General features: G+C 62.3%; 34 protein-coding genes. 13 read left to right on the top strand and 21 right to left on the bottom strand.

Features of this window, described 5'->3' with window-relative positions:
• Positions 1-1,271, top strand: a 1,271-nt coding sequence (locus tag VHD36_12645; protein HVU88159.1) for a hypothetical protein, incomplete at its 5' end; no start/stop codon positions are given.
• A 590-nt stretch (positions 1,272-1,861) separates the two neighbouring features.
• On the opposite strand, the gene VHD36_12650 is transcribed toward VHD36_12645, so the two are convergent.
• The 4 genes from VHD36_12650 to VHD36_12665 all read right to left on the bottom strand — a co-directional run bounded on the left by VHD36_12650 (position 1,862) and on the right by VHD36_12665 (position 8,203).
• Positions 1,862-2,590: an RraA family protein gene (locus tag VHD36_12650; GenBank protein ID HVU88160.1), complete on the bottom strand. Its 729-nt coding sequence runs from the start codon at positions 2,588-2,590 to the stop codon at positions 1,862-1,864.
• 464 nt (positions 2,591-3,054) lie between these two features.
• Positions 3,055-4,467 (bottom strand): type I glutamate--ammonia ligase, encoded by a 1,413-nt coding sequence (gene glnA, locus VHD36_12655; protein ID HVU88161.1) that lies wholly within the window; start codon positions 4,465-4,467, stop codon positions 3,055-3,057.
• A 391-nt stretch (positions 4,468-4,858) separates the two neighbouring features.
• The gene (locus tag VHD36_12660; protein ID HVU88162.1) at positions 4,859-7,282 is read right to left on the bottom strand and encodes an MMPL family transporter; all 2,424 of its coding nucleotides are present in this window, start codon (positions 7,280-7,282) and stop codon (positions 4,859-4,861) included.
• Between the two features lie 267 nt (positions 7,283-7,549).
• Positions 7,550-8,203: a class I SAM-dependent methyltransferase gene (locus VHD36_12665; protein HVU88163.1), complete on the bottom strand. Its 654-nt coding sequence runs from the start codon at positions 8,201-8,203 to the stop codon at positions 7,550-7,552.
• A gap of 312 nt (positions 8,204-8,515) precedes the next feature.
• Here VHD36_12665 and VHD36_12670 point away from each other — a divergent pair, with 312 nt between their 5' ends.
• The gene (locus tag VHD36_12670) at positions 8,516-9,805 is read left to right on the top strand and encodes a glucuronate isomerase (GenBank protein ID HVU88164.1); all 1,290 of its coding nucleotides are present in this window, start codon (positions 8,516-8,518) and stop codon (positions 9,803-9,805) included.
• A 102-nt stretch (positions 9,806-9,907) separates the two neighbouring features.
• On the opposite strand, the gene VHD36_12675 is transcribed toward VHD36_12670, so the two are convergent.
• Positions 9,908-10,447 (bottom strand): DUF2617 family protein, encoded by a 540-nt coding sequence (locus VHD36_12675; GenBank protein ID HVU88165.1) that lies wholly within the window; start codon positions 10,445-10,447, stop codon positions 9,908-9,910.
• A gap of 520 nt (positions 10,448-10,967) precedes the next feature.
• Between VHD36_12675 and VHD36_12680 the strand changes: the two genes are divergently transcribed.
• The 5 genes from VHD36_12680 (at position 10,968) to VHD36_12700 (ending at position 16,971) form a co-directional block, all read left to right on the top strand.
• Positions 10,968-12,050: a PA0069 family radical SAM protein gene (locus VHD36_12680; protein ID HVU88166.1), complete on the top strand. Its 1,083-nt coding sequence runs from the start codon at positions 10,968-10,970 to the stop codon at positions 12,048-12,050.
• 64 nt (positions 12,051-12,114) lie between these two features.
• A complete protein-coding gene (locus VHD36_12685; protein HVU88167.1) occupies positions 12,115-12,660 on the top strand; it encodes a DUF488 domain-containing protein in 546 nt (181 codons plus the stop codon).
• A 101-nt stretch (positions 12,661-12,761) separates the two neighbouring features.
• Positions 12,762-14,138 (top strand): replication-associated recombination protein A, encoded by a 1,377-nt coding sequence (locus VHD36_12690; protein ID HVU88168.1) that lies wholly within the window; start codon positions 12,762-12,764, stop codon positions 14,136-14,138.
• Positions 14,139-14,543: 405 nt separating this feature from the next.
• The gene (locus VHD36_12695; GenBank protein ID HVU88169.1) at positions 14,544-15,764 is read left to right on the top strand and encodes a L,D-transpeptidase family protein; all 1,221 of its coding nucleotides are present in this window, start codon (positions 14,544-14,546) and stop codon (positions 15,762-15,764) included.
• Between the two features lie 244 nt (positions 15,765-16,008).
• Positions 16,009-16,971, top strand: a complete 963-nt coding sequence (locus VHD36_12700; protein HVU88170.1) for an acetamidase/formamidase family protein — start codon at positions 16,009-16,011, stop codon at positions 16,969-16,971.
• 134 nt (positions 16,972-17,105) lie between these two features.
• Here the strand turns inward: VHD36_12700 and dacB are convergent, their stop codons facing one another.
• From dacB to VHD36_12755, 11 genes are all read right to left on the bottom strand, one after another.
• Positions 17,106-18,662: a D-alanyl-D-alanine carboxypeptidase/D-alanyl-D-alanine-endopeptidase gene (gene dacB / locus VHD36_12705; GenBank protein ID HVU88171.1), complete on the bottom strand. Its 1,557-nt coding sequence runs from the start codon at positions 18,660-18,662 to the stop codon at positions 17,106-17,108.
• Positions 18,663-19,150: 488 nt separating this feature from the next.
• Positions 19,151-19,414, bottom strand: a complete 264-nt coding sequence (locus VHD36_12710) for a hypothetical protein (GenBank protein ID HVU88172.1) — start codon at positions 19,412-19,414, stop codon at positions 19,151-19,153.
• Between the two features lie 52 nt (positions 19,415-19,466).
• Entirely contained in the window at positions 19,467-20,711 is a 1,245-nt protein-coding gene (ftsY, locus tag VHD36_12715; GenBank protein HVU88173.1) for a signal recognition particle-docking protein FtsY, read from the bottom strand.
• 89 nt (positions 20,712-20,800) lie between these two features.
• Positions 20,801-21,091 carry a hypothetical protein gene (locus tag VHD36_12720; protein ID HVU88174.1) on the bottom strand — a complete coding sequence of 97 codons (291 nt, stop codon included), beginning with the start codon at positions 21,089-21,091 and terminating at the stop codon, positions 20,801-20,803.
• A gap of 284 nt (positions 21,092-21,375) precedes the next feature.
• Positions 21,376-21,858: a transcription antitermination factor NusB gene (gene nusB / locus VHD36_12725; GenBank protein HVU88175.1), complete on the bottom strand. Its 483-nt coding sequence runs from the start codon at positions 21,856-21,858 to the stop codon at positions 21,376-21,378.
• 186 nt (positions 21,859-22,044) lie between these two features.
• A complete protein-coding gene (ribH, locus tag VHD36_12730) occupies positions 22,045-22,515 on the bottom strand; it encodes a 6,7-dimethyl-8-ribityllumazine synthase (protein ID HVU88176.1) in 471 nt (156 codons plus the stop codon).
• A 98-nt stretch (positions 22,516-22,613) separates the two neighbouring features.
• Positions 22,614-24,056 (bottom strand): transcription termination factor Rho, encoded by a 1,443-nt coding sequence (gene rho, locus VHD36_12735; GenBank protein HVU88177.1) that lies wholly within the window; start codon positions 24,054-24,056, stop codon positions 22,614-22,616.
• A 214-nt stretch (positions 24,057-24,270) separates the two neighbouring features.
• Positions 24,271-24,882 carry a dephospho-CoA kinase gene (gene coaE, locus VHD36_12740; GenBank protein ID HVU88178.1) on the bottom strand — a complete coding sequence of 204 codons (612 nt, stop codon included), beginning with the start codon at positions 24,880-24,882 and terminating at the stop codon, positions 24,271-24,273.
• A gap of 109 nt (positions 24,883-24,991) precedes the next feature.
• The gene (polA, locus tag VHD36_12745; GenBank protein ID HVU88179.1) at positions 24,992-27,928 is read right to left on the bottom strand and encodes a DNA polymerase I; all 2,937 of its coding nucleotides are present in this window, start codon (positions 27,926-27,928) and stop codon (positions 24,992-24,994) included.
• A 299-nt stretch (positions 27,929-28,227) separates the two neighbouring features.
• Positions 28,228-29,625: an adenosylmethionine--8-amino-7-oxononanoate transaminase gene (gene bioA, locus VHD36_12750; GenBank protein HVU88180.1), complete on the bottom strand. Its 1,398-nt coding sequence runs from the start codon at positions 29,623-29,625 to the stop codon at positions 28,228-28,230.
• Positions 29,626-29,684: 59 nt separating this feature from the next.
• Positions 29,685-30,482: an SAM-dependent chlorinase/fluorinase gene (locus VHD36_12755; GenBank protein ID HVU88181.1), complete on the bottom strand. Its 798-nt coding sequence runs from the start codon at positions 30,480-30,482 to the stop codon at positions 29,685-29,687.
• A 180-nt stretch (positions 30,483-30,662) separates the two neighbouring features.
• Here VHD36_12755 and VHD36_12760 point away from each other — a divergent pair, with 180 nt between their 5' ends.
• Complete coding sequence (locus VHD36_12760) at positions 30,663-30,950, top strand: hypothetical protein (GenBank protein ID HVU88182.1); 288 nt, start codon at positions 30,663-30,665, stop codon at positions 30,948-30,950.
• A gap of 407 nt (positions 30,951-31,357) precedes the next feature.
• On the opposite strand, the gene VHD36_12765 is transcribed toward VHD36_12760, so the two are convergent.
• Both VHD36_12765 and VHD36_12770 read right to left on the bottom strand, forming a co-directional pair.
• On the bottom strand, positions 31,358-32,317 hold the full coding sequence (locus VHD36_12765; GenBank protein ID HVU88183.1) for a pyridoxal-phosphate dependent enzyme: 960 nt from the start codon (positions 32,315-32,317) through the stop codon (positions 31,358-31,360).
• Between the two features lie 51 nt (positions 32,318-32,368).
• A complete protein-coding gene (locus VHD36_12770) occupies positions 32,369-32,680 on the bottom strand; it encodes a Rieske (2Fe-2S) protein (protein HVU88184.1) in 312 nt (103 codons plus the stop codon).
• Positions 32,681-32,816: 136 nt separating this feature from the next.
• On the opposite strand from VHD36_12770, the gene VHD36_12775 reads away from it, so the two are divergent.
• From VHD36_12775 to VHD36_12790, 4 genes are all read left to right on the top strand, one after another.
• Positions 32,817-33,614, top strand: a complete 798-nt coding sequence (locus tag VHD36_12775; protein HVU88185.1) for an aldolase/citrate lyase family protein — start codon at positions 32,817-32,819, stop codon at positions 33,612-33,614.
• A 48-nt stretch (positions 33,615-33,662) separates the two neighbouring features.
• Positions 33,663-34,895 (top strand): Tm-1-like ATP-binding domain-containing protein, encoded by a 1,233-nt coding sequence (locus VHD36_12780; GenBank protein ID HVU88186.1) that lies wholly within the window; start codon positions 33,663-33,665, stop codon positions 34,893-34,895.
• Between the two features lie 2 nt (positions 34,896-34,897).
• Positions 34,898-35,740: a phosphoenolpyruvate hydrolase family protein gene (locus VHD36_12785; GenBank protein HVU88187.1), complete on the top strand. Its 843-nt coding sequence runs from the start codon at positions 34,898-34,900 to the stop codon at positions 35,738-35,740.
• A gap of 195 nt (positions 35,741-35,935) precedes the next feature.
• Positions 35,936-37,225: a GAF domain-containing SpoIIE family protein phosphatase gene (locus tag VHD36_12790; protein HVU88188.1), complete on the top strand. Its 1,290-nt coding sequence runs from the start codon at positions 35,936-35,938 to the stop codon at positions 37,223-37,225.
• A 78-nt stretch (positions 37,226-37,303) separates the two neighbouring features.
• On the opposite strand, the gene fhcD is transcribed toward VHD36_12790, so the two are convergent.
• From fhcD to larE, 3 genes are all read right to left on the bottom strand, one after another.
• On the bottom strand, positions 37,304-38,200 hold the full coding sequence (gene fhcD / locus VHD36_12795; protein HVU88189.1) for a formylmethanofuran--tetrahydromethanopterin N-formyltransferase: 897 nt from the start codon (positions 38,198-38,200) through the stop codon (positions 37,304-37,306).
• A gap of 97 nt (positions 38,201-38,297) precedes the next feature.
• On the bottom strand, positions 38,298-39,386 hold the full coding sequence (locus VHD36_12800) for a hypothetical protein (protein HVU88190.1): 1,089 nt from the start codon (positions 39,384-39,386) through the stop codon (positions 38,298-38,300).
• Between the two features lie 243 nt (positions 39,387-39,629).
• A complete protein-coding gene (gene larE, locus VHD36_12805; GenBank protein HVU88191.1) occupies positions 39,630-40,490 on the bottom strand; it encodes an ATP-dependent sacrificial sulfur transferase LarE in 861 nt (286 codons plus the stop codon).
• Positions 40,491-41,098: 608 nt separating this feature from the next.
• Between larE and VHD36_12810 the strand changes: the two genes are divergently transcribed.
• Entirely contained in the window at positions 41,099-42,295 is a 1,197-nt protein-coding gene (locus VHD36_12810) for a M20 family metallopeptidase (GenBank protein HVU88192.1), read from the top strand.
• The last annotated feature ends 367 nt before the right edge of the window (positions 42,296-42,662 follow it).

Below are 42,662 nucleotides of genomic sequence, written 5' to 3' on the forward strand. Positions count from 1 at the left end.
TATTGGTTCTTGCCTGTTCGCTGGCCTCGATCGCCCGTGCCGAACTGAAAGTCGGCGTCGGCCGCTCGATCATCACGCCCGACCCCTTGCTGCCGGTCTCGGGCGGCGTCGGTCCCGGCCGCCCGGCCAAAGCCAAGCAAGGCGAATTGACCGCCCGAGCCTTGGTGCTCGTCCAGGGTGAGACCAAGGTCGCGATCGTACAGCTCGACCTATTGGGCTTCCCATCCGTGCTCTGCGCACGGGTACACAAGCAAGTTCCGCGGATTCCGGCCGACAATATTCTGATCGGCTCCACGCACACGCATAGCGCCCCGGATTGCTACGGCTTTCCCGGCCTCGACGGCAAGCCCTCGGGCGATCTGAAGTATATGGACTTCGTCTGTAACCAGGCGGCGGCGGCGCTGAACCAGGCGCTCGACAACCTGCAGCCGGCGCAATTGAAAATCGCCACTGGCGAAGCCCAGGGTAAGATCGCCTACAACTATTACGCGCCGGAGCTATACGATCCGCGGATGTCCGTCATTCAGGCGCTTACGCCGGCCGGCAAGCCGATCGTGACGCTGGTGAATTACGCGGTGCATCCCGAAGTGTTGGGCAATGGCGTCGGACTGGTGAGTCCCGACCTGGTCGGCCCTCTGTGCGACAAGCTGGAAGCCGACCTGGGGGGCCAGGGCATGTTCATGAACGGCGCGCAAGGGGGCATGATCACGGCCGACAATCGAATTCTTGACAAACCCTCGGACCCGATCCACGCCAAGTGGCACGACGCACGTGTGTGGGACGAATGCCTGCGCATCGGCCAGCTAATGGCCAGCGAGGCCCAGCGCATCATCAAGGACGCGCCGGTGCAAGCCGATCCAGGCCTGAGCTGTTATGCGCGGCAGGTGAAGTTTCCGGTCGACTCGCGGTTGATGTGGACCATCATCCTGGCCTCGCCACTCAAGTACCCGCACAACGAGGACAAATCGGTCACTACGCGGATGAACCTGATCAACATCGGCGATTCGCAAATCCTCACCATCCCCGGCGAGGCGCTGCCGAACATCGGCTATTACCTGAAGCGGCAGATGAAGGGGAAGAACAACATGCTGTTCGGGCTGACGAACGATGCCTTTGGGTACATTCTGACGAAGGTCGACTTCAACAGCTTCAAGCGCTACGAGTACGTGTCGAACACGTCGCTGGGCGAAATGACCGGCGAGGTTCTCATCGAGAACGCCGTCAAGTTGATCGACGATTCGCCTGCCCCGGCGCAGACCGACAAGAAGTAGTCGTCCGAAAGCGAAGTAGATCTCTAAAGATGTCGAAGGCCGCCGCAACACCTCCCCTCCCTGCCAGGGAGGGGCCGGGGGAGGGTAACGCGCAGATTCGGAATTGCCGTTTCCTCCGGCGAGCGCATCGCAGAAAGTGGCATTTGCTTTGTAAGCGCTCGACCCTCACCCTACCCTCTCCCTGCGAGGGAGAGGGTTTGCCGTTGCCGAATCGTGCGGCCCAGCCGGTCGCCGGCTGCGTCGATAGCTCCGCGCAAAAAGAAGGCCACCAGGTCGCTCCGAGAAGCAACCTGGTGGCGGCGCGGGAAGAAGTGTTTGGCGTGTGCGACGGTGTGTTGCGCGGCCGTGGCCGCAGACGTATCAACTCACGATGTGGGAAGCTAAGCTGCTTTGATACGTCCCCGGAACCATCGCACGACCAAATTAGGGCCAGGTCTGAATCGAGGGTGACGATCGACCCGACGGGCGACACTATAGAGGTGCCGCGTTCGGGAATCGTCAGCGTCAAGTTAGAATCGTGTGCGATTCGCCGCCGTCGTTGGAAGGATTTAGCGGCGATTCTTGCGATGGTGAAAAAAACGCCACGGGCGTTACCGGCTGGCCTTGGCCTTTTCGGTCAGGCGCTTGATGACGGCGCCGTATTCTTCGCGCGCCGCGGTGTAACCTGCCACGGTCTTTGTGCCGGGAGTGCGCAAATAGTCGAGAATGATCTTTTCGGCGGCCACGAACTCCGCCGACAAGTCCGCCACGGCCGCAGCGATCTTCAAGGGAATGCTGGTGACACCGTTGGTATCGCCATGCAGCAGGTCCCCCTGCGAAACCATCAGACCACCGACACGCACCGGCGCACCGATGTGCAGCATATGGCAATATCCATGCGAGCAAATGGTGCCGCCGGTGAAGACCGGGTAGCGAATTGCGCGGACCTGGTCCAGATCGCGACCGGCGCCGCTGGTGATTAAGCCGACCGAGCCATAAGCCTGATAGGTCGAACACATGATCTCGCCAAAAGTTGCCGCCACGGCGTGATCGTCCAGATCCTGAAACACCACCACGGCCGGGCCCCCCAGATCGGCGAACCGTTCTAGCTGCTTTTCGATCGATCCGTAGGCGTCGCCCCCGGCCGGCGGCGCATCGCTGCGAAAGGCGGTGGTGCAGGCGAAGCCGACCATCGGCGGCAGTTCGGGAAAGCAGCACCTGATCCTCCCGTCCATGTAGCCGCGGTTGCGCGGGATGACGTCAAACAATTCGATGACGTTGCAGATGGTGGGCGTATCGAACTGGCGCAGCTTATCGAGCGTGGCAGCGGTAATTGGCATGGGTGTGTATATCCGTTCCGGGAAGAGAGTGCGCGGTGAGGGCGCCCTAGCGCGAAATGCGGGCCTGCGGGCGCAAACAAAAATGCCGGGCTGGCAGTCAGGCTACCAACCCGGCGCTCTGAGTCAAGCGAACTGTGTCGCGCCAAGCGGCGTGGCGTGAGCGCCTTGTTGCAGTGAACGCTGCGACCCTCACCCTACCCTCTTCCTGGGAGGGAAGTAGTTCCGAACGCATCGCCGGCCACGCATAATTCCCCTCCCTTTCAGGGAAGGGTTAGGGGAGGGTAAAGCGTTGAAGCGACAATAGCGTTTCCACGCCAGTCGCTTCCGCAACAGATCCGTGGGAAGCGCGTCATTCACAAAGCACTCGTCGTTGTATCATGCCTTGACCCTCACCCTACCCTCTCCCTGGGAGGGAGAGGATTTTTGCACAGTCTCGATCACCCGCGGTTCGCACCGGAGCGATTCTAGATGTCATAGTACAGGCAGAACTCGTACGGGTGCGGACGCAGCCGCATGGCGTCGACTTCCTTCTCGCTCTTGTAGTTGATCCACGTGCTGACGACGTCCTCGGTGAACACGTCGCCGCGGAGCAAGAACTCGTGATCGGCCTTGAGCGCCGCCAAGGCTTCGTCGAGCGCGCCCGGCGTCTTGGGCACTTCGGCGAGTTCCTCCGGCGAGAGGTCGTAGATGTCTTTGTCCAACGGCTGGCCCGGGTTGATCTTGTTCTGAATGCCATCGATCACGGCCATCAACATGGCCGAGAAGGCCAGGTAGGGATTGCAGCTGGGATCGGGGCAACGGAACTCGACGCGTTTGGCCTTGGGGCTAGCACTGTACATCGGGATGCGGCACGAGGCCGAACGATTGCGCTGCGAGTAAGCCAGGTTCACCGGCGCTTCGTAGCCCGGCACCAGGCGCTTGTAGCTGTTGGTGGTCGGGTTGCTGAAGGCCAGGATCGCCGGAGCATGCTTGAGCAAGCCGCCGATGGCGTACAGGGCCATTTCGCTCAGACCCGCGTAGCCGCTGCCGGCAAACAAGGGCTCGCTCCCCTTCCACAGCGAAATGTGCGTGTGCATGCCGGAGCCGTTATCGCCATACAGCGGTTTGGGCATGAACGTGACCGTCTTGTTGTACTTCTTGGCCACGTTCTTGATGATGTACTTGTACATGCACATCTGGTCGGCCATCTTGACCAGGTTCTGGAAGCGCAGGTCGATTTCGCATTGACCGGCGGTGGCCACCTCGTGGTGCTGCGCCTCGACGTCCATGCCGCAATCGATCATCGTCTGCATCATTTCGTTGCGGATGTTCATCAACTGATCCGCGGGCGGAACCGGGAAGTAGCCTTCCTTGTGCCGCAGCTTGTAGCCGAGGTTCGGGTTCTCCACCCGGCCACGGTTCCATTCACCCTCGATGCTGTCCAGGTGGTAATACGATTCGTTGGCGCGGGCGTCGAAGCGCACGTCGTCGAAGATGAAGAACTCGGCCTCGGGACCGATGTAGGCCGTGTCCGCGATGCCCGTGCTCTTCAGGTAGTTCACCGACTTGCGGGCGACATTGCGCGGGTCACGCGAGTAATCCTCGCGGGTGATCGGGTCCTGAATGTTGCAAATCATCGACAAGGTGGGCAGCGTCGTGAAGGGGTCGAGCACGGCCGTCTCGGGCTGCGGCACCAGGATCATGTCGCTTTCGTTAATCGCCTGCCAACCGCGGATGCTCGAACCGTCGAAGCCCAGGCCGTCTTCGAAAACGTCCTCGTCCAGCTTGTTCACCGGAATGGTGAAGTGCTGCCAGATGCCGGGAAAATCCATGAACCGCAGGTCGACTGCCTTGACGTCCTTTTCACGACACAACGCCAGAACTTCTTTGGGCTTCACGGTGGCTCCTTTCGACTTCGCAGAACCAGAAGGATTGTGGAACTGGCACCGGGCTCTATACCGGTCCGCCCCCTTTTAATCGCCGCGGAGAGAGAGCCCGGGCGAAAAGCAAACAGAGGCTCAAGGCAAAACAAATGCCGGCCCGCGCCGACCGAACCCGAATGATAGGACGTAATTGGCTGTTTGCAATTCGGTTAGGAAAAAAAGGGGCAAAAAACGATTTCCCGCAATTTGCCCAGTCCTTGTGCACTGCATGATGCACGACGTGGCAAATCACGGCGACGACTCGAGCCGGTGGCGCGCTTTCGAAAGCAAGCGGCGGCGACCGGTGCGAGCCGGCATCCACGGCAACGCAAAGCTGCGCTAGCGCACCCCCCAGCACGCGGCCGCGCTAGCGATCGCGCGAGTCACCCGATCGAACCGGCTCGGCCTCGACCGGCCGCAGCGGCGCGTTCCCGTTGGTGGAAGGCCGCACGGCGCGGGGCTGCTCGAGCGCCGCCTGCACGACGTGGCCACGATCTCGCCGCCACCAGAGGGCCAAAAAGGCGGGAACGAGAATCGGCCGCACGACCACGGTGTCCAAGAGCACCCCCAACGACAGCGCGAAACCCAGCTCGACGATTCCCCGTAGCGTCCCCGTGATCATGGAAATAAAGCTGCCGGCCATGATTACGCCGCAACTGGTAATGATACCGCCGGTGCGAACCACGGCGGCCCTCAGACCGGCCAGCAGCCCGCGCTCGCGCTGCTCCTCGATGACGCGGGTGATCAGGTAGATGTTGTAGTCCTCGCCAATGGCCACCAGGATCACGAACAGAAAAAGCGGTACCTTCCAGTCCAGGCCGTCGAAGTCCGGATAAGCCCAGCGGAACAGCAGCTCGGTCGCGCCCATCGTCACGTAATAGCTGAACAACACCGAGAGGACGAGGTAGATCGAAATCAGCGGCCTGCGCACGATCGCGATGAGCACGACGTAAACGGCCAGGCAGACAAGCTGTTGAATCAACCGCTGGTCCGAGTTGGTGACCGCGCGCAAGTCGCGGGTCCCGGCCGTGGGGCCCGAGAAATCGAATTCTGCGCCGTGCCACGTGCTGCCTTCATCGTGCGACAATTTCAGTAGCCGCTCATCGATGATTTCCACGAGGTTGGCCGCTTCACGCGAGAAGGGCTCGTAACGCGTCACCACATCCAGCCGCGCGACTTGCCCCGCCAGCTCTGGAACTTGCGTCAAATACAAGGCCTGGCTGCGCGGATGCTTGCGCGCGGCCAGCTTGCGCCGGCCGGCTGCCGTGATCGGCGTGCTGCCTGTCCCCGGCTTGTCCCCCAAGGGCTCGGTGATGCTGCGCACGCTTTCCACGCCGTCGATGTCGTACAGCAGGCGCGTCAGGTGTGCGATGTTGCGCTCTCCTTCCGGCGTATCGAAGGCGCCGTCCTGCTGGTGTACCAGCACCGCGATCGGGCCGGTCTCGCCGGCGGGGAAATGGCGCCGCACCATCGACGTGCCGATCACGCTGGCACGATCCTTGGGTAACTCGCGCACCAGATCATAGCTGATCGTCACGTCCCGGTAGCCGACGTACGCAAGCGGCGCGAGGAGCACGACACTGGCCAAGAGAATCGCGGCCGGCCGCGCCAAAATCGCGCGACTAAGTCGGTCCCAGAAACCGCCGGCAAGGCGATCGCCTTCAACGGCCCCCTTTCCATCGAAAAGGACCTGCACCTTGAACGGCCAGAAGATCAGTTGTCCGGTCGCCCGCAGGATCGCTGGCGCCAACGTCATGCAAGCCGCCAGCGTGACCAAAAGTGATAATGCGATCGTGGGGCCACTGTTCGAGAACTTGCCAAAGTCGGCAAAGAACATCATGCCCAGTCCGACAATTGCGGTCAGGGCGCTGGCGACCACGGCTTCGCCCGTATGCGTGACGGCCGCGGCCACGGCGCGCACGTGATCCAGCCCGCGCTCCAGTTCTTCACGGTAGCGGGCGATCAGAAACAGGCAGTAATCCGTGCCCGATCCAAAGAGTACCACGACGACGAAGATCTTCGTGGTCTTGAAAATCTTGTAGTTGCACCACTCGAAGCCGGGGAGCGTCCCTAATTGTGACAACATGGCCACCAGTCCCATGGCGACGACCACCGAGATCATGATCGATGCCAGCGGGATGATCGTCAGCAACGGCGCGCGATAGACCAGGAGCAAGATGAGCACAACGAGGACGACCGTGGCGATCTCGATGTTGCGGATGCTATCTTCGGCCGCGGCCAGCATGTCTCCGCCAATAGCGGCAGAGCCCGAGATTCCCACGGCAAGTCCGGCGGGAAAATCAGCCGAGTCGCGGAGCGCTTCGAGCTTTCCTTCGATCCGACCGAGACCCGCGATGTTGGCGAAGGTCATGAACTCGCGATTCAAGTTCACCATCACGAGCGCGGCCTTACCGTCAGGGCTGATCAGACGGCGTCCCACGACTTCACTCTTGGGCGTTACCACGCTGACGATCGGCAACTCGTGCTCTTCGGAATCGGAAAACCAGGCGCCGACTTGCTCGACCAGCGCGCGATCCTGTGCCGTCAGGCCCCCCTCGCGCTCGAAGACAACGACGAACTGGCTCTTTGCTCGATTGTGTGGAAACGCGCGCTCCATCAAACGCTCGGCGCGCACGGTCGTCATCCGCGCCGGCAGATAGGCCAGGTCGCCGTCGTTGGTCACGGCATCCCACGAAGGCGCGATCCAGCGCACCGTCGGAACCAGGGCGGCCCAGGCGACGATGATGGCCAGCCAATGCCGTGTTACGAAGTCGCCAAGTCGTTGGTACATCGCGGGAGTTCGAAAAGGCTGCTCGCGGAAGGAGCGGAACTAAGGGCGACCGGCCGGCCGCCCGGGTGGGCCAGCAGTCGATCCTACCCGGTCGCGGTGGGGGCTCCAAGCGGGCGGCGGTCCCCTTTTTTTCTGAATTTGCCGAGATATTCGACAAATCAAGCGTCCCTTGCGCAATGTGACAGCACGAGCGGCCCCTTCGTCGGCGCGTAGTGGGAGAAGCGATCGCGCAGCGAGTAACAGAGTTTGGCGCGGGGGGCCGAGCATTTAGCCGGGCAGGCGGATGAACCACGACCGGAAATCGGGTTCTTCAGATACCAAGACCGGCAGCTTTCGTGCGGCGGCCCATTCGTCGACAGCGCGTTTTACGCCGTACTGCCCCTGCACAAGAGCGCCGTCGAGATAATCGTGCCCGGCCAGCATGCCGCCGGGGCGAACCTTGGGTGCCCAGCATTCCAGATCCTGGCGTACGGCCTCGTAATGATGCTGGGCGTCGATGTAGACGAAATCGAGTTCGCGATTGCCGAAGAGCGTGGCGCCTTCGACACTCGTCAAGCGGTGCAAATGATGCCGGCCCCGAAATTTCGCCAGGCGCTTTTGCGTGGCTGCATAGCGCTCGTCCTGCTCGGATTGCGTGACGTTATCACGATCGACGTACGTGCCGTCGGCGGTAAAATCGTACCAGGGATCGATGCAATGCAGCATCTTGCCGTGCCACGCCTGGAGAATGCGCTCGGCATAGATGCCCTTGCAGGTACCGATCTCGGCGCCTTCGCCCGCCAGCCCTAGATAGTTGAGCAAGTACGGAAAGTCGTTGCGATGCGGGATGCGCACATCGCGCGAAAAGCGCCAGCCGGCGCGAACAATGCTGCGATGAGCATTGGTCACGGCGCGCCCCAATTCGGCGGTCAGGCTGGGCATAGCACTCCTCCTTGAGTGGCTTCGAAACGCAAAGCTAGCGGACTGGCTCGACAGACCGGCGGCCGAATATGTCCCAAGGTGGCTCGACAGGTCAAGGTTGAAAGAGCGTGCTGGCAGCCACGAGCAAAACCACACGCAGAGGGAAGCAGATTATCGCGGGATAAAGCCCAGTTTCGTCCCCTTTCTGCGAAATCTGTGGACGTATTCAGAAATATAGTGGGCGGCGGCCTAACTGGCTGGCGCGGGCCAATTTGCTATACATGATCGCGACGCTATCGCCGCGCTTCCATCCTCCAGAGCCCTGACACGCCGATGTCCGACGCCCTTCGCCGCCGCCTGTTCGAGGAACTCGATCGTCTGGTCCTCATCGATCCGCATACGCATATCAACCCGCATGCCCCGGCCTCGCAGACGTTGGCCGACGTGCTGGGCTACCACTACTACACCGAGCTCGCGCACTCGGCGGGCATGCCCAAGGCGCAAATCGAAGAGCCTGGGCTGGATCCCAAAGAAAAAGTGCGCCGGCTGGTCGAGAACCTGGCGCCACTCGATAACACGATTCAATACAGTTGGCTCGTCGAAATGTCCCGCGAGCTATTCGGCTTTGCCCACGAGCGCGTGACGCCCGACAACTGGGAAGCGCTGTACGATACGGCGGCGGCGAAAATGCGATCGCCCGATTGGGCCGCGCAGGTTCTGAAAAAGAGTCGACTGGAGGCTGTCTTTCTCACGAACGATTTCGACGACCCGCTCACCGGCTTCGACACGAAGCTCTATATCCCCTGCCTGCGCACCGACGACCTGGTGTTTCATCTGGCCAAGCCCGAAGTGCGTGCCCGGCTGGCCAAAGCCACGGGTTGCGAGGCCGGCAGCGCCACGGAAGTGCGCAAGGCGATCGGCAAGTTGTTCGATCACTTTACGAGTAAGGGCGCCCGGGCGTGCGCGATCTCGCTGCCGCCGGACTTTGCTCCCGCGCCGGTCAGTGGACCGACGGCGGACGTGGCACTAGCAGCGCTCGCGGCGCAAGGTGTCGATGCCGCGGCCGAGCGCCGCCGCGAAGCGTCGCACTTTGTTTTCTGGACACTGGCCGAGCATTGCGCCGCGTATCACTTGCCGTTCGACCTGATGATCGGCGTGAATCGGGCCGTCTACCAGGCGGGCGTTTACCAGGGACAAGACCTGTACGACAGCCGCGTGTCGTTGATTCAATATCGCGAGTTGTTCAACGCTTTCCCGCAGGTCGTATTTCCGATCTCGGTGTTGGCGAGCGTCACGAACCAGGAATTGACGAGCTACAGCTGGATCTTTCCGAACGTGGTCACACATGGCCACTGGTGGTACTCGAACACGCCGACGTTCATCGAACACGACACGTCGGCCCGGCTCGAGGCGGTTCCGCGCACCAAGCAGATTGGCTACTACAGCGACATGTACAAGCTGGAATTCGCCCTGCCGAAGTTCGCCATGTACAAGCGGATCCTGGCCAAGGTGCTGGCCGAACGATTCTGTGTCGACCGCGGCTGGAGCGAGGAGCGGGCCGTGGAATTCGGCCGTGAAGTGCTACGTGGCAACGTGGAACGGGTGTTTTTCGCGAAGGGCTGAGCGTTGTAGGGTGCCCTGTGGGCACCTGAGCCAAATCGCAATTCGGTGCGCAAAGCGCACCCTACGATTTGCGAGGAAAAATCAAGCGCGACGACATCCGCCCTACGGTACTTCGTATAGCGACTGACTTTTGACGATGGCGTAATCGTCAGGAAAGGTGTGGAACGCTTGCACGAGCAAGCTGCGGTTGCGCGTCTCGACGTTGATGTAACTGAGCGCGCCCAGCGCCATGCGGCCGCTGGAATTGAAGTGGTGCAGCATGCCCTGCCGCTCGCCCGAGAAGGCCAGCTCCTGTTGAAACGTCCAGAAGACCTCGGGCTCGACTGGTTCCAACTGGAAGTTGACCTGGTAGGCGGCGCCCCCGCGGCATTCCATGCGATCGCTGCGTTCGCCTTTGAGCCGGTATGACAGCAACCGGCGCTTTTGCGGCAGCGGATGATGGGCCGAGGCACATACCTCGGTCAGAACCAGCCCCTTGTATCGCCAGGTAACGATGTGCCCGGCGCTCGTAATACTGATCGTGGCCTTATAGCCGCCGCGATCGACGGTGTGACTGCTATAAACCTCGAACAGCTCGGGATGCAGCGACCTTCCATAGAGTTGGAAAACCAACTCGGCGACTTTGGGTCGAACGGAAAGCACGGCATAGATTCCTTTGACTTCTCCACGCGCCGCGGCCGCGCTTCTGCGCGTGCCTCGATTGAGTCGCATTATAAACCGATGCTTCGCACGCCACAAACGGAGTTTGCCACGAATTCGCGCGGCGCGCTTTTTCGGTCTTGACAGCGGAGTAACTCGCCATCTCTATGAACGCGTTCACCGACCACTCACGACAGCAGCATTTCCATTCCTTCGAGAGTGCGTCTCGCGACGAGCTCATTCATCGCTACGCCGAACTCCGGCGCGGTGAGCTGCGCTGCGTTCACTTTTCAAGGTGCGCACCTTTTCGCCACAAAGCGCGCGCCGAACTGCGCGGCCGCGAATCAAAGGTACAAATTTAGTGCAAAAGCGGCTGTCCGTCCGCTGCCCTTTTCGTTGACTCGGTCCTCTTTTTGCCGCTTTTGCGGGCGGATTGGCGAGCTTTGCGTGCCTGTCGGTGCGAGCACGCTCTATAATGCATCGTAACCCATGCGTCCGTGTGCCATCGCTCTGCAACGCAATTATGTCCGACGAGAAGCACAACATCCTGGTCGGCCGCGGCGCGACGACAAGCCCGGCGAATCGCTTCGAAGCGGTGCGGCTCGAGTCGCAGCTCGACGAACTTGAGCCCGACGACGAGTTGCTCGCCCGCCGCGCCGTTCCCACGGTATTCCTGCCCGACAATTCGCAATCGATCCTGGCCACGAACGACAGCCCGGACATCGGCTTTCGCTACAGCATCAACGCTTATCGCGGCTGCGAGCACGGCTGCGCGTATTGCTACGCGCGGCCATCGCACGAGTACTTGGGTATGAACGCCGGGCTCGATTTCGAGACCAAGGTCATGGTCAAGCACGACGCCCCGGCCCTGTTGCGCGCGGCGCTCGCCAAGCCGAGCTGGCGCGGCGAAATGATCATGATGTCGGGCGTGACCGATTGTTATCAGCCGATCGAGCGCAAGCTGCGGCTCACACGCGGGCTCTTGGAAGTCATGCGCGAGGCGCGGCAATGCTGCGGAATCATCACCAAGAACGCGCTGGTGACGCGTGATCTCGATATTCTGGCCGACATGGCTCGGCAGAACCTCGTTCACGTACACGTCAGCGTTACGTCGCTCGATAACGAGTTGGTCGGCTCGCTCGAGCCGCGCACGTCGCGGCCGGCCGCGAGGCTATCGGCCATTCGCCGACTGGCCGAAGCGCAGGTGCCGGTGGGCGTCATGGTCGCGCCGATTATCCCCGGGCTGAACGATCACGAGATGCCAGCCATTCTGGAAGCCGCCGCCGAGGCGGGCGCGCAGTGCGCGAGCTACGTGCTGTTGCGACTGCCGCTCGCCGTCGAGCCGGTGTTCATGGATTGGCTACAAACCAATCGGCCTGACGCGCTCTCGAAGATCGAATCGCGCATCCGCTCGACGCGCGGCGGCGCCATGTATCAGTCGGCGTTCCGCGAACGGCAGCGTGGCCGCGGTAAGTACGCCGAGCAGATCAAGCAGACGTTTAACGTGTTTCGCGCCAAGCACGGCCTCGATCGGCCGCTACCACCCTTGGATACGTCGCGCTTTCAGCCGCCACGGCCGTCTTCGGGGCAGATGTCGCTGTTTTGAGCGCGCACCGTTCCTGGCAATCCTTCCCTCTTAACCCTACGCGCGTGCAACTTCCAGGTGCCTCTTGGGTCAGCGAACGCTCTTTACTGTTGGGCATTCGACGCGGCCGTGGCAGGAATTTGTCGCGCTTCTGCAGGCCTGGAAAATCAAGACGCTGGTCGATGTGCGTACCGTACCCAAGTCGCGAGCGTTTCCCTGGTTTTCCCAAGCGCGCATGGCCCGAGCGCTTCCCCGCGCCGGCATCAAGTACGTTCATCTGAAATCGCTGGGCGGCTTGCGGCACGCGAAGAAGGATTCGCCGAACATCGGATGGCACAACGCCAGCTTCCGCGGCTATGCCGATTACATGCAGACCCCAGAATTTGAGCAAGGTCTTGCGGAGCTCAACGCGCTGCGGCGAAAAGAGCGCGTCTGCATCATGTGCTCCGAGGCCGTGTGGTGGCGCTGCCACCGGCGGATGATTGCCGATGCCGAGGTCTCGCGCGGCATCCCGGTGAAACATGTCATGAGCGAGACCACGGCCAAACCGCACGAGGTCACGCCCTTTGCACGGGTGAAGAAGCGGCGTGGGCATCATGCGATCATCACCTATCCGCAAGCGGTCAGCTAGGGTCGGCATGCTGCAAGCCGCGCGATCGCATTCGCGATATAATGCTTCGGCTACACGCAATGATCGCCGTCGTTTGATCAGCACTCTCTGTGGTGTCGTTCATGAAGCCCTCTCGCAGTCCCTCCCTGTTCGAAGCGGGCGAAGCGCAAAATCGTCGCCGTGCCCAGCCACTGGCCGCCCGCATGCGCCCACGCACGCTGGCCGAGTTCGTCGGGCAGCGGCAATTCCTGGGCGAAGGCAAGCTCCTCAACCGGCTGTTGAAGGCCGATCGGCTGGGCTCGGTGCTCTTTTACGGCCCACCGGGCACCGGCAAAACCACGCTCGCCCGGCTGCTGGCCGCCGAAAGCCGCAGCGCTTTCATCCAGCTCAACGCGGTCACCAGCGGCGTCAAGGAATTGCGCGAAACGCTCGACGGCGCGCGCGATCGACTTTCGGCCGACAGCAAGAAGACGCTGTTGTTCGTCGACGAAATCCACCGCTTCAACCGCGCGCAGCAAGATGTGCTGTTACCAGACGTCGAAGAAGGCATTGTCATTTTGGTCGGGGCCACGACGCAAAATCCGTTCTTTGCGATCAACAGTGCGCTGGTCAGTCGCAGCCGGGTATTTCAATTCGAACCGCTGTCGGTCGAGGACATCAAGCAGGTCATTCGCGCGGCGCTTGCGGACAAGGAACGCGGCCTGGGTAACGAAGACGTGCGGCTCGAGGACGACGCGCTTGCATTCCTGGCCGAGATCAGCGACGGCGACGCTCGCCGTGCGCTCTCGGCACTGGAAGTTGGCGTGCTGTCGAGCAATGAGCGACCGCTCGTATTTACGCGCGCCTTGGCCGAAGAATCGGTGCAGCGCAAGGCCGTAGCCTACGACCGCACGGGAGACGCTCATTACGACGCGGCCAGCGCACTGATCAAGAGCGTCCGCGGTAGCGATCCTGACGCCGCGCTCTATTGGCTGGCGCAAATGCTCGAGGCGGGCGAGGACGTACGCTTTCTCGCGCGGAGGATCGTGATCCTGGCGAGCGAGGATATCGGCAATGCCGATCCGCATGCCTTGCCGCTGGCCGTGGCGGCGATGCAGGCGACCGAGTTTGTCGGCCTGCCCGAGTGTCAGTTACCGCTGGCCCAGGCCGTGACCTACCTGGCCTGCGCGCCGAAGTCGAATGCCGCCACGATCGGCATCTCGGAAGCGCGGGCTGACGTCAAATCGGGGCGGCTGCTGCCGGTGCCGGTGCATTTGAAAGACAGCCACTATCAAGGTGCCAAACGCCTGGGGCATGGCGCGAACTATGAATATGCCCACAACGCCCCCGATGCCGTGGCCGCTCAGGACTACTTGGGCGTCGAGCGCGAATACTATCGGCCGGTGCCGCGCGGCTTCGAGCGCGAGTTGGCCGAGCGGTTGCAGAAAATCCGCGCCCGGCTGCGCGAGGGAAAGCGGCAGTCGCGTGCTAGCAGCGATGAGCCGCGACACGAGCAGTAACTGCTGTCGTAGCGGCTCGCAAACTGGGCAAGATTTACGGTTACCCAGAGCGCGCTCTTTCTCGATTCCGAGGTCGTAGCACTGGTTGACAAGCCAGGACAAGCCACCAGTGGCACCCGCGCCCGGCACGCTTGGTGGAGTCAAAGTGGCACGGCAACGACCGATCGCAAGAGCGGCCGCATGTCGAAGCCACGCATGCATTTGACCTTTGCCAGGAATACTCGGCTGACATAGCGTCGAAAGCCGACTTCTTCTATGATCCTGCCCGCATTTTGTCGTGCGGGGCAGAGGGTTAGGGCCAACGCAGCAAGCGGTCATTCGATCGCGCATCAGCATTGCTCGGGAGCCATCGGCGGCCGATTGTGTCCCCCCGTGGTTCGCACGAGGATTTCAGGAGAACACTCGGTGCAGGCATTTAAGACGCTCCTCATTGTCGCGGTACTCTCCGCGGTCGCCTATGGCGTGTACGTTGCGCTCACGGGCGCGCGCGACGTCGAGCCGCCACCCGGCGTAGTCGCCGAGGATTGGCAAGGCGGTCCGCAAATCGAATTGCCCACGATGGACGGCTCGCAAAACACACCGCCCGCGAATCTCACCGGCGCGCCGCCGGCCGCGGCATCGCCGGCGCCGCAAGTCGTACAACCACAAACGGCCACGGCGGTCGAGGCGCCTCCCTTCACCGCCACGCCCGCCGCGCCGGACACGAGCGCGGCGCCGCCGTTCGTGGCACCGAGTGTGGGCCCCAGCAATCCTGGCGCGCTGCCGGGGGGTGATGGCTCTGCCGGTCTCGCGCCGCCACCTGTGAACGACGCGACGATGACCGTGCCTGACGTTCAGCAGCCGCCAATCGGCGATGGAGCGATGAACGGCGCCAACGTTGTCCAGCCGGCCGGCAATGCTCCGCCGGCGAGTGGCTTGCCCGAGAGCACGTTCGCCACCGACTTCGCGACGGCGCAGGCGCTCTTGGCCGAGTCGCGGTTGGATCCGGCCCTGCTTCTCTTGTCGCGCTGGTACGACGACCCGCGCCTCACGGAGCAGGATCAACAGGCGCTGATGCCGCTACTGAACCAATTAGCGGGCACGGTGATTTACTCGCAAGAACATTTCTTGCTTCCGGCCTATGAAGTACAGCCCGGCGACACGCTGGACCGCGTGGCCCAACAATACCGCGTGCCCTGGCAGATACTGGCCAAGATCAACGGCGTGGGCGATCCGAATCAATTGCGTCCCGGCGACAAGCTGAAAGTCGTGCAAGGGCCGTTCGACGCCAGCGTCAACATGCGCACGCGACAGTTGACGATGATGCTAGGCGGTCGTTTCGCCGGGCGTTTTCCCATCGGGATCGGAGCGGATCAAGCGGCGCCCGAGGGTGAGTTTGTCGTGAAGAACAAAACACCCAATCCGACTTATTACGGACCCGACCGCGTGATCGACGCGAACGATCCGGCCAACCCGCTCGGCAAGTATTGGATCGGGCTGGATGACCACTTCGGCATCCACGGCACGAACGACCCGGGCAGCATCGGCCAGGCCAACTCGCCAGGCTGTATCCGCCTCAGCCCACGCGACATTGAAGACGTCTACGACATGATGACGAGCGAATCGCGGGTGCGAATCGTCCGTTAACGACAATTCTTCTCGTCTCCCCTGGCCAGCGACGCATCAGCAGTCGACAATGCGGGCCATCGAGCGGAGACGGTTTGCCGGGAATCACGCCTGCGGCAGCAGGCGTTCAAGGATTTCCTTCTTTCGGTCCCCGCACGAACGCTTTTTGGGACCTGGGCAACGGCGGATTTCAGGACGTAGTCTTGCGCGCGGGGGGCGCGTGCGGTCCGGAATTCGATTACCAGTTACTGCCGGAGGAGACATCGTGCAACGCATCGAGCGCGAACAGGCACGCAAATACGCCTTTAATAGCCAAGACACACCGCTGTTGAAGGTCGAGCCGGGCGAGACGTTCGAAATCGAAACGTACGACGCCAGCACCGGCTACTTCCGCACCCCCGAAGACAAGGCCATTCCCGCCCGTCGCCCCGGCTTCGATCGATTGCCGCCACTGGCTAATCCGATTGGCGGGCCCGTGTGGGTCAAGGGCGCCGAGCGCGGCGACGTGCTGGTCGTCTCGATCGAAGAAATCGTGGTCGACGATTACTCGTGGATCGCCGTCGGGCCGCGCCGCGGGCCGCTCGGCGAGTCGACGCGCTGGCCCGAATTATCGGCCGACTACACCACGCGCATCTTTCGCCACACCGCGGGCGCAAGCGGCACGATGCGCGACGGCACGTTGAAATTCAACGACCGCATTACCTGGCCGCTGACCCCTTTCGTCGGCACGCTGGGCGTCGCGCCTGACCGTGAAGTCACGACCAGCGTCGACGGGCAAGGGGAATGGGGGGGCAATCTCGACATTCGCGACGCCACGGCCGGGAACCGTATCTACCTGCCCGTGTTTCACCAGGGCGCACTTTTTTATCTGGGCGACGTACACGCCAGCCAGGGAGACACGGAATTCACGGGCACGGCTGCCGAAACGAAATCGACGGTGCGCCTGAAGCTGGAAGTCATCAAGCAGAAGCGGCTGCCATGGATGCGGATCGAAAAGCCCGACTCGATCGTGTCGGTGTACGCGTTTCGCCCGCTGGAGGTCGCGGTCGAAACGGCCACGATCAACCTGATGGACTGGCTGATCGCGGACTACGGTTTCTCGCCGACCGATGCCTATTGCTTCGTCAGCACCTGCCCCGATTTCCGCATCAACGTCTACCAGATGTGCAAGCTCGGCAAGCTGAACTACGTGGCAGGCGCCGAAGTGCCAAAGCGGTACTTGAAGTAGCCGGCAGAGGGTAGCCGGCAGAGGGCAGCCGGCAGATGGCAGTGAAAGGCAAATGCAACATGATCGCCACGGCGAACTACTGAGGGCTAGCGACCAAATCTTCTAACTGCCTGCTGCCCTCGGCCGGCTGCCAACTATTCCTCGCATATCGCCTCGCACAGCCTGCCGAGCACCTGGCCGATGCGTTCGCGGTCTTCGGACTTCGCGATTTGCACCTGATTGACGACCAGCGACATGGCCACGCGCTTTCCTAAGTGCGTTGTGCCGTAGCCGGCCAGGGCCTTGCTATTGAGGATCGACGTGCCGTTCATCGTATTCGACCAGACGAGCGTGCCGGTCTTGGCGCGGACTTTTCCACGAGCAGGGCTGTCCTTGGGTACGGCCGTGGCCAGCGTGCCGTCTTCGCCGAGAATCGGCAGCGCGTCGTGGTATACGGCGAAGTCGGGCCGCGTGGCCATATAGCGGAGCAGTTGCACGGTGACGCGCGGCGAAGTGTAATCAGCCCGGTCGCCGCCGGCTCCGCCGCCGAACGAAATCGTGTCGACGTCGATGCCGGCCTTGGCGAGAAAATCGTGTTGCCGGCGCAAGCCCGCCGCGAGCGTGCGCTCGCCATGCCGGGCGGCTATCAAAAGCGGCAACGTGCTGGCGTGCAGATTGTGGCTGACCTTGAGGATCAGCCTGGCCGATTCCGAGAACGGCGGCGATTTCAGCACCGCCACGCGCGATAGCCCCGGGTAATCTTCTTCGTCAGGTAGCTCGTCGTCGTCGTTCGACTCCAAGGGCGAGGCTTGCACGTCGACCCCCGCGCGCCGCAACGCCTCGATCAACAGCGACCGCGCGAACGACGCCGCGTCAGGAACTTCGTGAATTCGCACGAGCGGCTTCGCCTCGGCCGCGATCTGGCCATGAACGATCACGACGTCTCCGATGGGCGATTCGATGTCGACGCGCGTTTCATCCTCGGAGCGCACCGTCTCGACTTGCACGTCGACGCGTACCGCCGACGTATGCGGACGCCACTCGACCTTGGCCGGATGATCGGGCGTGGTCGGCAAAATCCGCACGTCGATCAAATTGTCGTTGATCATGATCGGCGTCAGGCGACCTGGCCCGCTGCCGGTCCCTTGCGCGGTGTCGAACAATCGATCGTCGATAAGCACGTCCCCCGCGACGTGCTTGATGCCGCCGGCGGCGACCTGCCGGGCCAGTTCGTTCAGCCCGGCGAGCGGATCCGAGCGCGTGATCTCGGCCGAGCGACTGAAGTTGGCATACGTGTGATCCGAATCGACGAACGCGATATGGCCTGCCTCGTCGGTGCGGCCTCCCATCGTCAAGTCACCGCTGGCCACCAGCACCAGGTTGCCATGCAATCGGCCGTCGCTGTCGACCTGCCCGTCGGCATAGACGGGCGTTTCGAAACGATAGTCGGCGCCGAATTCGTCGAGTGCCGCGGCAACAGAAAACAACTTCGTCGTCGAGGCCGGTGCGAACAGCTTGTCGGCCGCGCGCTCGTAAAGCGTGTCGCCCGACTCCATGTCGACGATCAACAAGCCCCAATGGGCATGCTGGAATTCCGGCGCGTCGATAAGAGCTTCGATGCGCTTGGCAAGATCATTGGCAGCGGCGCGATCTGCGGCGAACGGGTAGACCGCGAAGATCGCTAGCGTCAGAAAACGAAGTGCGCGTCGCACAGGCAGGTCCCTCCCAAGGTTCCAGAACAACTATAGCTCGGGCGCGCCGAGGGCTATTCTGGACACAGCGGGAGCCCTTTGCAACGGAGCAGATATGGGCGGATACCTGCTGATCCTCAACGGCTTGTTCTACGCGCTGGGATCAGTAAGTTCGCGGCGCGTGTAGGGTCGCCGCGAGCCATGACGGATCCGGACGATTCGCACAACGTCGTGGTCGATAACGAAGACAGCACGAAAGACGTGAGGTCGTCTCCCGAATAGTAACGGCCGCAGTTCGCGTTTCAGCTTTCGATGCTCGGGCGCCAGCGCACAGCGGTGTGGGTAGTCGGCGAGAGTCTCCAACGTTTCGTGAACCTTGACAAGCCACCGCCCGGCAGTTTCCGGAGCATGCGGCGAACCCAAAGAAATGCAGCTTCAAGGTCCTGCTCCGCCAGCGGCTGGACGCGGAACGATGAATTTCATTTTGCTGCTAGTGAATTGCGCCGTAACTACGAGTCACGAAGGCCGTGCTTTTCGCGGAGCCGCGAAAACGCCTCGTCGAGCGTCACGCCTGGTTCGCCTCGGTCGACAGATTCCAGCCCGACCGCTATAGCGGACTCCTCTTCTTCGCTGCTTTCGAGTGATTCGAGTGCTTCGAGAAGCAACTGCTCGAAGGAGGAATAACGGCCCGACGCCAACTTCTCGCGCACCAGACGTTCGACATCCGGCGACAGATCGTACGACATGACGACGTTCTCCAGAGCAATTCGCACACTCTAGTCATTCTATCAGAAGTGTCGCCATCACGCCGGAAATCTTCGAGGCCTATTGCACCCCTCCGGTCGGAAGCAGATCGTCGAACATGGCTTCGACAAACTGGTCGGGATTGAAAAGGGTCATGTCCTCGGCCTTCTCACCGACGCCGAGGTACTTCACCGGCAGGCCGACCTGCTGACGAATGGCCACTACGACGCCGCCCTTGGCGGTGCCGTCGATCTTTGCCAAGACGATGCCCGTACACTGCACGGCTTCACTAAAACTCTTTGCCTGGCTGATGCCGTTCTGCCCGGTCGTGGCGTCGAGCACCAACAGCACTTCGTGCGGCGCGCCGGGCACCTTCTTGCCGATGACGGTGTGAATCTTCGTAAGTTCCTTCATCAGGTTCTGCTGCGTTTGCAGACGGCCGGCCGTATCGACGATGCACACGTCGGCGCCGATTTCCACGGCGCGGCTGACGGCGCGATGCGCGACGCTGGCCGGATCGCTGTTGGCCTCACCCTTGACGATTTCTGCACCTAAGCGCTTGGCCCACTCGCCAAGTTGCTCGACGGCGGCGGCGCGGAAGGTATCGCCGGCGCCCAGCACTACCTTCTTGCCCTGGTTGATGAAGGTCCACCCGAGCTTGGCGATCGACGTCGTCTTGCCGGCGCCGTTTACGCCTGCCACCATGATCACGGTCGTGCCGGTGGGAGCAAAACGAATCGGCTCCTCGGGCTGTTTCAGCAACTCCTTGAGCTTCTTCTTCAGGCTGCCGACGACGTCTTCCATGTGGACGACACGGCCGCGGAAGTCGGTCCGCACCTGCTCGATGGATTGCTGCGCAAAAGCCACGCCCATGTCGGTCTTGATGAGGATTTCCAGCAGCTCATCGAGAAAAGCATCGTCGACCAGCCGGCCTTCACTCTTGAACAGGTCGCGAATGTCGGTGTTGAGGATGCGCGTGGTCTTTTTCAGGCCTTCGCGAATCTTGGCGAAAAAGCCGGTCTTCTTTGGCGGCTCGGCGGGCGCGGGGGCCGGCGTCTCGGGCTCGGGAGGTGATCGTTTTGCAGCAGGCTCGGCCGGGGTCGGCGCGGGAGCTTTGGCAGCTGGAGATACGGCAGGAGGTGTCGCGACAGGTGTTGCCACGGTTGGCGGTGCTGCCGCCACCGTCGGGCGATCCGCCACGATGACCGTCTTCTCACCGGGACCCACGCGCACCGTCCCCTCGGGCGCGTGCTCCTGCGCAGGCTTCGCGCCTTGCTCCGGCGGCGGCGTCTCTCCCTTTTTCTTGAAGCGATCGAGAAAACCCATCGTGGTCCAAAGCCTGTCTTTAGTAGCGTCTTGCAGCGCACACGGTTCGACCAATTCGAGCTGAGCGCCGCCTGCCGAGCTTACGGGAATCAGTGGATGGCGACAATGGCTCCGAGGGTCAGCCCGAGAAGGATGACGTTTGCCAGCAATCCAACCACACGTATCACAAAGAGCGGTGGATTCTTCGACGTCCCCCAGAATGTAAGAAAGGAAAGGCTAATCGCCAGCACCAATAGCGGAGAAAGCCCAATGGCACTGACAATGCATGCGGCCACGGCCCCCTCGATTCGCGGATCCGTCGATTCAACGCGCGCGAAGAAAAGCATCAGCCATAGTGGTCCGTATGTCGCGATTGAGGCAATTCCAAACCAAAGCGCCACGACCTCGTTCGTGACCGGTGACAGGTCATCCGCTTCGGCCTGCTGTCTCCATCGATCGCCCGCGACTCGCCAAGCTTGAGGTATTAGAGCGGCCGTCAGGAGGACGGCCACCGTAAGTACAGCGAATCCAGCGTGAACGGACCATGGTTCCTCCCGAAACGGCCAACATGCAAGCACCACCGCGATGATGCCCGTTAGCAGTAGTACGGAACGAACGCTGAATTGCCACCTTGGCTTCGTTGGCAAGCACGGGCTGGACGTTGTGGCTGCCATTTCTCACGGCATCACTTGTTGCCCGCATGCCCCGCCAGAAAGCGGTCGAGGATGCCGTTCACGAACTGTGCGCTGTGGGCGGTGCCGAACCGCTTGGCCAATTCAACCGCCTCGTTGATGGCCACGCGGCCGGGTGTCGCGGTGTAAAGAATCTCGTACGCGCCCAGCCGCAGCACGTTGCGGTCCGTCGCGGCCATGCGTTCCAGGCTCCAATTGTCCGCCGTGCGCGACAAGAGCGAATCGAGTTCCGTCTGGTTGCGGCGCACGCCATTGACGAGCGACTGCGCCAGATCGACCAATTCCTGTCCACGCAAGCGCAGCAACTGCACTTGCTCGCGCGATAGTCCCTGCCCCACGATTTCCTCCGGCGTCAGCTCCGGGCAAAGGCGCGCGGCGACAAACGCATCGCTGCGGGCATGATCCGGCAAGGGATTCAAGTCCTCTTGATAGAGAACTTGCAGGGCAACTTCACGGGCTCGACTACGGCGTGTCATAGGATGCTTTTGTGGCGTTAACGTCGGTCCAGTACTTCTGCGCCTAACCCACCCCCGCTTGCGGTTACTGCAGGCTGATTCGCTGCGCAAGGCTAGCATTTCCGTGGCTGCCGCGGCAACCGGCCTGTGATTTCGGGCGGGAAGCGGTTCGTTCCCGGCGAGGCCGATCCTGGCAAACCGCTTTCCCTAACGCGGCAACTGCGAAATCAAATCGATCATTTGTAAGGCGGCTTCGGCGCAGTCACTCCCCTTATTGCCTACGTTACCGCCCGAGCGGTGGATCGCCTGTTCGAGGCTGTCGCACGTGAGCAGGCCAAATAATACTGGAATGCCAGTGCGGACCGAAAGACCGGCCAGTTCCAGGCTCACCGCCCGGTTGATGTGCTGATCGTGCGTCGTCTCGCCGCGAATCACCGCTCCCAGGCAAATCACGGCGGCATAGCGTTCGCTATCGGCCAATCGGGCTGCCACGACGGGAATTTCGAAAGCCCCCGGAACCCAGGCCACGGTGACTTGCTTCTCAGGGACGCCCGATTTGGCGAGCGTCTCGAGCGCACCGGTAAGCAGCCGGCCCGTCACCGACTCGTTGTAGCGCGAGACGACGATCGCAATCGCTGCTGCCGTGGCTTTGGTTTTACCTTCGAACGTTTGTGGCATGGCAAAGAAGCTAGAAAGAAATCTCGATGCAACGGATCAGCGGAGCAAGAATGGCGTGCCGTGATCGTTCACTGGCAGCCAAGGAAGGCCGGCGCACGCTACTTCGTATTCATGCTCATCAGGAACTCGGCATTGCTCTTGGTCTTCTGCAAGCGATTGACCAGCAGTTCCATGGCGTCGGTTGGGTTCATGTCGTTGAGCACGCGGCGCAGAATGCACACCCGGCGATGCTCCTCGGGGTCCATCAGCATTTCCTCGCGGCGCGTACCGCTGCGGTTGACGTCGATCGCCGGCCAGACGCGCTTGTCGACCAGCTTGCGATCGAGCACGACCTCGAGGTTGCCGGTTCCCTTGAACTCCTCGAAGATCACTTCGTCCATCTTGCTGCCCGTGTCGACCAGGGCGGTGGCGATGATCGTCAGCGAGCCCCCTTCTTCGACCTTGCGGGCCGCGCCGAAGAAGCGCTTGGGCCGCTGCAGGGCGTTGGCATCGACACCGCCCGATAGAATCTTGCCCGAGTGCGGCACTTCGGCGTTCCAGGCCCGCGCCAGCCGCGTGATCGAATCGAGGAAGATGATCACGTCGTGCCCGTATTCGACCATCCGCTTCGCCTTTTCGATGACCATTTCCGAGACTTGCAGGTGCCGGGCCGACGGCTCGTCGAAGGTCGAGCTGATCACTTCGCAATTCGGCCCTTTGACCTGACGCTCCATATCGGTCACTTCTTCGGGCCGTTCGTCGATCAGGAGCATGATCACGTACACCTCGGGGTGATTGATCAGCACGCTCTTGGCCATCTTCTGCAGCAGGATCGTCTTGCCGGCGCGAGGCGGGCTGACGATCAAACCGCGCTGGCCGAACCCGATCGGCACGATCAGGTCGACGACGCGCATGTTGATCTCTTCCGGAGCGGCCTCCAGCACCACGCGCTTGTCGGGGTGCAGCGGCGTCAGCTCGTCGAACGAAACGCGCTCCGAGACCAGGTTCGGGTCCTGGTAATTGATCGCCTCGACGCGCAAGAGAGCGAAGTACCGCTCGTTCTCCTTGGGGGGACGGATCTGGCCCGACACGGTCGCCCCCGTGCGCAGCCCGAACCGGCGGATCTGGCTGGGCGAGACGTAAATGTCATCCGGGCAGGAGAGGTAGTGATAGTCGGGGCTGCGCAAGAAACCGAAGCCGTCGGGCAGCACCTCGAGCGTTCCTTCGCCGAACATCAGGCCGTTGAGCTTCACGCGCTCTTTCAGAATCTTGAAGATCAAGTCCTGCTTTTTGATGCCGGTCAGTTCGGTGAGATTCTCGCGGCGCGCCTGCTCGATCAATTGCGGCATGCTCATGCGCTGCAATTCGGCGATGTGAATGTCGCCGTGCTTGATCTGCTCGTAGCGGTCGTGGGTGTCGTCGCCCCCGAGGGCCGCCTCTTCGGCGATTTCCTCGGCCAACGACAGGGGCTCGCCTTCCAGCTCCGCCGTCTCGGTGACGTAATCCTTGGCGTCGGAAAGGGTATTGGTCTTCGTGACGCGAGGTTGTCGAATTTCCGACATGGCACGCATTACTCCGGATGAGAACCGTTGTGCGGACGCGCGGAAGGCGTCTGCGGCAGGAATTCAAAATCGTTTTGAAGGGACAGCGGCCAGGCCGAAGCCGGTCGCACGACAAACATGCAGGTGATTCAGATCAGACTAGGACGCGGCCTTTACGGACGGATTCGTGTTCAGGCGCGGGCAGGCGTGACGGGGTTGGTGACGTGCCGTGAAATCAACCGACGAGCGATTGCCACAAACGATTGACTTGCTCGCGTGTGGCCTCCGGCGAACCGGAGTTATCCAGAATCACATCGGCGCGATCGCGCTTCACGTCCAAGGACTTTTGCGCGGCCTCACGAGCGTTGAATTCCGCGTCGCTCCAGCCGCGCCCTCGGGCTCTTTCTAATCGTACCTCACGCGGGGCCTCGACGAAAACCGTTTTGTCGCAAAATTTGTTCCAGCCAGCTTCCATCAGTAGTGGTGCATCCAACACCAGGACTTGCTTTCCCGCGGCCTCCAAAGCAGCAGCCTGGCGACCTAACAATTCGCCAATACGGGGGTGCGTCAATTGCTCGAGAAATTGCCGGTCAGCGGTCGCACGATCTGTGCCGGCACTGCCTCCGCCAAAGACGCGCCGGCCAATCGCCGGCCGCGAAAGCCGCCCGTCGGCTCCGACCACTTCCTCCCCGAAGCGGTCGCGTATCGCCTGCTTTACCTCTTCCAGTTCCAGGACCTCGTGTCCGGCTCGATCGGCGTCCAACCAACCGGCTCCTAATTCTACCAATTGTTGAGCTACCAGGCTCTTTCCGCTAGCAATCCCCCCGACTAACCCAATTATTCGCACGCGGCACCAGCCCCGGCGCCTTTCGCCCGAAAAAATGCCGTTTTGTCTTTAGCGCCGCGAGCGCCTGATGGTTTCCCGCGCCCCATCCTCGATTCAACTCCGTGAAGTATTAGGTGGCGTCGGATATTTCTGAATGAAAATCGAGCGGCTCATCGCCGGCGGCCGACCAAGGCTCGGTCTCGGCCCAGTTCATCCCCGTCTTAACATCGACGACCAGTGGCACGCACAATTTCATCACGCTGGACATTTCTTGGCGCACTAGCTCCGCCAGCGGCTCCAACTCGGCGGGCGGCGCCTCGAACAACAGCTCATCGTGAATTTGTAATAGAAGCTGCGCCGACAGATCGCCCTCGCGCAGCCGGCGATCGACCGCCAGCATGGCCAGCTTGATCAAGTCGGCCGCCGATCCTTGGATTACGGTATTGATGGCTGTCCGCTCAGGCAGGTTCCGCTGCCGAGGGGCATTGGGCCGGACGCCGCGAATGGCTCTTTTGCGCCCCAGGATCGTCTTAACATAGCCATTGGCCCGACATCCTTCCAGTATTTCTGCGAGAAATCGGTCCACGCCCGGGTAACGCTCGAAGTACGCAGCGATGAAATGTGCCGCTTCGTCCTGTTCGATGTCGAGGCTGTTGGCCAATCCGAACGCGCTTTGACCATACAGCACGCCAAAATTGACGGCCTTGGCGCGGCGCCGCATTTCAGAAGTGACGTCATCAAAGGGGACACCGAACACTTGGGCCGCGACTTGCGTGTGAATGTCATCACCACGCTCAAACGCGGCACACAGCGTTTCATCCCGGGAGAAATGTGCCAGCACCCGCAGCTCGATCTGCGAATAGTCGGCTGATAATAATCGCCAGTCCGCCGGCCCGGGCAGGAACGCCGAACGGATATCGCGTCCCTCGCGGGTCCGAATGGGAATGTTTTGCAGGTTTGGATCGCTGGAACCCAGACGGCCCGTCGCCGCGACAGCTTGCTGAAACGTCGTATGCACGCGCCCGGTGCGCGGATTCACCAAGCCCGGCAGCGCGTCGACGTACGTGTTCTTCAATTTCGAATACTGGCGAAATTCGATGATCTTTGCCGGCAGCGGATGCTGCGCGGCAAGCTCGACGAGCACGCTGGCATCGGTGCTGGGCCCCGATTTCGTACGCCGCAGCGCCGGCAGCTTCTGCTCGGTAAACAGCACCTGCTGCAATTGCTTGGGCGAGGCGACGTTGAACTCGTGGCCGGCCAGGGCGTAAATCTCTTTCTCGGCCGCCGCGACCTTCTTGCCGAAATCGGCGCTCAGCGCCGCCAGCCGCGCCGCATCAACGCGAATGCCGGTGCGCTCCATCCGAGCGAGCACGGCGGCCAGCGGTATTTCCAGATCCACCAGTAGCCGTTCCAATTCCTCTTCTTGCAATCGCTTCGTAAGGAGCGGAGCCAGCCGCAGCGTCACGTCGACTTCCTCGCCGGCCGTTTGCGTGGCCAAAAGCGCTACGGCCGCCGGATCATTCTCACTTGCGGCTTGCGGCGCGGACATGCTGTGTTCCAGGTAGCGCTGCGCAAGCTCATTCAACGTGTGATTGCGTTCCCCCGCGTCGAGCAGGTAGCTGGCAAGCATCGTGTCGAAAACAAAGCCGCTCGAATTGATCCCGCCGCCGGCGAGCAGCAGCATGTCGTGCTTGGCATCACGCGAGATTTTTTCGATGCGCTCGTCTTCCAGGATTGGCCGTAGCACCGCAAGCGTCGCGTCGCGATCCAGTTGGCCCGACGCGTCCTCTGCAGCAAGCGGCAGATACCAGGCTTCGCCCGCCGTCCATGCCACGGCCAGCCCGGTGATCTCGGCCTGCACCGCCATCGCGCTTTTGCCGTGAATGCGCACCGCGATGCGCGGTTGCGCTGCAAGCTGCGGGAGCCAGGACGCGAACTTCTCGGCGGTGTCGATCGCCCGGTAGTTCCCTTGCCAGATGCTCGGTACGTGCTGCACCTGCGCACGAAGCTGCTCGGCAAAGCGATGAAAACCGAACGCGCCGCACAGCGCTAGCGCCCTCTCAGGGTTTAGCGGCCGGCGCTCTGCGGCCGGCCAATCAATGGCGATCGGTGTCTTTGTATCGAGCCGCACCAACTGCCGGCTGAGAAGGGCCTGTTCACGGCCGGCAATGACGTTCTCGCGCCGTTTGGTTCCGGCGATTTCGCCGGCGTGCTCGAAGATTCCTTCCAGCGAGTCGTATTTGTTCAACAGCTCGCGGGCGATCTTCGGTCCGATCAGAGGGATGCCCGGCACGTTATCGACCGAATCGCCGACGATCGCCTGATAGTCGACAACCTGGTCCGGCCGTATGCCCCAGTCGGCCGCGAGCGCCCCGGCGTCGTACATCAAGTCCTTGCGAACGTTGTATACCACGACGCGATCGGTAATCAGTTGCCGGCAATCCTTATCGCCGGTCACCAGGTAGCATTCGCCGCCGGCATCATGGGTCAGTTGGGCGAGCGTCGCCAGCACGTCGTCGGCCTCATAGCCTGCCAACTCCAGGATCGGAATGTCCAAGGCTGCAATCATGCGCCGCAGCGCCGGGAATTGTGGCCGCAGCTCGCCGGGCATCTCGCTGCGCTGCGATTTGTAACCGTCATACAAATCGTGGCGGAACGTCGGGCCCGACATGTCGAACGCGCAGAACAGGTAATCCGGCTTTTTCTTCTCCAGCAGGAACAGCAGATCGCGCGTAAACCCGAAGACGGCGTTCACTGGCTCGCCACGTGGGCTGGTCATCTCGGGAATGGCGTGGAAGACCTGGAAGATCAGCGAATTGGCGTCGATCGCATACACCGTCTTGCCAGTCAGATCAGGCGGCGGCGTCGGGCCATCCGGCGAAAGCAGGTTGCGCGGTTCGACCTCGGCGATGTCATCGGCTGCGTTTGTGCCATTCGGCCCGAGCTTCTCTTCGGCGCCTTCCGTTTCCACCGAGCGTGCGGCTTTCGCCGGTGCAGCTTTTTTCGCCGGTGCATCGTCCTCACGATCGAAAAGCGAAGCCTGGCGTGGCGAGCGCGATTTGGCCATGACGAAAATCGGTAGGAAAGGAGCGAGAACGCGACGAGAGGAAACCCGACAAACGACGGGCTTACACGTATCGTATGCCTTATCGCGCCGGTCGCCAACCCTGGCTCGAAGCCGAGCGGAAGCTCGCTCTGAAAGCGGCGTCAGATTGCGGCTGCCCAGAATATCTTGCCACAGAGCACTCAGAGGACACCGAGACAAGAGCACGACGGGCACTCTCAGTTGCTTCTCTGTGATCTCTGAGCTCTCTGTGGCGAGATTCTCTTCGCAGGAAGAATCAGAGATGACCGAAAGTGACGCGATCAGCGCGGCTGCGTGGCGCGCTCAATGCCATATTCCACGGCATCGGAGATTTGATCGAGCTCAGCAGGCGAAATGGCCAGTGGCGGCATGATTACAATCACATCGCCCAGCGGCCGCAATAGGACTCCTTTCTCGCGGGCATGCCGGCACACTTCGCGGCCGCGCTGCTCGTTCCACGGAAAGGGCTCGGCTGTGTCACGATTGCGAACCAGCTCAATGCCGGCGAGCAGGCCACGCTGCCGCACGTCGCCCACGTGGCGGTGCCCGGCGATGCGCTCGAGACGCTGGGAAAGCTGCTCACTCCTCTTTGTCACGACAGCCAACACTTGCTCGTCCTCAAACACTTCGAGCGATGCCAACGCCGCAGCCGCCGCGAGCGGGTTGCCGCTGAATGTGTGACCGTGAAAGAATTGCCGACCGGCGTCAGCGGGTCCGAGAAATGCGTTCCACACGTCACTTGTCGCCATGGTTGCCGCCATCGGCAGGTAACCGCCAGTCAGCCCTTTGCCGAGGCAGAGAAAATCGGGTGCAACGTCTTCATGCTCACAAGCAAACAGCCGCCCGGTGCGCCCGAAGCCGACGGCGACTTCGTCGGCAATCAGCAAGACATCGTAGCGGCGCGTTAGCTCACGCAGCCCGTGCAAGTAGCCTGGCGGATGGACGAGCATGCCGGCCGCGGCCTGCACCAATGGCTCGACCACCAGCGCCGCGATTTCCTGGTGCCGCTCGGCTAACAATTGTTCGACGGGCTGCAAATAGTGGGCGGCGAGCTGTTCGGGCGGCAGCTTCACCGACGTGCGGTAAGTCACCGGCGCCGGCACGCGCAGGCAATCGAACAACAGCGGCCGGAACATCGCGTGAAATCGCGCCACGCCCCCGACGCTGACGCTTCCCAGCGTGTCGCCGTGATAAGCGTCTGAGAGTGCCGCGTACTTCGTCTTCGCCGGTCGTGGGTCCTGGCGCTGCTGCCAGTATTGAAAGGCCATCTTCAGCGCGACCTCGACGCTCGACGAGCCGTCGCTCGCGAAAAAAACATGGTTCAGCCCAGCCGGTGCCAGCTCGACCAGCCGGCGTGCCAGCCGCACGGTCGTCGAATTCGAAGCGCCCAACAGCGTGGTGTGCGCCACCTTGTCTAGCTGCTCACGGATAGCGGCGTTGATGCGCGGATGATTATGCCCATGGACGTTGCACCACAGACTGCTGACGCCATCGAGGTAGGTCCGCCCGGCGCTGTCGTAAAGGGTGCAGCCGTCCGCGCGCTCGATCAGCAGCGGCTCGTACTCGGCCATCTGCGTGAAGGCGTGCCAGACGTGCTCGCGATCCCAGGCGGCGAGCATCTCGGGCGGCGGCGCGTCACGATCGGATGCGTCACAACCGCGCGCGTGACCGTCTGGCACGTCGCGGTGGGCGTCCGCGCTTTCATGCGCATTCCCAGACGCGACTGGCGCGACCGGCTTTACCATTGAATCGTCACCGGCGTACCGACGCTCACCCCCAGCATCAGCGCGGCGCTGTCGCCGACGATGGCTAGTTCCAGGAAGCCGCTCGAGCCAATGAGGGCCATGAGGGTCATTTCGGGCTGATCGCTGTACGTGCGAAAGATGCCTTGCGTCTCGTGTTCGTCGCAATGGATTTGCGTGCGCTCGTCGGTCGGCGCGTCAGCGAGCATATCGCTCGTGATGTCGGTAATCAGGTTGCCGAACGAGTCGATCGACCGCACTCGTCCTTCGATCTTATTGGGCAAGATCCGCACCTCCGGTTCCGGGAGTTCGACCAGGCGTTGCCGCGGCGCCCCCAATTCATTGGCGTCGAGCCCAAGGCTCAGCCTGGCGGCCACGGGCGCCATGATATCGCGTCCGTGAAACGTGGCGGATACACGCTCTTGCCAGAAGCGGGGCTCGGTTAAGGCTCGTATTCTAGAGGGGCGCGTGCGGGCCGCCAAGCGAGCGAGCAACCCGTTGTCGGGGGCGATGTAATGACGCCCGGCGATCTCGGCATAGACGATTTCCCGCGCGCTTCCCACGCCCGGATCGACGACGGCCACATGAATCGAACCGAGTGGAAAACTATCGGCCACTTCGACCAACGTCCAGGCGCCGGCCGCAATGTCCTGCGGCGGAATCGCATGGGTAACGTCGACGATCGCGGCCCGCGGGTTCAGCGCCAGGATCACCCCCTTCATCTGGGCCACGTACGGACTGCCCACGCCGAAGTCGGTCAAGAGCGTGATGAGCGAACGTGATTCGTCGGGCATAGGTGAGTCCAGCTTCGTCGGAATTGAAGCCGGTCCGTCGCCGGCATTCGCGCTCCGCTTACCAGGAAGATTGTACTCAGGAGCGGGTTGCGGCTTCGCCTACCAACTCGTCGCTTCCAAATCGATGGGCTGATACCGCCATTCCAGAGGGGAGGGCGCTGCCATCGGCGAGAATTCGAAATGAAGCACCCGGCGGTGCCCGATCGCTGTTGCCGCGTTCGACGAATGCAGGATGAGCGGCCGCAGCACAAGCGCGTCCCCCGCGCTAGCGCCGCAGATTACGGGCGATACGTCGCGGGTAAGCTCGCTGACTTGAGCTTCGGCAAGTCGGCCGAACCGATGCGATCCTGGTATCACCCGCAGGGCGCCATGTTCAGCCTGACATGGATCGAGGTGAATCCGCAGGGTGACCATGTGCTGCATGACTTCGAAGGGCGGCTGGGCGTGATGTATGCCAGCCTTAAGTGACCAGGCGGTCCAGTCCGCAACATCGGCGCGCGATTTGACAGCCACCGACAAATCCTGGTGCCACGAAACGTGCCAGTTCGCCGAGGCGGTCTTGTCGAACAATATGGCCCTTGTCAGATAAGGTCGAGAGCCGACGGCCGATCGCAGTACGACGCGCACGCGCGGCACGCGGAAAATTGCGTCAAGGCCTGGCACCACCTCGAGAAGGTTCCTGACCGCGTACACCTCGCTACGGCGCCGAACGGCTGCGCTTTGCCATGATTCCGTCGCGGATTCTATAGTCGAGATCAGCCGTGATACTTCATCCGCTGTAAGGCAGCCCTTGACGATCGCATAACCGGGTTCTTCCAGACCGCGCACAATCGATCTCGAGATCGATCGACGCTCGCCGGGTTCATTAGGCGTCGTCATTGGCCCCACGCAAGCGCGTCCAAATCGACATTGCCGCCACTGAGGATGATGCCCACGCGCCGGCCGGCGAAACGTTCTGCATTTTCCAGCAGCACCGCGACGGGCACAGCGGCTGAAGGTTCGATGATGATCTTCATCCGTTCCCAAACGTGCCGCATGGCGCGCATCGTGGTCGCATCGTCGACGGTTATGATCTCGTCGACCAGCCGCCGAATGACGTCGAACGTCAACTCGCCGAGCGACGTGCGCAATCCGTCGGCCACGGTCTGCGGATGATCGCTCGGCATGATCCGGCCCACGGCGAGCGAGCGCTTCGCATCGTCCGCTCCGGCGGGCTCCGCCCCGATCACCTGAACGCCGGGTAACAGGGCCTTGGCCGCGATCGCCGTGCCGCTCAAGAGTCCTCCGCCGCCAACCGGCGCGATGATCACGTCCAGGTCCGGAACGTCGGAGATCAATTCGAGCACTGCCGTTCCCTGCCCGGCGATGATGCGCGGATCGTTGTAAGGATGAATGAACACGCCGCCGGTTCGTCGCACGACGTCGTCGGCCGTTTGCTCGCGTGCCTGTACGGTGGGCTCACACTCGACGATCGTCGCTCCATAGCCGGCCACGGCCGCCCGCTTCACGGCCGGAGCGTTCCGCGGCATGACGATCGTGGCCGGAATGCCGCGCATCCGAGCGGCCAGGGCCAACGCCTGTGCATGGTTGCCCGAGGAATGCGTCACCACGCCACGGTGGGCTTCGTCATTCGAGAGCGATAACACGGCATTCGAGGCGCCGCGGAACTTGAAGGCCCCCACCTTCTGAAAGTTCTCGCACTTGAACGCAACGGTGGCGCCGGTCGCGTCGTCGAAGAATTGCGACCGTAAGACGGGCGTGCGATGAACGACACCGGCGATCCGTGCGGCCGCCTGCCGGACCGCGGTGATATCGAGGGCCGCCGCGTTTGCCATGATTAACCCGCCGCGAGCGTTTTTAGGTGCACACCCGACAGACGTTTCATGTCAGCCTGGCACGCGCACCTGAATCTCGTCACCTACGACGCGCACATCGAACCGGTCGGTTTGGACTTTGGGATTGTCACACCACGCGCCGGTGCAGACGTTGAAACGCCAGGCATGCCAGGGGCACGTGACCACTCCCTGGTGCACCTGGCCAGCTCCCAGCGACGCCCCCATGTGTGGGCATAAATCATCGATGGCGTGATAGCCTTCGCCGGTATTAAAGACCGCGACCAGCCGGCCGTTCACGGTGTACGTCTCGCCACGCCCCTCGGGAATCGCCCCCACCTTGGCAACGGTCACAAACTCGGACATCAGGTAATCCAGACGAGTGAGAAGCGTAAGCCAGCGGCAATTCCCAACGGGCCGTAAGAAGTTTATTCTAGCGGTTCAGCGCCGAACAGGGGCGCGGTGCCGCGCCTCCCCTCCCGCCCTGAGAACACATCGAATCATGAAAACCAATATCGTCAAACGTAAGCTGCGCGAGGGAAAGCCTTCGTTCGGCACCTGGCTGTCGCTGGGAGATTTGTACGCCACGCGCATCTTGGCGCGCATGGGTTTCGATTGGCTAACGCTCGATATCGAGCACTCGGCGATCGACTGGTCGCAAGCGGCGATGATCTTTGCCGCTATAGCCGACGCCGGTTGTGTACCGCTCGCACGCGTGCCGAAGGGAAATCACGACTACATCAAGCGCGTGCTGGACGGCGGCGCCTGGGGCATCGTAGTGCCGATGGTCGATACGGTCGAGCAGGCGCAAATCGCGATCCGGGCCGCCAAGTATCCACCTTTCGGCAATCGCAGCCTTGGCGGTGGCATGCACAGCCTGAATTTCGACGCCACCTCGGCCGAGTATTTCGCCAAGGCGAACGACGAAATCCTGGTCGTGCTGCAAACCGAAAGCCCGACGGGCGTGGCCAACGCCGAAAAGATCTACGCGCTACCGGGCGTCGACGCGATTTTCGTGGGTCCGGTCGACCTGCGGGCGCAAATGCGTGCGCCGGACGGCAAGGAAGCGACCGATCAGGAATTCGAAGCCATGCTGCAGCGCGTTGTCGATATCGGTAAGAAGACCGGCACGCCGACCGGCATGCACACGATGGAGACGGACGCGGCTCTCGCCCGCGCCAAGCAGGGCATGCAGTTCATCGCCGTCGGAAGCGAACTGCGGATGATGTCGCAGCGTGCGCAGGAAATCGTGCGTGTCGTGAATCCCGAGGCCGGCGAAAAGGTTCAGGCCCGCTACTAACTAACTCCGCAGATTTTCTAATAGGCAGCGACGCGGGGCCACGAACGCATGAGCGTCTACCTGCTCGCCACACTCGACACCAAGGGGCACGAGGCGGCCTTCCTGCGCGACCGTTTGCGCGCATGCGGCGCGGCGGTGACGCTCGTCGATACGGGCGCGCTAGGCACACCTGCGATCACGCCCGATATCACGCGCGAAGAATTGTTTCTGGCCGGCGGGACGAATTTGACCGAGATCGTGGCCCGTGCGGATCGTGGCGCTGCCGTGGCCGCGGCAGCAGCCGGCGCCGCGCATCTAGTTCAGGCTCACCACACGGCCGGACGCGTTTCCGGAGTTTTGACGCTTGGTGGATCGGCCGGCACGACGATCGGCTCGGCCGCCATGCGTGCCCTGCCGCTCGGCGTACCGAAGATGATCGTCAGCACGCTGGCCTCGGGCCAGGTGCGTCATTACGTGGGCGATAAGGATATCCTGATGCTCAACGCCGTGGTCGATATTTCGGGCCTGAATCGCGTCAGCCGCACGATTCTCGACGAGGCGGCGCGGGCCATGGCGGGCATGGTCTCGTTACCGCCAGCCCCGGCCGACGCCGCGGATCGGCCACTCGTGGCCGCTACGATGTTCGGCGTGACGACACCCTGCGTCGAGCGTGCGCGGCAAGTCCTGGAAGCCGCCGGTTGCGAAGTGCTCGTGTTTCACGCCACAGGCAGCGGTGGGCAAGCCATGGAATCGCTCGTGGCCGACGGCCTGCTCGCCGGCGTGCTCGACATCACGACCACGGAATTGGCCGACGAGCTCGTCGGCGGATTCCTGTCAGCCGGTCCCGATCGCCTGACCGCCGCGGGGCGCGCGGGCGTGCCGCAAGTGGTTTCGGTCGGTGCGACCGACATGGTTAACTTCCATGCGCGCGATACGGTGCCCGAGCGTTTTCGTGATCGGTTGCTCTACCAGCACAACGCCAGCGTCACACTGATGCGCACCACGGCGGAAGAAAATGCCCAAATTGGCGCCGATATCGGGCGCAAAGTGTCGGCGGCGAAGGGACCGGCGCTGGTATTGCTGCCCGAGCGCGGCGTGTCGGCCATCGATCGTACCGGGCAGCCGTTTAACGATCCCGCGGCGCGTCAAGCGCTCTTCGACGCTATCCGGCGCACCGCCGGCGCGACCGAGATCGTGTCGCTCGACTATCACGTCAACGATCCACAATTTGCCGAAGCGGCGGCCGAACATTTATTGGCTCTGATGCAGCTGCCGAAAAGTCGCACACACCGAGAGACCTGACGATGGCGCTATTTTCACGTGACGAAATCTTGCAGCGGCTGCGGGCCAAGGTTGCCGCCGGAAAACCGATCATCGGCGGCGGCGCCGGCACGGGGCTGAGCGCCAAGCTGTCCGAGGCCGGCGGCATCGATCTCTTGGTGATCTACAATTCCGGCCGCTTTCGCATGGCGGGGCGCGGTTCTCTCTCAGGCCTGATGCCCTATGGCGACGCCAACGGCATCGTCATGGAAATGGCCCGCGAGGTGCTGCCGATCGTCCAGCGCACGCCCGTTCTGGCCGGCGTGTGCGGCACGGATCCGTTCCGCGTCATGAAGCTGTTCTTGCGCGAGGTCGATCGGGCAGGCTTCTCCGGCGTGCAGAACTTCCCCACCGTCGGCCTGATCGATGGCACATTCCGCGCGAACTTGGAAGAAACCGGCATGGGCTTCGGGCTCGAGGTCGACATGATCCGCGCGGCGCGCGAATTGAACCTGCTGACCACTCCCTACGCGTTCAATCCAGACGAAGCCGCGGCGCTGGCCAAGGCGGGCGCCGACATCCTGATTCCGCACATGGGGTTGACGACCAAGGGAACGATCGGCGCGCAGACGGCGCTATCGCTCGACGAATCGGTCAAGAGCGTGCAGGCCATGCACGACGCCGCCAAGCGCGTGAATCGCGCCATTCTGGTTTTGTGCCACGGCGGCCCCATTGCCGAGCCGGCCGATGCCCAATACGTGCTGGACCGTACCGAGGGCGTGGTCGGTTTCTACGGCGCCAGTTCGATGGAACGCCTGCCCGTCGAGCCAGCGATTACCAATCGGGTCCGGGAGTTTACCGAGTTAAGGTTTCGCGCCGCGAAGTAACAGGACGCACAATCGTCAGTTGATCAGACAATTGGAAACGGCCCGTGGAACGAGGGCGCGGTGTAAAGTCGCGTCGCCTCTTCCCGGCGCGCGTACAATGGCCTGTCCAACTTTTTCTGGCGAGGGCATGGCCGCCGGGGCGATAGAGAACGGCCAGGCGGTCATAGGGGTACAGTCGGCGGGCAAAGGAGCATCATGGTTTCGACTTTCGAACTGACGCAAGGGACGTGGCAGGAACGGCTCGAATACGTCGTCGCGATGATGCGCGAAATGAGCGGCGCCAAAGACCCGCAGAAAATGGTCGAGGCCTACGCCGCCCGCGTCCGCAAGCTACTGCCGGGCGACCGCTGGATGGCCATCAGCCGTCGCGGGCTGGAACCGCCCAAGTATCGCATCACCCGTTCGAGCATCTGGCCGCGGCACATCAATCCCTGGAAAGAGCAAGAACTACTGCCCGTGTACGATCGCGGCCTTTTGCAGCGACTGCTGTACGAGGGAGAGCCGCGGATCATTAGCCGCCCGATCGTCGACCCCGACGATCCCGCGGCCGAACACCTGGCCGACATGCAGTCGCTCTTGGTGATTCCGCATTTCGAAGGCGGACGCGTCTTGAACATGGTCATTACGGGCAGCCGCGACCCGGACGCCTTTGACCATGAGCGCCTGCCCGAAATGCTGTGGCTGAGCAACTTGTTTGGCCGGGCGACGCACAACCTGGTGCTATCGGACCAGGTACAAGCGGCGTACGCGGCGGTGGATCATGAGCTGCAGATCGTGGCCGACATTCAGCGTTCGCTACTGCCCAAGGCAATGCCGCGCGTTCCGACTTTGGATTTTGCCGTCAACTATCAAACGTCGCGGCGTGCCGGCGGAGACTACTACGATTTTTTCGAGGTGCCGGGGGGCAAGCTGGGAATTTTTCTGGCCGATGCCAGCGGACATGGCACACCGGCCACGGTGATGATGGCCATCACGCATAGCATCGCGCATTCGTTTCCCGGAGCGCCACAACCTCCCGGCGCGATGCTGGCATTCCTCAATGCACAGCTAACGTCCCGCTATACGGTCGAGAACGATTCCTTCGTCACGGCGTTTTACGGCATCTACGATCCGGCGACGCGCGTGTTGAACTTTGCGCTAGCGGGCCACAATCCGCCGCGCTGGCGACGCAGCGACGGCACCATCCAGCCGCTCGGCGAAGAGGCGGGACTACCGCTGGGCGTTAGAGCGGGCGAGGAATATCCGGAATGCTCGCAGAATCTGGCGCCTGGGGATACGGTGCTGTTTTACACCGATGGCGTGACGGAAGCCTCGAGCGACGGTCAGATTCAGTTCGGCGTCGAAGGGCTGGACAAGGTCCTCTATCGCCCGCTGAAGACTTCGGCCGAGATCTTGGTGGCGCTGAAAGACGCGCTCGAAGAATTCACGGGCGGCCAGGCCCCCGAGGACGATCGCACGGTGCTCGCCATCCGCGTGAAGGATTAAGGCGGCGGTACGGCACCGCGTGTGCCATGCTTTTTCGCCGCCAGGCGAATAAGCATGCCGTTTCGTCATTCCATCGCGTCACGATCCCTCGGCCAGCACCTGGTGCAGGCGAAAGTGAAACTTGCCGAGCTTCCCGCCATAGTTACCGGCACTGATCGCTACGACTCCTGGCCCCGCCGCGGCGCGAATACCGGCAGCCATCGCCCGCGCGATGGCCGGTTCGTCAACGCCGTCGATCACCAGTTCATAGGCGCAGTTCGCCTCGGCGTGTAGTTGGGTCGGCACGCGGCCGCGCAACGTCGGGCAAAAGGCGTCGGCCGTCGAGGCGTGCAGCTTCTTATAGCGCGAGCCCACCTTGCTGCCGCTGCGTGCGATGCCGCCGGGAAAGGGCGTGATGACGCCGGGCAAGGGAGCCAGCGCCTCGACCGCGCGCCGCGAGGCGGCGAGCGCCGTCGGCAGATCGATGCCTTGAACAATCAGGTTGCCGCCAGCGACGCCCTTTTCAACGCCGAGCGATTCTTCGACCAGAAACTCGCCATCCATCACCGGGATGCGCCAATAACGGCGCGAGAGCAATAGCTTGCTCTTCTGAAAACCGTCGCCAAAAAAGCGAATGTGCTTGCCGAGCGGAATGCGTTCTACAGCCTCGGGCAGCCCGTCGTAGACGGCCGTCGTCGGGCAAGTCATCAGGCACTGCCCAGTGCGCGTCGGAACGGCTTTTTGCAGCGCCTCGGTGGAAAAACCGAAGACCAGAACATGCGCGCCCGGCCGGCCATCGGGAGTCTGCTCGGCGGGCAACCACTCTTCGACCCCGGCTTCGGCATCGCAGGCAATCACGGAGCTGGCGTAGCCGGTGAATTCATTGACGGCGGCACGCAGCCAATGCTCGTCGTGCGCGGTGACGAGCAAGCGCGCGTAGCGCATGCGAAAGGCTTCGGCGAAGGTATCTTCGATCTCGGTACCGTCAATCAGCAAATCCGAACTCCCACATATCTTCTGCGACAGAGATGCAGGTTATCGCCTGATGGCCGCAGGGGGTAGGCCGCAAGGCCGTGGAAGAAGCGGCGAATCGCTAGAAGTTCGGGCTGTTGGCGGCCCCCAGGCCCGTTACGGTCGTCGCGCCTTCGGTGGCTTCGGCCGGGGCCAGGCTGAGGATGATCAGCACGAAGTCGCGAAACGTCTTCATGTTCTCGGGCGTGATCCATACGTAGCAATCGCAACCGCACCCCCGATAATGCCCGACCCGGCAGGCGCACTTGGGCACATCGCGTTTGCAGCCGTGCATGATCCATGGCATGGCGTACGGGTTGGGCGACTCTTCGTCCCCTTCCTGGACCAGCTTGACGAGCGCTTCGATCTTGTCCTGTGCCTGTTCGATCAAGCCGACATTACGTCCGGGGCGGTAATAGGCGCCGATCGGCTCGACCGACTCGTCCGCGGCTTCGCTTGTCAAGCGAACGACTTCTTCCTTCAAGAATTCCAGCTTCGAAGGAGGGCCGGCGATGCCATGACTGAACGATTCTGGCTCGTATTTCTGCGGCGTTTCCGAGAGCTCATCGATTTGCACGTATAATTCGTGCAAGTCGGCTTCGATCCGCTCGAGGCGCGCCTGCCTTTGCGGGTTCGCGTTTTGCTTCATCGTCGCGAGCATTTCCGAAGCCACCTCGCGCGTTAGCGCGATATGGTAACTCGAGCACAATTCGCAGATCTGGTCGTACGCCTCGTGTTTGATCGAGCCATCGGGATCGAACGGATTGAGCGCTTTGCGATAGGCCAACTGCAACAGCGACAGATCGTCGGGATCGATCACTGGGTCGACGTTCCATTGATGCAGGATATTCGTCTGCGCGCCGACATTCGGCGCGACGTAGCCGGGGCCGCCCAGGTTGGCCCCGATGAAACCCTGCCCCTGATCCGCGATCTGCACCAACCCGCCGTTTACGCGGACATGCCAGGCGAGCGAATCAGGAGAGCACGAGAACATGGCTAGGTTATCGAGCACCTGCTGATATTGCAGGTCCGAGAGCGTTCCCGCCTGACTGACGGTGCGCGATCCCAACCGCGCGGCCGTACACCCGCAGAGAGAGATCAGCGCAAGCGCGCAGCCCAAGCGCAGAGACGAAGTAAACCAGGCGCAATTGTTCGGGCGGCGTGCTGGCACGTTCGCGGCGCGCATTGGGTTTGGGCAAGCTGATAAAACGTTGTCGATAACATCGGCAATCCGGCTGGGCTAATTCAGGTAAACGTGTGGTTCGAAATTCAGATCCGTTGAAGCGGCGCGACTTGGGTGCCGCGGGGTAGCTTGTCGACTAGTGCTGCATTGTGTTCTGCACTGGTGGACAAGCCACCAGTGGCACTCTGCCTGGGAACGGCCACACTCGAGAGAAGGGGGGCGACAGCAGTGCTAGCGCAGCACGCGCAAGCTTTCCACCGGAAGAATCGCGTTCAGGCTCCCGGAGCGAAAGCCTTCCAGATCGAGCGTGACGTACTGGAAGCCGAAACGCTTCAATTGCTCGACCAGTTGCCCGCGCACCTCGGGCTGGGCCAATCGCGGCAGGGCCTCGAGTGGTACTTCGAGCCGTGCCAGATTGCCTTTGTGGTAACGGACCCGGATTTCGCGCAGGCCCAGCGCGTGGAGCACGCGTTCGGCCTGATCGATCATATGCACGCGCTCGGGCGTGACCTCTTCGCCATAGGCGATGCGGCTGCTCAGGCAGGGGCTGGCCGGCTTGTCCCAAACGGGCAAGCTCCAAGCGGCCGCCAATTGGCGAACCTCGTCTTTCGACAGATCGCATTCCAAGAGGGGGCTGTGCACCTGGTGCTCAGCCGCGGCAATCATTCCCGGCCGATGATCGCCTCGATCGTCGAGGTTCGCGCCGTTGAGCACCACCGCGACACCAAACCGTTCTGTCACGCCGGACAGTTGTGTGTACAGCTCGGTCTTGCAGTGGTAGCAACGATCGGGCGCGTTAGCCAGATAAGCCGGATCGTTGAACTCCTCGGTCGTCATGACCTCGTGGCGAATGCCGATCAACTGGGCAAGCGAGCGGGCTTCGTCGAGCTCACCCGACGCGAGACTGGCGCTGGTGCCCGTTACGGCAATGGCCCGGTCGCCGAGCGCCAACTGAGCGGCCTTGGCGACGACCGTGCTGTCGACTCCGCCGGAGAAAGCGACGGCACACGAACCATAGCCGCGGATCAACGCGAGCAACCGATCTCGCTTGGCGAGCAGCTCGGGCGCCAGTTCCGTCGGTCGTGAAGCCATGGTCTCAATCGCGCGGCCCTTAAGCACGCGCCGTCCGGAAAACTCCGACGGGAGCCATCTTGGGCGACCGCCTGAAAGGTATTCGGCCGGCGAGAAATGCGCGGGCGCGCACGCCTGCGAAAAAAATCTCCACCGCAATGCCGTGGCGACGCGGTTTTCGAGAGCCCGCATTCCAACATGGGGGTGGCCTCGATCCCGGGTTGTGTGATCCGAGCGTTGGTTCCGGACTTTTCGTCCGGACGCCGGCTATACACGCGGCCGAGATCTTAACGAATTGGCACCCAGCGGACTTTCTTATCGGCTCCCCAAAATAGGACGTCTCAGCACGAACATGGCAGAGAAACACCGAGGCCGACAAACCCGCCGAAAATCGGCGAAATCCGCCAAACCAAGGCTGTCCGAATCCTACTCACGCACTGCGCCCGATGCAAGGTTGCCTTTGGCCGAAGCCCGCGTCAAATGCACGGGAACCGCCTGTTTCAGAGTGTCGTACACGGCCGCTAACGCCTGGGCTGTCGCCGCAGTAGAATGTCCGGCACGCAAAGTATTACCGCGCGCTTGCCCGGCGATACCGGTGCGGTAGCGCCTCAGAATCAAGAAGCTTGCATATGCCGCTCGATCTTGTCGACACGCTCAGCCAGTTGGTCGCGATACCCAGCGTCAACCCGATGGGACGTCCGGTCTCGGGACCGGAGTACTTTGAGTACCGCATGACAGATTGGCTGCAAGCCTTTTTCCAGCGGCTGGGTCTGCCGTGGATGCGTCAGACGGTCGAGCCGAAGCGCGATAACATCGTGGCGCGTTTCGACGGTTCGCCTGCCCCCGACGCTGGCGGCAAGATCGTGCTGCTCGAGGCACATCAGGACACGGTGCCCGTCGACGGCATGACGATCGATCCCTGGACACCCGCGGTGCGCGACGGGCGCATCTATGGGCGGGGTTCGTGCGATATCAAAGGCGGGATGGCGGCCATGCTGGGCGCCCTGGCGCGACTTGTCGAAGAGAAGCCCGGTGTCCGGCCGACGGTGATCATGGCGTGCACCGTGAACGAAGAGCACGGCTACAGCGGGGCCCAGGCACTCACGCGTTTGTGGACCGCGGCGGGTGGTGACTCGATCATTCCGCGCACGCCGGACATGGCCGTGGTGGCCGAGCCGACGAATCTCGACGTCGTCGTCGCGCACAAGGGTGCGGTGCGTTGGCGCTGCCACACACATGGCCGCGCGGCGCATAGTTCGCAGCCGCAATTGGGTGATAACGCGATCTACAAGATGGCCCGGGTGTTGTCGGTGTTGGAAAGCTATGCGCGCGACGTGCCGGCGTCGCTCTCGGCCCACCCGCTTTGCGGCCGCCCCAGCCTGAGCGTGGGTGTAATCAGCGGCGGCCTGAGCGTGAACACCGTTCCGGCCCGGGCGACGATCGAAATCGATCGGCGCATCATTCCCGGTGAAGATGGCGAGACAGCCTATCGGCAGGTTGTCGACTACGTGAACCACCGCACGGAATTGGGCGCGGCGGTCGAACACGAGCGCCCCTACCTGGAAGGACGCTCGTTGGCCGATGGTCCGAACCAGGCGCTGGCCGAACAACTGGTCGAGGCAGCCCGCTGCGTGTACAGCCGAGCCACCGAAATCGGCGTCCCCTTCGGCACCGATGCCGCCACGATCGCCGGCGCGGGCGTGCCCAGCGTGGTGTTCGGCCCGGGCTCGATCGCCCAGGCCCATACGGCCGACGAATGGCTGTCACTCGACGAACTTTCGGCGGCGAGCGAAGCGCTGTATCGGTTTCTGAGCAGCGTGTCGTAGGCCCCGCGCAGTGAGTTGTTCGCGCGGGTAGGTCTGGTGCCATGCTTTTTCCGCCATCGGCGGAATAAGCATGCTGCTTTAAGCTCCAATGCGCCGCGTGAAATCGGCATGCTTATTCGGCTGCGCCGAAAAAGCATGGCACCCCGAGACCAAGGCGCGCGATAGGCCGTAACGAAAACCGCGCGAACTTAGGTCACTCCGCCTCGATTAGAACTGATCGAGAATAAAGTGATTACCCCAATGATACTTGCGGGTCATGGGGAATTCGTTGTGCCAGCGCTTGTTGTAGACCGGCACCCGCATTTCCGGCGGATAGCGGTAGTACAAGCTCTCCGAGCTGCGGTAATAGTCCGCGCTCCAGAAGTTC

This window comes from Pirellulales bacterium (genome assembly GCA_035546535.1).
GTDB lineage: Bacteria > Planctomycetota > Planctomycetia > Pirellulales > JACPPG01 > JACPPG01.

Bases quoted from the DNA above. Each gene is read 5' to 3' on its own strand.
- VHD36_12650 (HVU88160.1), bottom strand. From the start codon at position 2,590: ATGCCAATTACCGCTGCCACGCTCGATAAGCTGCGCCAGTTCGATACG.
- VHD36_12660 (HVU88162.1), bottom strand. From the start codon at position 7,282: ATGTACCAACGACTTGGCGACTTCGTAACACGGCATTGGCTGGCCATC.
- VHD36_12665 (HVU88163.1), bottom strand. From the start codon at position 8,203: ATGCCCAGCCTGACCGCCGAATTGGGGCGCGCCGTGACCAATGCTCAT.
- VHD36_12670 (HVU88164.1), top strand. From the start codon at position 8,516: ATGTCCGACGCCCTTCGCCGCCGCCTGTTCGAGGAACTCGATCGTCTG.
- VHD36_12680 (HVU88166.1), top strand. From the start codon at position 10,968: ATGTCCGACGAGAAGCACAACATCCTGGTCGGCCGCGGCGCGACGACA.
- VHD36_12690 (HVU88168.1), top strand. From the start codon at position 12,762: ATGAAGCCCTCTCGCAGTCCCTCCCTGTTCGAAGCGGGCGAAGCGCAA.
- ftsY (HVU88173.1), bottom strand. From the start codon at position 20,711: ATGGGTTTTCTCGATCGCTTCAAGAAAAAGGGAGAGACGCCGCCGCCG.
- nusB (HVU88175.1), bottom strand. From the start codon at position 21,858: ATGACACGCCGTAGTCGAGCCCGTGAAGTTGCCCTGCAAGTTCTCTAT.
- ribH (HVU88176.1), bottom strand. From the start codon at position 22,515: ATGCCACAAACGTTCGAAGGTAAAACCAAAGCCACGGCAGCAGCGATT.
- rho (HVU88177.1), bottom strand. From the start codon at position 24,056: ATGTCGGAAATTCGACAACCTCGCGTCACGAAGACCAATACCCTTTCC.
- polA (HVU88179.1), bottom strand. From the start codon at position 27,928: ATGGCCAAATCGCGCTCGCCACGCCAGGCTTCGCTTTTCGATCGTGAG.
- VHD36_12755 (HVU88181.1), bottom strand. From the start codon at position 30,482: ATGCCCGACGAATCACGTTCGCTCATCACGCTCTTGACCGACTTCGGC.
- VHD36_12760 (HVU88182.1), top strand. From the start codon at position 30,663: ATGAAGCACCCGGCGGTGCCCGATCGCTGTTGCCGCGTTCGACGAATG.
- VHD36_12765 (HVU88183.1), bottom strand. From the start codon at position 32,317: ATGGCAAACGCGGCGGCCCTCGATATCACCGCGGTCCGGCAGGCGGCC.
- VHD36_12770 (HVU88184.1), bottom strand. From the start codon at position 32,680: ATGTCCGAGTTTGTGACCGTTGCCAAGGTGGGGGCGATTCCCGAGGGG.
- VHD36_12775 (HVU88185.1), top strand. From the start codon at position 32,817: ATGAAAACCAATATCGTCAAACGTAAGCTGCGCGAGGGAAAGCCTTCG.
- VHD36_12780 (HVU88186.1), top strand. From the start codon at position 33,663: ATGAGCGTCTACCTGCTCGCCACACTCGACACCAAGGGGCACGAGGCG.
- VHD36_12785 (HVU88187.1), top strand. From the start codon at position 34,898: ATGGCGCTATTTTCACGTGACGAAATCTTGCAGCGGCTGCGGGCCAAG.
- VHD36_12790 (HVU88188.1), top strand. From the start codon at position 35,936: ATGGTTTCGACTTTCGAACTGACGCAAGGGACGTGGCAGGAACGGCTC.
- larE (HVU88191.1), bottom strand. From the start codon at position 40,490: ATGGCTTCACGACCGACGGAACTGGCGCCCGAGCTGCTCGCCAAGCGA.
- VHD36_12810 (HVU88192.1), top strand. From the start codon at position 41,099: ATGCCGCTCGATCTTGTCGACACGCTCAGCCAGTTGGTCGCGATACCC.